Raw genomic sequence first — 56,324 nt, 5'->3', positions numbered from 1 at the left:
GGGGTGCCGGTGACGGACGAGGCCCCGCCGGCGAGCGGGCGCCGGTCGGCGTCGGCGACGATCACGGCGGGCTGAGCGTTGAGCCGGCCGGCTAGCTCGGGCTTGGTGTGCCGGGACAGTTCCCGCGCACCGGAGCCGTCCCGGCAGCTGGTTCAGAGGCGGTGGACCGAACCGATCGCGGATCCCGCATCGACCCGCCACCGGTCCATCACCGACACCGTGCCGCCGGGCCGCTCGACCGCGTTGCCCAGCACGAATGCCGTCGTCCACGAGGTCGAATCGACCGCACAGTCGAGATAGCCGCGGTACGAGCTGAGGGAACCCGGGTTCCCGTAGGCGTACTGCGCGCGGAATGCACCCGGGTCGGCGTACGCCTCGAAGTCGGTGCCGCTGTCGCTGGTCATCGGTGGCCCGACGAACTCCGTCGCCACCAGCGCGGAGCTCTCGCTCTGCCGCTGCCGGACCGACGTGACGATTCCGCGGTGGACGTCGCCGCTGACCACGACGGGGTTGAACGAGCGGCGGGCGCGGGCGGCGAGACGGGCGGCGAGCGCATCGGTCAGCGCGGAGCGGTCGGCCTCGTAACCGGTCCACTTGTCCGCTGTGCCGGGGAACCCGGGGAACCAGGAGACGGGGACTCCGGATCCGATCGCCGTCCAGGTCGCATGCGAGCCGGCGACCTTGTCCAGCAACCAGGACAGCTGTTCCTTGCCGAGGATCGTGCCGGTCGGCGTGCGCCACTGCCGGTCGTCCACGAGCAGCAGGTCGAGGTGCCGCCCCCACTTCACCTGCCGGTGCAGGGGGAGGTGCTTGCGGCCCGACGCGGCGTCGTAGACCGGCGGCCCGCCCCGCAGCGGCATGTTCTCCCAGAACGCCTGCAGCGCGTTGCTGAACCGCTCGCGGGCCGCGTCGGTCATGTCTGGGTCCCCGCCGGCGACGTTGTCGAAGAACTCGTGGTCGTCGGGAACGACGTACACCGGGTGGCGGGCGTGCAGTGCCAGCAGTGCGTCGCGGGACTTGTACTGCCCGTACCGGCGCCGGTAGTCGTCGAGCGAGACCACCCCCCGGTTGGGGATGTGGCCCGCGCGGCCGAACTCGTAGATGTAGTCGCCGAGGAAGACGACGAAGTCCAGGTCGTCGCGCCGCCCGATGTCCGCGACCCCGTTGAAATAGAAGAGACCGCCGCCCGGCCTGGCCATGTTCTCGCAGCTGATGACGGCGAACCTGGCGGTCCTGTCGGCTGAGGGTACGGGCGTGGTGCGGGTGGAACCGATGGGACTGACCCAATCGCCGACGACGAACCGGTACGCGTAGGCGGTGTCGGGATGCAGACCCGTCACGTCGACGTGCACCGACCAGCCGAATTCCGGGTCCGTCGTCGTGGTACCGGCCGCGACGAGGTTGCCGGACTGAAGGTCAGCCGGCGTCCGCGCCACCTGCCATACGACCGGTACGCTTCCGACGCCGTCCATGCCTTGGCCCACGGAGGTCGGCGCGGGCGCGAGGCGGGTCCAGAGAACGACTGCGCCAGGGATCGCGTCACCGGAGGCGACGCCGACGGTGAACGGAGTCGTCGCGAAGTCGGGCACGGCGTCGGCGAAAGCGCGCGGGGCAACGGCGAGGCCGCTTGCGATCGTCGCGGTGGCCACGCCGGCGGTCCGCAGGAAGACGCGGCGGCTGAGGGAGTATTGGCTGGTCATGGAGCGGGCGGCACCTTTGTCGTCGAATGCTTGCTTGCCTGCAAGAAATATCAGGGGGAAGCGGACCGTGCGGCGACCCGCGGGGAAACCACGGGTGGCGTTCGAGTGTTTTGATCATCGGGCTAGCCCACGGACGACGGTTTCGGCGAGCTGGTCGCCAGCCTGCGGTCCGGCGCCTGTCGCGACGCCGTGCAGCTCCTTGTCCTTGAGACCCTGTCATGGCCACGCCGGCGGCCAGGCGCTGTACGTCGGCTCACGCCGGCGTCGCGCCCGAAAGCCGGAACCGCTGCGAGCGGGCCGGCGCGAAGGCGCTAGCGTCGGCTCCATGAGGAGGCTCGCGGAGCGGATTCGGCAGCGGCTCGGGGTGCGGATGCGCTCGGCCCTGGCCGCGGCTGCGGTGGTCGCCGTCGCCTCGATGCTCACCGGTGTCACGTTCGTCATCGCCGCGCGGATGATTCTCACCAGGAACGTCGACCAGAGCACGGGGGACCGGGCGGCGCAGGTCGCCGACGCGCTCGGCGACGGGGAGGCGGCGCTGTCGGCGGTGATGCGGCCGTCGCTGCGGGACCGCACGATCGTGCAGGTCCTCGACGGCAACGGCAAGGTCCTGCAGGCCTCCGCACTCATCGCCGGCGCCCAGCCGATCTCCACCCTGCGCCCACAACCCGCCCAAACGAAACGGGAACAACGACGACTGAGCGTCGCCCACGACGAATACTTCCGCATCACCGCACTCGGCGTCACCACCCCAACCGGACCCCGCACCATCCTCGCCGGACAATCCATCGACGAAATCGACGACGGCACCGAAGCCGCCATCGGCGCCCTCGCCATCGGCCTACCCCTGCTCACCATCACCGTCGGCGTCGCCACCTTCCTCTTCGTCGGCCGCACCCTGCGCCCCGTCGACGCCATGCGCCAACAAGCCGAAACCATCACCGGCCACAACCTGCACACCCGACTCCCCGTCCCACCCACCACCGACGAAATCGCCGCCCTCGCCACCACCATGAACACCATGCTCGACCGCATCGAAACCGCCACCGAAACCCAACGCCGCTTCGTCGCCGACGCCTCCCACGAACTCCGCAGCCCCCTCTCCACCGTCCTCGCCGCACTCGACCTCCTCACCCCCAACCCCCACATCGAACGCATGCGCCGCGAAAGCGAACGCATGGCCAGACTCATCGCCGACCTCCTCCTCCTCGCCCGCGTCGACGAACACACCCTCCACCTGCGCCGCGAAGACGTCGACCTCGACGACCTCGTCTACACCGAACGCGAACGCCTCCACACCCAACACCCCAACCTCCACATCACCACCCACACCAACCCCGTCCGCATCAGCGGCGACCCCCACCACCTCCAACGCGCCCTGCGCAACCTCGTCGACAACGCCGCCCGCCACGCCACCACCACCATCGACATGACCGTACGAACACACCACAACACCGCCGAAATCACCATCACCGACGACGGACCCGGCATCCCCGCCCCAGACCGCCACCGCATCTTCGACCGCTTCGTCCGCCTCGACGAAGACCGCTCCCGCACCGCCGGCGGCACCGGCCTCGGCCTCCCCATCGCCCGCGACATCACCACCGCCCACGGCGGCACCCTCACCGCCGAACAAGCCCCAGGCGGCGGCGCCCTCCTGCGGCTGCGACTCCCGGTGTAGGGCGACGAGCCCCGCGGTCGCCGGTGCCATCGACCGGGCGGGCCGGGCCGCCGTTTGCGCTCGGCTGCGGTGGGTAGCGAGCCAGGCGTGACCGTTTCCCCGGTCGGCGGGCTCGACATGTGGGCCGTCCACAAGTTCGTGCGCGGGCGGCTCGACGACGGCGCTCAGGGGAGGCTCGCGCAGCAGGTGGCGTACCTGCTGGGGCAGGTCGAGCCGCCGTGCACGCCCGTCGCGTCGGGGGTGCGGCGGGTGATGGAGCATCTCGGCGGGGACACGGAGCTGCTGCGGTGGCTGGACCGGTTTCCGGGGCGGCCCCAGCTCGTGACCCGGACCCTCAACGCGGTCTCGCTGCTGGATCGGGTCGGTGACCAGCGGGCCGTCGTCCTCGCGCTGCGGGACCTGCGCGACGCCGAAGCGGACGCCCCCGGGCTGGTCGGGCACGTGGCGCCCGACACGGACGAAAGCCTGCTGGCCGGGATCTCCGGCGAGGTCAAGATGCTCGTCAAGGACGACCGGCTCGACGAGGCCGGGCGGCTGGCGCTCGCCGGCCTCGCGATGCTGCTCGAGGTCGCGCCGCGGCTGACCGGCGTGCCGGGCCTGGAAGGACTGAACTCGACCGCCGGGCAGGCGGCGCGAGCGCTGGACGAGGCGCTGCCGGCGAGCAGCTGAAGCGTTGCAGTTCCCGCAACGGGGCGGCGGATTCGGGGCGGGGCCGGGATCATGGCTTGCATGGTGGAGGCCCACAGCGGGACGCCGGCCCGGCAGCGCATCGGCATCGGCTGGCCGCTGACGGCGGGCGTGACGCTCGGCATCGCCTCGTTCTGTGCCGACCTGGCCGACGGCCCGCTGCGCACCGTGCTGCAGTTCGTCGCCAGCACCGGCTTCGCCTGGGGCTGCGCCGCGTTCGCCGCCGCCTTCCCGACCCGCACCCGGCGCGGCTCGGCGGCCGCCGCGGTCATCGTGCTGTGCACCGCGACCGGCTGCTACTACTGGCTGAACCTGCCGGGCGGGTTGCGCCCCGGCGGGGAGTTCGCGCCGCTACTGAAGGCGTTCGCGTACTGGATGCTGCTCTCCATCGCCGGCGGCGCCGTGCTCGGCGTGCTGGCCCACGCCGTGCGCACCGACACCGCCCGCCGCGCCGCGGCCGCCGCGGGCCTGGCCTGCGGCCTGCTGGCCGGGGCCGGGATCGCGATCGTCGCGTCCCGGCTGCTGGCCGGCGATATCGGCAGCGCCGGACTCAACGAGGGCCTGCTGCAGGCGGCCGCGGGCATCACGGTCGCCACCTGGTCCTTCGGCCGGCGCCGGGGACCGCGGGCGTGGCCGCACTACGCCGCGGCGGCGGCCCTGGCCTGCACGGCGGGCGCGCTGGCCTGGAGCGCCGTCGAGTCGGTCCCGGTCACCGGGTTTTAGACGACGGAGCCGGTGACGCGCAGCAGGTCGAGCTTGTCCGCGTCCGCGGAGCCGGCCGGGGCCGTGTAGACCACGATGCGCAGGTCGCAGCCGTGCGCGGTCAGCACGTCGCAGTCCAGGGTGACCGGGCCGACCACCGGGTGCGCGATCGTCTTGCGCTCGCTCCCGTGCGCCGCGACCGCCCCCGAGTCCCACAGCGCCGCGAACCTCGGGCTCTCGCCGCGCAGGGACGAGATCAGCGCGGCCAGCCGCCGGTCGTGCGGATGGGCGGCGGCGGTCGTGCGCAGATCGGCGACCAGCGCCGCCGGCAGGGTGCCCGCGCGCATGGCCGACATGTCGTCCGGCCGGGGCAGCGACGGGGCCGAGGTGAACACGGCCCGCAGCAGGTTGCGCTCCTCCCGCGCGGCGGCGGCCGGGTCGCCCAGCAGCGCCGCCCACAGCGGCGTCCAGGTCAGCAGGGTCCAGTCGGCGGCGAACACCGCCAGCGGCACGTTGCCGAGGCGGGCGGCGATCCGCGCGACGCCGGGCGGGATGTGGGTGCTCACGTCCCCGGCGGCCGGGGGCAGCAGACCGGCGGTGCGGTACAGGTGGTCGCGCTCGGCTGCGTCGAGTTGCAGCGCCCGGGCCAGCGCGGCGACGACCTGCGGCGACGGGTTGCGGGCGCGGCCCTGCTCGAGGCATGCCGGTGCTGACGCTCACGCCGCTGTCGGTCAACGCCCGCACCGCCGGAGCGCACCTGGCCCGGGTCGCGACCGGCCCGGCCGTGGGGCCGAGCGGGGCGTACGTGAACCTGGGCCGGGTCGAGCGCTCCTCGGACGCCTCCTACGACCACGGGCGCGAGCGGGAGCTGTGGGCGGCGGCCGGGGCGCTCACAGCGCCGTGACGCAGGCCAGCAGCAGCACGCAGTTGGCCATCTCCACCAGGCCGACCCGCTTCGGGGTCCAGCCGCGGCCCGGCAGCACCGCCGCCCGCACCAGCAGCCAGCCGAACAGCGGCACGGCCCACAGTGTCACCCACGCGGCCACGGCCAGTGCGACCGCGTGACAGGCGATCGACCAGCGCTTGAAGGCGGGGTTGCCGCGCTCGCGGATCATCGTCTTGACGTAGAGGACCGTGCCGGCGAAGTACCCCAGGCACAGCAGGAACGCGCCCAGCACCGTGGCCGGCGGTTTCCCGGCCACGGTCGCGACCACGAACACCATCAGGCAGCTCTGCAGCACCGAGGCGACGCCGCCCAGCAGGGCCCGCTCGCGGCGCCGGGCGGCGAACCAGGCGTTGGCGGCGACGAGGACGGCGTAGGCCGGGGCGTACCACAGCACCGCCGGGCGGGCCGCGACGACGGCGGCGGTCAGCACCCCGGCGACGGCGCCGTAGAGCAGCAACTGGGCGCGGTATCGGCCCGGGCGGCGGGTTTTGATCGCCAGGAACGCGAAGTAGGACAGCAGATATCCAGCGAGCCAGGCCCCGGCCAGGGGAAGATCGGGCCAGCGGCACCCGGCGGTGAGCAGCCCGGCCAGCAACGGCACGGCCAGCATCGCCCACGCGCCGTGCTGCGGTGGCACCCACTGTCGTCTCACGTACACCGACGCTAGGACGGCGCGGCCCGCCGCAGCAGCGCAGATCGGCCCGCCCGGGACAGGACCAAGGTCCCTGTTCAAGCCGTGCACAGGCAGGAACCCTGAGACAGTCCGGCAATTCGACACCCCGCAGTGGAGCGTACGATGAGCACACCCCAGCCACCCACGGTCACCGGAGGCCGGCGAGCGCTCATGCTCGCGCTGGCCACGGTCGGGTTCGCGGTCAATTTCTGGGCCTGGGCCCTGCTGAGCCCGCTCGCGCCGAAGTTCAAGGACGCGCTGCATCTGAGCTCGTTCCAGCAGGCGCTGCTGGTCGCGGTGCCGGTCGTCGTCGGTTCGATCGGCCGGATCCCGGTCGGCGCGCTGACCGACCGCTACGGCGGGCGGATCATGTTCCCGCTGGTCTCGCTGACCACGATCGTCCCGGTGCTCTACGTGGGCCTGGCCGGGCACACCTCGCTCGCGGGCCTGCTCGTCGGCGGGTTCTTCCTCGGCATCGGCGGCACCGCGTTCGCCGTGGGCGTGCCGTTCGTCAACAACTGGTTCCCGCCGCAGCGGCGGGGCCTGGCGGTCGGCGTCTTCGGTGCCGGCATGGGCGGCACCGCGATCAGCGCGCTGACCACCGTGAAGCTGGTCAACGCGGGCAGCACCGCCACGCCGTTCGTCGTCACCTCCGTCGTCCTGGCGTTGTACGCGCTCGTGAGCTGGCTGCTGCTGCGCGACGCCCCCGGGCGGGTCGTGCCGGCCGAGCCGCTGGCCCGGCGCCTGGCCGCGACCGCGCGGCTGCGCATCACCTGGCAGGCCGCCGTGCTCTACGCCGTCGCGTTCGGCGGCTACGTGGCGTTCTCCGTGTACCTGCCCGCCTACCTCAAGACCGCCTACGGCCTGACCCAGGCCGACGCGGCCAACCGGATGGCCGGGTTCGTGGTCCTCGCCGTCATCATGCGTCCCGTCGGCGGCTGGCTGTCCGACCGGATCCCCGCCACCCGGGTCCTGGCCGTCTCCCTCGCGGTCGTCGCCGCCGGCGCGGTCGTGCAGTCCTTCACGCCGGGCCTGGCGCCGCTGGGCACCATCGCGTTCCTGTCCATGGCCGCCGCGCTCGGCGCGGGCAGCGGCGCCACCTTCGCCCTGGTCGCCCAGCGGGCGCCGGCGAATATGGTCGGCTCGGTCACCGGCGTCGTCGGCGCGGCCGGCGGCCTGGGCGGGTTCGTCCCGCCGCTGGTCATGGGCGTGGTCTACGAGCAGTACGGCTCCTACGCCGCCGGCCTGGCCGCGCTGGTCGTGGTCGCGCTCGGCGCGCTGCTGCTGACCGTCACCGCCGTCGCGCACGGCACCGGCACCGAGCAGCCGGCCGCCCGCCGGACCCGCAAGACCGCGCATGTGTGAGTACTGCGGCTGCCAGGCCCTGGCCGCCATCGACGAGCTGACCCGCGAGCACGACCTGGTCGTCAACCTCATCGGCGAGGTGCGCGCGGCGCACCAGGCGGCCGATGCGGACCGGATGGCGGCGCTGGCCCGGCGCATCGCCGAGGTCCTCGGCCCGCACACCGAGGTCGAGGAGCAGGGCCTGTTCCCGGCGCTGGCCGGCGACTTCCCCGAGCACGTCGCCGCGCTGCAGTCCGAGCACCGCCGCGTCGAGGCGGTGCTCGGGGCCGCCGCGGACGGCACCCCCGCCGACCCGGCCTGGCCCCTGGATCTGCTGGACACCCTGGAGATGCTGCGCGAGCACATCCTCAAGGAGCAGGACGGCGTGTTCCCCGCGGCGCTGGCGGGCCTGAGCAACGAGGAGTGGGAGGCTGTGGACACGGTCCGGGCCAGGGTAGGCAGTGTTCGTGCCCATTCGGGGCTATTGTGAGGATCTACAAGATCGGAGGGGAGCGGACACTGTGAACAGCCGGACCAACCCCGTCGGCCTGGACGACGGCCTCGCCGACGCGCTGGTGTCGACACGGCGGTTCTTCACTCGCGGCGAGGTCTCGCCGGACCTGCGCACGCTGTATCAGATCGGCGGCCGCCAGGCCGACGCGTTCTACCGGGACCGCTGGGCGCACGACAAGGTGGTGCGCTCCACGCACGGGGTCAACTGCACCGGGTCGTGCTCCTGGAAGGTGTACGTCAAGGACGGCATCATCACCTGGGAGTCGCAGCAGACCGACTATCCGAGCGTGGGCCCCGACCGGCCGGAGTACGAGCCGCGTGGCTGCCCGCGCGGCGCCGCCTTCTCCTGGTACACCTACTCGCCCACCCGCGTGCGCTACCCGTACGTCCGCGGGGTGCTGCTGGAGCTCTACCGGGCGGCGAAGGCCGCCAACGGCGGCGACCCGGTCGCGGCCTGGGCCGCCGTGGTCAGCGACCCGGAGCAGGCCCGCCGCTACAAGTCCGTCCGCGGCAAGGGCGGCCTGGTCCGGGCCACCTGGGACGAGGCGGTGGAGATGATCGCCGCCGCGCACGTGCACACCATCCAGAAGTACGGCCCCGACCGCCTGGCCGGCTTCTCGCCCATCCCCGCGATGTCGATGGTGTCGCACGCGGCCGGCGCCCGGTTCTACAACCTCATCGGCGGCGCGATGCTGTCGTTCTACGACTGGTACGCCGACCTGCCCGTCGCCTCCCCGCAGGTGTTCGGCGACCAGACCGACGTGCCGGAGTCCGGCGACTGGTGGGACGCCGGCTACCTCATCATGTGGGGCTCCAACCTGCCGGTGACCCGCACCCCGGACGCGCACTGGATGGCCGAGGCCCGTTACCGGGGCCAGAAGGTCGTCGCGGTCGCCCCCGACTACGCCGACAACGTCAAGTTCGCCGACGAGTGGCTGCCCGCCCAGCCCGGCACCGACGGCGCCCTGGCCATGGCGATGGGCCACGTCGTGCTGAAGGAGTTCTTCGTCGAGCGCCAGGTGCCGTACTTCACCGACTACGTGCGCCGCTACACCGACCTGCCGTTCCTGGTGACCCTCGACGACCTCGGCGACGGCACCTACCGGCCGGGCAAGATGCTCACCGCCGCCGACCTGCCCGGCGCGCTCGCCGAGACCGAGCACGCCGCGTTCAAGACGGTGCTGCTCGACGAGGACGGGATGCCGGTCGTGCCCAACGGGTCGCTCGGTTTCCGCTACGGCGAGGCGGGCGCCGGGCGGTGGAACCTCGACCTCGGCGACGTCCAGCCCCGGCTGTCGCTCTTCGGCGGCGACACGGCCGCGGTCACGCTGCCCCGCTTCGACACCCCGAAGGGCGCCGCCGAGCCGATCCGTCGCGGGGTGCCGGTGCGGCGCGTCGGCGAGCACCTGGTCACCACCGTCTTCGACCTGCTGCTGGCGCAGTACGGTGTCGCGCGCGACGGGCTGCCCGGGCAATGGCCGAGCGGCTACGACGACGCCACCCAGCCGTACACCCCGGCCTGGCAGGAGACGATCACCGGCGTGCCCGCCCCCGCCGCGGCCCGCATCGCCCGCGAGTTCGCCGCGAACGCCGAGGAGTCCAAGGGCCGCTCCATGATCATCATGGGTGCGGGGACCAACCACTGGTTCCACTCCGACACCATCTACCGCTCGTTCCTGACGCTCACGACGCTGACCGGCTGCCAGGGCGTCAACGGCGGCGGCTGGGCGCACTACGTCGGGCAGGAGAAGGTCCGCCCGATCACCGGCTACAGCGTGCTCGGCACGGCGGCGGACTGGTCGCGGCCCGGCCGGCAGATGATCCAGACGGCGTACTGGTATCTGCACACCGACCAGTACCGCTACGACCCGTTCTCCGCCGCCACCCTGGCTGCCGGCACCGACGGCGGCGCGTTCGCCGGCCGCACCACCGCCGACCTCATCGCCGCCTCGGCGCGGATGGGCTGGATGCCGTCCTTCCCGCAGTTCGACCGCAACCCGCTCGACCTCGCCGACGAGGCCGCCGCGGCCGGGGCAGGCGTCGCCGAGCACGTCGTGGGGGAGCTCAAGGCGGGCCGGCTGCGCTTCGCCTGCGAGGACCCCGACGCCCCGGAGAACTTCCCGCGGGTGCTGACGATCTGGCGGGCGAACCTGCTCGGCTCGTCGGCGAAGGGCAACGAGTACTTCCTGCGCCACCTGCTCGGCACCGACCACGCCGTACGGGCGCAGGAGGCCCCGCCCGGAGCCCGGCCGCGCGACGTCGTGTGGCGCGACGAGGCCCCGACCGGCAAGCTGGACCTGCTGGTGTCACTGGACTTCCGGATGACGTCCACCACGGTGTACTCCGACGTCGTGCTGCCCGCCGCGACGTGGTACGAGAAGCACGACCTGAACACCACCGACATGCACCCGTTCGTGCACTCGTTCAACCCCGCGATCGCCCCGCCGTGGCAGACCCGCACCGACTGGGACGCGTTCATGGCCATCGCCCGGGCGTTCAGCACGCTGGCCGCCGGGCGGCTCGGCACCCGCACCGACGTCGTCGCCGCGCCACTGCTGCACGACACCCCGGACGAGCTGGCCTACCCGCACGGCCGGGTCGTGGACTGGAAGGCCGGCGACTGCGAGCCGGTCCCGGGCCGCACGATGCCGAAGCTGGTCCCGGTCGAGCGCGACTACGCCGCGATCGCCGACAAGATGGCCTCGCTCGGCCCGCTGCTGGACACCATGGGCGCGACCACCAAGGGCGTCACGTTCCGCGTCGAGCGAGAGCTGGACTACCTGCGCCGCAAGAACGGCGTGGTCCGCGGCGGGGTCGCCGACGGCCGCCCGTCGATCGCCCGGGACGTGCAGGCCTGCGAGGCGATCCTGGCGCTGTCCGGCACCACCAACGGCCACCTCGCCACCCAGGGCTTCCGTCAGCTGGAGCGGCAGACCGGGATGCGCCTGGCGGACCTGGCCGCCGAGCACGAGGGCAAGCAGATCACGTTCGCCGACACCCAGTCCCGCCCGACGCCGGTCATCACGTCGCCGGAGTGGTCCGGGTCGGAGGCCGGCGGGCGGCGCTACTCGCCGTTCGTCATCAACGTCGAGCGACTCAAGCCCTGGCACACCCTCACCGGCCGGCAGCACTTCTACCTCGACCACGACTGGATGGCCGAGCTCGGCGAGTGGATGCCGACGTACCGCCCGCCGCTGAACATGCACGCGCTGTTCGGCGAGCCCCGGGTAGGCGAGAAGGGCGAGCTGGGCATCACGGTGCGGTACCTGACCCCGCACAACAAGTGGTCGATCCACTCGGAGTACCAGGACAACCTGTTCATGCTCTCGCTCTCGCGCGGCGGGCAGACGATCTGGATGTCCAAGGAGGACGCCGCGAAGATCGGCGTGCGCGACAACGACTGGATCGAGGCGGTCAACCGCAACGGCGTCGTCGTCGCCCGTGCGATCGTGTCGCACCGCATGCCCGAGGGCACCGTGTACATGCACCACGCCCAGGACCGGCTCATCGACGTGCCCCGCACCGAGACCAACGGCCGGCGCGGCGGCATCCACAACTCCCTGACTCGGCTGCTCATCAAGCCCACCCATCTCGTCGGCGGATACGCGCAGCTGTCGTTCGCCTTCAACTATCTCGGCCCGACCGGCAACCAGCGCGACGAGGTGACCGTCATCCGGCGCCGCTCGCAGGATGTGGAGTACTGACATGCGCGTGATGGCGCAGATGGCGATGGTGATGAACCTCGACAAGTGCATCGGCTGCCACACCTGCTCGGTCACCTGCAAGCAGGCGTGGACCAACCGCACCGGCGTCGAGTACGTGTGGTTCAACAACGTCGAGACCCGGCCCGGCCAGGGCTACCCGCGCCGGTACGAGGACCAGGAGACGTGGAAGGGCGGCTGGACCCTCAACCGCCGCGGCCGGCTGACCCTCAAGGGCGGCGGGCGGTTCAAGAAGCTGCTGACCATCTTCTCCAACCCGAAGCTGCCCGCGATCGACGACTACTACGAACCGTGGACCTACGACTACGAGACGCTCACCAACGCGCCGCTGCAGGAGCACACCCCGGTCGCCCGGCCCAAGTCGCTGCTGTCGGGGCGGGACATGAAGATCTCCTGGTCGGCGAACTGGGACGACGACCTCGCCGGCGCGCCCGACCACGGCGACAAGGACGTGCTGCTCAAGGGCATCGCCGACAAGGTGAAGTTCGAGTTCGAGCAGACCTTCATGTTCTACCTGCCGCGCATCTGCGAGCACTGCCTCAACCCGTCCTGCGCCGCCTCCTGCCCGTCCGGGGCGATCTACAAGCGCGAGGAGGACGGCATCGTCCTGGTGGACCAGGACCGCTGCCGGGGCTGGCGGATGTGCGTCTCCGGCTGCCCTTACAAGAAGGTGTACTTCAACCACCGCACCGGCAAGGCCGAGAAGTGCACGTTCTGCTTCCCCCGCATCGAGGTCGGCATCCCCACCGTGTGCTCGGAGACCTGCGTCGGGCGGCTGCGGTACATCGGGCTGATGCTCTACGACGCCGACGCCGTCCTCGCCGCCGCCTCCACAGTGGACGAGCACGACCTCTACGAGGCGCAGCGCAAGGTGTTCCTGGACCCCGACGACCCCGCCGTGGTCGCGGCCGCCGAGCGGGCCGGCATCCCGCCGGACTGGATCGAGGCGGCCCGCCGCTCGCCCGTCCACGCGCTCATCAACCGGTTCAAGGTGGCGCTGCCGCTGCACCCGGAGTACCGCACCATGCCCATGGTCTGGTACATCCCGCCCCTGTCGCCGGTCGTCGACGTCGTGCGCGACACCGGCCACGACGCCGAGGACCGCGGCAACCTCTTCGCCGCCATCGAGGCGCTGCGCATCCCGGTCGACTACCTGGCCCAGCTGTTCACCGCCGGCGACCCGGCCCCCGTCGACGCGGTGCTGCGCCGGCTGGCCGCGATGCGCTCGTACATGCGCGACATCAACCTCGGCCGCGACCCGGACGAGTCGATCGCCGCCGCGGTCGGCATGACCGGCGAGCAGGTCTACGACATGTACCGGCTGCTGGCCCTGGCCAAGTACGACGAGCGGTACGTCATCCCGCCCGCCCACGCCGAGCAGGCCCACGGCCTCGAGGAGCTGGCCACCGGGTGCTCGCTGGACTACGAGGGCGGGCCCGGCATGGGCGGCTCGGGCCCGTTCGGCGAGGCGTCCGGCGGCCCGGCCCCGATCGCGGTGGAGAACTTCCGGATGCTGCGCGAGCGGCAGACCTCCGACACGATCGTCGACCCGGCCGACAAGCACCGCCGCGTCAACCTGCTCAACTGGGACGGCAAGGGCCGCCCGGAGGGGCTGTTCCCAGCCCGAGCCAACGGCGCCAACCCGGACAACGGCAACGGGGCGAAGCCGTGAGCGGTCCGGAGCGGAGCGGAGGGGCCGCTCACCATGGGTTCAGTTTCCTCGCGTCGGCGCCGGAGCTTGCGGAGGTGCCGGCGTGAACGCCGCCGCCTGGCAGGCCCAGTCGCTGCTGCTGGGCTACCCCGACGAGCAGCTCAGGAGCCGGCTGGACCTGCTGCGCCGGGTCGCCGCCGCGCTGGCCGAGCCGGTCGGCGCGCCGCTGCGGCGGTTCACCGACCACCTGGAGCGCACGCCGCTGCCGCAGCTGGCCGCCGACTACGTGGCCACGTTCGACCACCGCAAGCGCTGCTGCCTGTTCCTGACGTACTACGCCCACGGCGACACCCGCAACCGCGGGATGGCCCTGCTGCGGCTCAAGCAGACCTACGCCGCCGCCGGGCTGCGCCTCACCGACGAGGAGCTGCCCGACCACCTCGCCGTCGTGCTCGAGTTCGCCGCCGCGAACCCGGACACCGGAGCCGCGCTGCTCACCGAGCACCGGGCCGGCCTGGAGCTGCTGCGCGCCGCCCTGCGCGACGCCGGTTCGCCGTGGGTGGCCGTGCTCGACTCGGTGTCGGCGACCCTGCCGGCCCTCGGCGGCGACGAGCACGCCGCCGTCGCCCGCCTCGCCGCCCAGGGCCCGCCGGCCGAGCAGGTCGGGCTGGCCCCGTTCGCCCCGCCCGAGTACATGCCGCAGGGAGCGTCGCGATGAACGTGCTGCTGTGGGTCGTCGTCCCCTACGTGGCGATCACCGTCTTCGTCGTCGGGCACGTCTGGCGGTACCGCTACGACAAGTTCGGCTGGACCACCCGCTCCTCCCAGCTCTACGAGCGGCGGCTGCTGCGGCTGGGCAGCCCGATGTTCCACTTCGGCATCCTGCTCGTGGCGCTCGGGCACGTCGGCGGCCTGCTCATCCCGGAGTCGTGGACCGACGCGGCCGGCGTCAGCGAGGCCGCCTACCACGCCGTGGCGGTCGGCCTCGGCACCGTCGCCGGCTTCCTGACCCTCGCCGGCGCCGCGATCCTGGTCTACCGCCGCCGCACCGTCGGCCCGGTGTTCTCGGCCACCACCACCAACGACAAGATCATGTACGTGCTGCTCGTCGGCACGATCGTGCTCGGCCTCGGCACCACCGTCCTGGGCAACCTCACCGGCCACCCGCACGACTACCGCCAGACCGTCTCGCCCTGGTTCCGCTCCATCTTCTACCTGCACCCCGACCCGGACCTGATGGCGGCGGCGCCGATCGGGTTCCGGCTGCACGCCCTGGCCGCCTTCACGCTGTTCGCGTTCTGGCCCTTCAGCCGCCTGGTGCACGTCTTCTCGGCCCCGCTGGGCTACCTGACCCGGCCGTACATCGTCTACCGCAGCCGCGACCGGCAGCTCGGCGCCCGCCCGGTCCGCCGCGGCTGGGAGCGCGTCCAGTGACGATCCACTCGCTGCGGGCCGGGGCCGCGATCGCGGACCTGCCCTGGCGGACGGCCCGCGACACCGCCCGCGGGCTCCCGCGCCCGCTGGGCCCCGAGGAGGTCGCGCTGGCGACCGCCGCGGGCCGGATCCTCGCCGCGCCGGTCCGTGCGCTGGCGCCGCTGCCCGGCTGCGACACGGCCGCGATGGACGGCTACGCGGTGCGCGGGCCCGGCCCGTGGCGCGTCGTCGGCCGCCGCCTGGCCGGCTCCACGGCATCGCTGGTGCTCGCCCCGGGCACCGCGGTCGAGATCGCCACGGGCGCCCCGGTTCCGGCCGGGGCGGCGGCGGTCGTGCCGTACGAGGAGTGCCGCCGCGACGGGGAACACGTCATGAGCGAGCGGCGCGCCCGGACGCACATCCGGCGGGCCGGCGAGGACGCCCGGCCCGGCGAGGAGCTGGTGCCGGCCGGGCGGCGGGTGACCTCAGCCGTCCTCGGCGCCGCGGCGCAGGCCGGGCACGACACGCTCACGGTGTACCGCCGGCCGGCGGTCCGGCTCGTCGTCACCGGCGACGAGATCGTCCACTCCGGGGTGCCGAGCCCCGGGCTGGTCCGCGACGCCTTCGGGCCCGCGGTTTCGGCGATCGTCGCGGGCTCGGGCGGTACGACATCCGCTGTTGCCTTCGCCCCTGACGACCGCGCCACCCTGCATGCGGCCGTCACCGCGCCCGGTGCCGACGTCGTCGTGGTGACCGGGTCGTCCTCCGTCGGGGCGGCCGACCACCTGCACCGGGTCCTGGCCGACCTGGGCGCCGCCTGGCACGTTGACGGGGTGCTGTGCCGGCCGGGCCACCCGCAGCTGCTGGCGAGCCTGCCCGGCGGCGCGTGGGTCGTGGGGCTGCCCGGCAACCCGTTCGCGGGATTGGTCGCCGCGGTCACGCTCCTGCAGCCGCTGCTGGAGGCGCTGACCGGCACCACCGCCGCGCCCACGGTCCGGCTGCCGGTCACCGGCGCGTGCAAGGTGCCCGAGCACGGCGTGCGGATCGTGCCGGTGCGCCTGGAGACCACGCACGCCGAGATCGTGACCGCGGCCCGCCCGGCCAGCCTGCGCGCCGCCGCGACGGCCGACGCCCTGGCCGTCATCGAGCCCGGCTGGACCGGCGGCGCCCCCGCCGACCTCCTGCTGCTGCACGAGTCCGGGCCCGGTCCCGCGGTGCCGACGACGTGAACAGCCCGAAGCGCACCGGCACGACAACGGCCACCACGCGGCAGTGGCGAGCCGAAGAGGGCTGGGGAATCCTCGACTCACCCGATACCCCCGGCGGATGCTGGGTGCACTACAGCCACATCGACATGCCGGGTTACCGGGCCCTGGCCGCGGGACAAGTAGTCCGACTCGACTGGGAATCCCCTGGCCAGGACGGCTACGACTATCGCGCCGTCCGGGTCGTTCCGTAAATCGGAGCGGCTCCGGGGACACAGCCACGGGTCAGGTGGCCTGATCGCGGCGGCGACGCGAGCGGCGCGGGTGCCGGCGACCGCCACCGCGGCCGCGTTCGTGGCCACCACGATGCCGATGCCGAGCCACACGTGCGTCCCCCACCCGTGCGCGCGGCGAGGCCTCGACGGAGGTCGTCCTGCCGCGTGTCTCGCCGCTGGCCCGGCTCACCGAAGGACTCGCCGAGCGCTGAGCGCGGACGGGTCGTCGCCGAGGCGCACCCGGCGTCGACCGGGTGGTGGACGGGGCCGACGTCCAGCCGCGCCACGATCCGCCGGGGCCGTGGACCGACGCCGCCGCGGCGGACCTGCTCGCGATCCGCTGATCGAATCCGCTTCCGGATGGCCGGTGCTGGGCACCATGGACACATGCCACTGTCGCTGCATTCCCGCCTCGCACACGTCGTCGACCTCGCCACGTCCGCCGCCGGGACGGCGCTCGGCGCCGCGGCCGCCGTGGTCGCGCTGCCGGGACGGATGGTGCGGCTCGTCGACGGGGCCGAGCTGCTGCTGGTACGGGCCACCGCGACGCTCGACGCCGCGGACAAGGCGATCGGCGAGGCGCGGGCCGTCACCACCTCGGCGGCGGGCCTCGTCGAGGAGGCGGCCCGCACATCGGCCGCCGCCGCCACCGTCGTCGGGCAGGCGGCCCGGACGTCCACGACCGCGGAAGGTCTGCTCACCGCCTACGAGCCGCCCCTGCGCCAATTCGTCGACGAGCTCTCGGCCGAGGAGGTCGACGCCGCGATCCGCTTGATCGACGAGCTGCCGCGGCTGGCACACCACCTCAACACCGACATCATGCCGATCCTCGCCACCCTCGACCGGGTCGGCCCCGACATCCACGAGCTGCTCAACGTCACCCGCGACCTGCGTCAGGCGATCGTCGGGCTGCCGGGCTTCGCGATGCTGCGCCGCCGCGGCGCCGCCGGCGAGAGCTGACCTACTGCCGCTGCAGTAGTCCGGCGCGGCCGATGCGGTGCGGATCGTGTAGTGCAGAGCCGTCAGCCGCACGAAGACACGGGCCGGTCCCGGGCCCGATGGTGAGGTCTCCAGGAATTCAGGATGGAGACGCTCTGTGGCAGCGATGCTGGCCCGGCTCGGCCGGATGTGTTTCAGACGCCGGGTTCCGGTGGTCCTCGTGTGGCTCGCGATCCTCGCCGGGGCGACCGTCGCCGGGCTGACCGCTCCCTCGGTCCCGGACGACGACTTCGCGATCCCCGGCGTCGAGTCGCAGCGGGCCTTCGACGTGCTGCAGGACCGGTTCCCCGGGCTCACGGCCGACGCCGGCGGGGCGACGGTGGTGTTCGTGGCCCCGGCCGGCGAGAAAGTGACCGCGGAGCCGTACCGGTCGGCTGTCGAGTCGGCGGTGCGGCAGCTGTCCGGCGGCCGGCAGGTGGCGATGGTGGGCGACCCGTTCGAGGGCGGCGGCGTGAGCCGCGACGAGTCCGCGGCCTACGCGAGCGTGACCTACTCCGTCGTGGCGAGCCGGGTCACGGACGCCAGCCGCGCGCAGATCGCCGCCGCGGTCACGGCCGCCCGCAGCGCCGGGCTGACGGCCGACGCCGGCGGCAGCGCCCTGGAGGGCGGGGGCGACGGCCCGGCGGGCGTCGCCGAGCTCGTTGCCGTCGGCCTGGCCGCCGTGGTCCTGCTGATCACGCTGGGGTCGCTGGTCGCCGCGGGGCTGTCGCTGCTGACCGCGTTGCTCGGGGTCGCGGTGACCATGCTGACGATCCTCGCGCTCAGCCACGCGCTCGGCCTGTCCGCGACCACCGGCACCCTCGCCCTCATGCTGGGCCTCGCGGTCGGCATCGACTACGCGCTGTTCGTGGTCTCCCGCTACCGCGAGGAGCGGGCCCGGGGCCTGCCCGCGGCCGAGGCCGTGGCCCTCGCGGCCGGCACCGCGGGTTCGGCCGTGGCCTTCGCCGGGCTGACCGTGGTGATCGCGCTGGGCGGCCTGGCGGTCGTCGGCATCCCGATGCTGACCAAGATGGGGCTGACCGCTGTGGGTGCGGTGGTCGTGGCGGTGCTCATCGCGCTCACCCTCGTGCCGGCCGTCCTCGGGTTCGTGCCCGACCGGGTGCTGTCCCGCGCGGCCCGCCGTACACCCGGGAATGTCGCCGGTGGCCGGGGCGGGCGGCGGTGGGCGCGGTTCGTGCTGCGGCACCCGATGGCGGTCCTGACCCTCGGGGTGGCGCTGCTCGGGGCGGCGGCGCTGCCCGCCGCCGGGCTGCGGCTGGGCATGCCCGGGGACGAGGCCAAGCCGACCTCGACCACCGAGCGCCGGGCGTACGACGCCCTGGCCAAGGCCTTCGGCCCCGGGTTCAACGGCCCGCTGATGTTCGTGGTCGACGCCAGGGGCGCGGCCGACCCGCAGACGGCGGCCGCCGCGATCGCCGACCGGGTGGCCCGGGTGAACGCGATCGTGGAGGTGTCGCCGCCGCACTTCAACGACGCCGGGGACACCGCGATCTTCGAGGCGGTCCCGGCCACCAGCCCGACCGACGCGGCGACCATGGACCTCGTCCGCGACCTGCGGGCGGCGCGCCCCCGGCTGACCGCCGGCACGGGCGCGACGTTCCAGGTCACCGGGACCACCGCGGTCAACATCGACATGGCCGGCAAGATCCAGGGGGCGCTGGTGCCCTACCTGGCCACCGTGGTCGGGCTCGCCGTCCTGGTGCTGCTGGTCGTGTTCCGGTCGATCCTGGTCCCCGTCAAGGCGGCCCTGGGGTTCCTGCTCTCGGTGCTGGCCGCCCTGGGCGTCCTCGTCCTCGTCTTCCAGCAGGGGTACGCCGCGGACCTGCTCGGAGTCGCGCAGACCGGCCCGATCATGAGCGCGGTGCCGATCTTCCTGGTCGGGATCGTGTTCGGGCTCGCCATGGACTACGAGGTGTTCCTGGTGTCGCGGATGCGGGAGGCGTACGTCCACGGCGAGGCGCCCGGCCCGGCGATCGAGACCGGATTCCGGCACAGCGCCCGGGTCGTGGTCGCGGCCGCGCTCATCATGATGGCCGTCTTCGGCGGGTTCATCAGCGAGCCGGACCAGTTCATCAAGATGATCGGCCTCAGCCTGGCCACCGCGGTGCTGTGCGACGCGTTCGTGGTCCGCATGGCGATCGTCCCGGCCGTCCTGGCGCTCTTCGGCCGCCGCGCCTGGTGGCTGCCGCGCCGGCTCGACCGCGTCCTGCCGCGGGTCGACGTCGAGGGCGAGCGCCTGGAACGGGAACCCGTGGTCCTGGCCGGGAGATAATCGGGCGTGGGCACACGCAGCATGCGGCTGACCGACGCGACCGTCGCGGTCGCGCTGTTCGGCGCCGCGGTGCTCGGGGCACACCTCGTCGCCCCGGACGAGGGCCGCGTGGCCGGCGCCTGGATCGCCGACGTGCTGTCCGCGATCGCGTGCCTGGCGCTGCTGGCGGTGCGGCGGCGCCCGCGCGGCGCGGTCGCGGTGACCACGCTCGGCGCCGTCGTGCTGGGCTGCCTCGGCTTCCTGCTCACCCCGCTGCTGCTGGGCCCGGTGATGGTCGCGCTGTACTGGCTCGCCTTCCTGGTTCCCGCCCGGGCCGCCCGGTTGTACGGCGGCGTCGCGACCGCGCTGGTCGTCGGCGCCGCCGTCGGGATCGACGATCTCGACGCGTCGGTGCTGTTGCGCATCACCGGCCCCGCGCTGTGGCTGCTGCTTCCGCTGACCCTGGGCAGCCGGTCCCGGCTCCGCCAGGCCTACCTCGACGCCGTGCACGCCCGCGCCGAGCACGCCGAGCGGACCCGCGAGGAGGAGGCCCGGCTGCGGGTCACCGAGGAGCGCCTGCGCATCGCCCGGGACCTGCACGACGTGGTGGCCCACCACATGGCCGTGGCCAACGCCCAGGCCGGTACCGCCGCCCACCTGTTCACCACGAACCCCGCGCTCACCCGCCAGCTGCTCGCCGACCTCCAGGTCACCACGTCCTCGGTCATGCTCGAGCTGCGCGACACCGTCGGCGTCCTGCGCGGCGCCGGCGGCGCCGACCCGATCGAACCCGCGCCGGGGCTGGCCCGGCTCCCGGACCTGCTGCAGACGTGCCGGTCGGCCGGGCTCACCGTCACGGCGGCGACCGAGGGTGAGCCGCAGGACCTGCCGCCCGGGATCGACCTCACCGCCTATCGGATCATCCAGGAAGCCCTGACGAACGCCACCAAGTACGCCGCGCCGGCGACCGCCACCCTGCGCCTGCGCTACGGCGGCGGCACCCTCACCATCACGGTGGCCAACGACACCCGCGACGCTCGTGGTCCGGGTGGCCCGGACGGCTTCGGCATCATCGGGATGCGGGAGCGCGCCCACGCGGTCGGCGGCCGGCTGCGGGTCCTCGACGGCGGCGGCCGCTTCGAGCTCGTGACCGTCCTGCCCCTGCGCGGGTGACCCGGTGACGATCCGCGTGCTGCTCGCCGACGACCAGGCTCTCCTGCGGGGCACGTTCCGGCTGCTCATCGACTCCTGCGAGGACCTGGAGGTCGTCGCCGAGGCCGCCGACGGCGCGGAGGCGGTCGCGCTCGCCCGGGCACACCGCCCCGACGTCGTCGTGATGGACGTGCGGATGCCCGGCACCGACGGCCTGGCCGCCACCGAGACCATCTGCGCCGACCCCGCCCTGGCCGCCACCCGCGTGCTGATCCTCACCACCTTCGAGAACGACGAGCACGTGGCCCGCGCGCTGCGGGCCGGCGCCAGCGGCTTCCTCGGCAAGTACGTCACCACCGACGCCCTGCTCGACGCCGTCCGGACCGTCGCCGCCGGCCAGAGCCTGCTCTCCCCGGGGGCGACCAAGGCCCTCATCGCGCAGTTTCTCGCCATCCCGCCGCCGGCCCCGGCCCCCGCCACGCCCGGGTTCGCGGAGCTGACCAACCGCGAGCGCGAGGTCATGAAGCTGGCCGCCGAGGGCTGGTCCAACGCCGAGATCGCCGCCGAGCTTCACCTCAGCGTGCTCACCGTGCGCACCCATGTGCAGCGGGCGATGGCCAAGCTTGGCGCCCGCGACCGGGCCCAACTGGTCGTCCTCGCCTACAAGAACGGCCTGGTGCCGCCCGGGGCGAACGAACGCCGTGCCTGACGCCGAGGTCGACCGGCACGGGCCGATCGTCGCCAGTTCGAGCGGTGACCCGACCGGTCAGGTGGCCGGGATCGCGGCGGCGACGCGAGCGGCGCGGGTGCCGGCGACCGCCACCGCGGCCGCGTTCGTGGCCACCACGATGCCGATGCCGAGCCACACGTGCAGCGCCGGGACCTGGCCCAGGATCACCGCGCCCGCGATGGCGGCGAGCACCGGATGGACGCTCTGCAGCAGGCCGAAGAAGCGCGGCGGCACCCGGCGCAGCGCGATGACGTCGGCGGCGTAGGGCATCACCGAGCACAGCACCCCGGCGCCGATCGAGTACGCCAGGCTCGCCGGCGTGAACCGCCCCTGCACGGCCATGATCACGAGCACCGGCAGGTACAGCGCCGCGGAGACCATCGTCGCGGCCGCGGGCGCCTGCAGGCCGGGCAGCCGCGCCCCGGCGAGGCGGTTGAGCAGGATGTAGGCGGCCCAGCAGGCCCCGGCGAGCAGGCCGAGGCCCACGCCGGTCAGGTCGCTGCTGGAGCCGGGGAGCACCAGGACGTACACTCCGATGCCCGCCACCGCGGCGCACACCAGGTCGACCGGCGTGCGCGAACCGGCCAGGGCCACGGCGAGCGGGCCGAGGAACTCCAGGGTGACGGCGAGCCCGAGCCCGACGCGGTCCACGGCCGTGTACAGGCTCAGGTTCATGGTCGCGAAGACCAGCGCCAGCAGCAGCGTCGGCCACCACTGCGCCCACGTGAAGCGGCGCAGGTTCGGCCGGGCCACCGGCAGCAGCACCGCGGCCGCCACGAACTGGCGGACCGCGACGACGCCCGCGGGGCCGATCGCGTCGAAGGCGCGCGCGCCCAGGGCGGCGCCCGCCTGGTTGCTGACGGCACTGGCCGCCATGGTCGCCAATGCGGCCCGGGTTCCGAGGTTCAGCCTGCTCACGGCCTCGATTCTGGGTCTGTGGCCGGGGGTTGCGGAAATGCGTCCGGCGGCGCATTCATACGCTGTACGCATGGATCTGGAGCTGCGGCAGCTGCGCGCGTTCGTCGCCGTGGTCGAGACGGGGACGTTCACCGATGCCGCGGCGGCCCTGGGCGTGTCGCAGGCCGCGGTGTCGCGGGCGGTCGCGGCGCTGGAGGCCACGCTCGGTGCCCGGCTGCTGAGTCGCACCACCCGCCACGTGCGCCTGACGGCGACCGGCACCCGGGTCCTGGCCCGCGCCCGGGCGGTCCTGGACGAGGTGGCGCACCTGCGCCGGGCCGCGGAGGCCTCGTCCTGCGAACTGCGGATCGGCTACGCCTGGGCGGCGATGGGCAAGCACACCCGCCGCATCCAGCGGGCCTGGCAGGGGCTGCATCCGTCGGTACCGCTGGTGTTCGTCCACGACAACACGCTCGCGGCCGGGCTGTCGGACGGCACCGCCGACGTCGCCGTGATCCGCCGGACCCTGGACGATCCCCGGTTCGGCACGGCGCACGTCGGCCTCGAACACCGCTACGCGGCCGTGTCCACGGAGCACACCCTGGCCCGGCGGCGGCAGGTACGGCTGGCGGACCTCACGCGGTACACGGTGGCGATCGACGAGCGCACCGGCACGACGAGCCTCGGGCTGTGGCCGTCCGGCGCCGGCCCGGGCCGGCTGCGCCAGACGCGCGGCTCCGACGAGTGGCTGACCCTCATCGCCGCGAACCAGGCCGTCGGCGTGACATCCGAGGCGACCGCGCACCAGAACCCGCGCCCGGGCGTGGCCTACCGCCGGATGCGCGACGCCCCGCCGATCGACGTGTGGCTGGCCTGGTGGCGCGACGACCCGCCGGCGCACCTGGACGACCTGGTCGAGCTCACCCGCTCGGCCTACCGGGGCGGGTCGTGACGGGTGCCGGCGCGTCGGTAGGCTTCGCGGCATGAGCCTGCCGCAGCGGACGGCGATCCTGGAGGCGATGCAGCGCGAGGCCGAGATCGGCGAGCAGACCCTGGCACCCAACAGCTACCTGGTCCTCGTCGCGCCCGCCGACCATCCGCACCTGGTTCCGTTCGCCGGGCCGCTCGCCCGGGCGCAGGCCGAGTTTCTGGCCGAGCAGCGCTGGGGCGTGTGCGACGAGGTCGTCGTCCAGGTCCAGCCCGACGACACCGTGCCGCCGGGTGACTTCCGCGTCGTCGCCGACGTGCGCAAGGCCAAGACCCGCCGCGAGGACGAGGCCGGCCGCGGCGTCGGCCTGCTCGTCGACGACGGCCGCCGCTACACGGTCCAGTCCGGCCAGACGGTGATCGGCCGCGGCCGCCAGGCAGATCTCCGCGTCCGTGACGAGGGCGTCTCGCGGCGGCACGCGGCCCTGCGCTACGACGGGCGCAGCCTGGTGCTGAGGGACTTGGGCTCCACGAACGGCACGCGGCTCAACGACCGGCCGGTGACCGAGCCGGTGGCGGTCAACCCCGGCGACGTCATCACCCTCGGCGGCGTGACCCTGACCGTGCGGTCGAGCCGCTGAGGACCCTGCACCGCACCGGCAAGGCCCTCCGGGGCCACCTCCCACCCGGCCCTGGAGTAGGCCCGGCGCACCCGCCTGCTGTATTGGCGCGGCCCCGCTCAGGGCAGCAGGACGAGCCGTGAGGTCGCCGCGCCGGAGGACTGGGCGATCCAGGCCGCCGGGGCCTCGTCGAGGGGCCGGGCCTCGTACGCGACCGTCAGGCGGCCCGCCGCGGCGTGGCTCGCGATCGTGCGCAGCGTCTCGGCCCGCTCCGGCTTGGTCAGCGAGTTGTTCGTGTAGCCGAGGATCGCGAGCGAGCCGCTACGCAGGGTGGCCGAATCGATCGGGGCTGTCGGGGCGGCCGAGCCGCCCAGGTTGACCAGGCGGCCGCCCGGGCGCAGGACCCGCAGCGCCGCCGCGGCCGGGACGCCGAACAGCGGGTCCAGGACCAGGTCCAGGGGGCCGTCCAGGGCGGGGCGCAGGCGGGCCGCGAGGTCGTCGGGGTCCTCGCCGTCCCGCAGCGGTACCACCTCGTCGGCCCCCAGCGCCGCCGCGCGGGAGCGCGCCAGGTCGGAGCGGCCGGCGGCCACGACCCGGCGGGCGCCGAGCAGGCGGGCGATCTGGATCGCGGCCTGGCCGACGATCCCGCCGCCGCCGAGGACCAGGACCTGCTCGCCCGGGCGCAGGTCGCCGGCGCGGGCCAGGGCCTGCCACGCCGCCACCGCGGACAGGCCCAGGGCGGCGACCAGGCGCGGGTCGGCGCCGGGCGGCAGCTCGACGACGTCCTCCGGCGCGGCGAAGGCGTGCTCGGCCATGCTGCCGTGGCCGGGGCGCATGCCGGCGTCGGTGGCGAACCACACCGGCGTGCCGTCGGCCAGGGTGCCGACGCCCTGGACGCCGGGCACGTACGGGACGGCGGGCGAGCCGAAGTACGACGTCCCGCTGGCGCACAGCAGGTCCAGCGGGGTGATCGGGGCGGCACTCACCGTGACCCGCACACCGCCGGCGGGATCGGCGTCGAACTCGGACACGACCGGCGGGTGGCCGCAGCGCAGGATCAGGGCGGCGCGCATGTCAGGTGGCGATGTCCGGGTACGGCAGGCTGAAGTGCGCCAGGCGCTGCGCGTATTGCAGCTGGAAGCCCAGCGGCTCGGCGTGGTCGCGTTCGAACATGGCGATGAACAGCGTCAGCGTCAGGAACGGGTGCGCGCCCAGCTCGAAGAGCCTCGGGTAGTCGTGGCCGGACAGGGCGGCGCGCTCGTCGTCGTCGAACGCCTGCCAGGTCGAGGCCTCGCCGGTGTGGCAGTTCAGCAGCGCGTTGGCCACGTTCGCCTCCCACCAGGCGACGGTGCCGGCGGGGTCCTCCCGGTAGCGCTCGACCAGCTCCGGGTCGCGGTCGACGGTGAAGAGGAACTTGTTCAGCAGGTATTTACTCATGCCGGCACCCCCTGCGGGTACCAGGTGAAGTACGCCTCCATGGTGTGGAACAGGTCGTAGGTGTCGACGTAGTCCGCCTTCCGGCCCGCCCCGGCGACCCCCATCATGAGCATGAAGTCCATGAAGCCGTGCGTGGCGTTGCCGGGCGCGTGCAGGCTGTCCAGCGTCACCTCCGACAGGCAGCCGTCGAGGTCGCCGCCCGCGATCCACTCCACGGCGCGGACGTCGAACTCGGGGTCGGGGCCGTGCGGGCCGAACTGGCGCGGTCCGCCGAGCTCCAGCGACAGGTGCCCGGTGCCGACGACCGCCACCCGCAGGTCGCTCGGCCACGCCTCGACCAGCTCGCGGATCGTCTGGCCGAGCTGGACGAACCGCTTCGGCTGCGGCAGCGGCGGGGCGAAGATGTTGGTGTAGACGGGCACGATCGGCAGGTCGGCCTCGGGCCGCAGGGTGATGATCGGGCACGTGATGCTGTGGTCGATGCGCAGCTCGTTGCTGAACGCCAGGTCGAAGCCCGCGTCCAGGCCCTCCCGCAGCATGTACGCCGAGAGGTCCTCCTGGCCCCGCAGCCGCATGCGGGGCAGGCCGAACTCGCGCTCCTCGTTGTACCAGTTGGCGTCGTAGAACGGCGCCTTGCCGATGAGGAACTGCGGCATGTTGTCCAGCCACAGCTGGTGGAAGTGGTCGGAGCCGACCATCACCAGCACGTCGGGCCGGGCCTTCGTGAGCGTCTCGCGGAACCGCAGGATCTTCGCCACCCACTCGTCGGCGAACGGCGGGCGGTCCGCGCCGGCGGCCTGGCTGGCCTTGTAGTAGAAGGGATGGTGGGTCGAGGCGATCACCGCGACGATGCGGGCCACGGCGCCTCCTTTCCTCAGTCCATGTCCGGGGTGTATTTCGCGTTGCGGTCGACGGTCTTGTAGATCTCAAGGCCGAGGTTGGTGCGGCGCTCCTCGGCGAGGTGCCCGAGCAGCCCGGCCGCGCGGGCGAGCAGCGCGAAGCCGCGCAGCATCTCCACCGGCAGGCCGAGGTCGGCCAGGGCCGCGCCGCAGACACCGGCCCCGTTGAGCGGCAGGGTGCGGCCCAGCACCGCGGGGTGCGTCCGCCCGATCGCCTCGAACAGGCGCAGGTGCTCCCCGCGCAGCCCCTCCGCCTCGGCGATGCCGATCAGGACCGGGGTGCGCGGGTCCTGCACCTTGTGCACGGGATGCCCGAGGCCGGGCACGAACCTCCCGGCGGCCCGCTGCTCCCTGACCGCGCGCTCGGCCACCTGATCCCACTCCGTGTCCGTGGTGGGGGTTTCGCCCAGCTCATGCAGTACACCATGAAGGAACCGGCCACAGTCCTCGGTGACGCCGAGGAACCGCGACCCACCACCGAGCAGCCCCGCCGCCAGGGCACCCTGCAGTGCCTCCGGCGCGCTGGCGTAGGTCACCCGGGCCGCGATCGCGGTCGGGGTGAAGCCGTGATCGGCCAGGGCGACCAGGACCGCCTCGAAGACGCGGGTCTCACCCGGGGTGGGGCGGCGGCCGGCGACCAGCCAGAACGCGAGCTCGCCGAAGCCGACCTTCCCCATGAGGTCGGCGGCGAGGTCCTGGCCCAGCAGCCGGATCTGCTCGGCGTCGGACGTGCCGATGCCCGTGGGGAAGCTCAGCTCTTCAGCCATTGCCGGATCTCCTCGCCGTGCTCGTCCAGGCCGGGCGGTGGCAGCTCGTAGCGCGCCGGCGTCGCCGAGAACCGGATCGGGTTGCGCACGCCGGGTACGCCGCCGGTGACGACGACCGGGTCGAGCCCCAGCTGCTCGGCGTAGGCGACGCCGCCGTCGATGGTGTTGATCGGCGCGCATGGCACCCCGGCCGCGCTCAGCAGCCGGAACCACTCGTCCTTGCCCCTGGTCGCGAGGGCCTCGACGAGCAGCGGGCGCAGCGCCTCCCGGTTGGCGGTGCGATCCTGGTTGTGCGCGAAGCGCGGGTCGTCGAGCAGGTGTTCCAGGCCCAGCACGCCGCACAGCTTGCGGAACTGCGGGTCGTTGCCGGCGATGACGATGAGCTCACCGTCAGCGCTCGGCAGCGGCTCGTACGGGAACAGGCTCGGGTGGGCGTTGCCCATGCGGAACGGCACCGTGTCACCGGCCACGAACCCGCTGCTGTGGTTGACCAGCCCGGACAGGGCCGAGGAGAGCAGGTTGACCTCGAGGTGCTGGCCCCGGCCGGTGCCGGTGCGGTGGTGCAGCGCGGCCAGGATGCCCAGGCCGGCGTGCATGCCGGCCATGACGTCGAAGACGGAGATGCCGGCCCGGTAGGGGGGACCGTCGGGATCGCCGGTCAGGCTCATCAGGCCGGAGATCGCCTGGACCATGAGGTCGTACCCCGGCAGCGCCGCCCCGGCGCCGGAGCCGAATCCGCTGATGGAGGCGTACACGAGCCCGGGGTTGTCCGCGGCGAGCGTGTCGTAGTCCAGGCCGAAGCGCTTGAGGCCGCCGGGCTTGAAGTTCTCGATCAGCACGTCGGCGCGGCCGGCCAGTTCCTTGGCGGCGGCGAGGTCCTCCTCCAGGCGCAGGTCCAGCGCGATCGACCGCTTGTTGCGGTTGATGCCGAGATAGTAGGTGGAGACGCCCTGGCGGATCGGGGGCATCCAGGTGCGGGTGTCGTCCCCGCCCGGTGCCTCCACCTTGATCACGTCGGCGCCGAGGTCGGCCAGCAGCATCGTCGCGTACGGCCCCGCGAGAATCCGCGAGAAGTCCGCGACGAGCAGCCCGTCCAGTGGTCCCACGGCGCCTCCTGACCGCCTGGCGGACAACTGTCCGCGACTCGTTGACACGATACAACACCGGGCAGAGAATGCCAGCACCCGGCCAATCTGACCGCCTGGCGGACACAAGTCCGCGCCTTGTTCGGGCGCGGGCAGGTTCTCGACAAGATTGGAGCCCGCGATGAGCGCCGTGCTCTTCCGCAACGGCCTCGTCCTCACCATGGACGACACCCACACCGTTCTTCCCGGCCACGACGTGCTGATCGTCGAGGACCGCATCGCCGAGATCGGCGCCGGCCTCACACCCCCGCCCGGCGCGCAGGAGATCGACGCGACCGGCGGCATCCTCATGCCCGGCATGATCGACACACACCGGCACATGTGGCAGACCGCGATGCGCGGGTACGGCGCCGACTGGACCCTCACGCAGTACTTCGTCTGGTATTACCTGGAATCCGGCAAGCACTTCCGGCCCGAGGACATCCACGCCGGCAACGTCCTGGCCGCCTGGGAGGCCCTCGACGCCGGCGTCACCACCACGGTCGACTGGTCGCACGGCCTGCAGAGCACCGAGCACGCCGACGCCGCCGCCGACGCCCTGGAGTCGGTCCCGGGCCGCTTCGTCCTCGCGTACGGCAACATCCAGCAGGGCCCCTGGCAGTGGTCCGCCGCGCCGGAGTTCCGCGACTTCGTCGAGCGGCGCATCAAGGGCTCCGACATGCTGGGCTTCCAGATGGCCTTCGACGTCACCGGCGACCCGGCGTTCCCGGAGAAGGCCGCCTTCGAGGTCGCCCGCGACCTGGGCGTATCCGTCACCACCCACGCCGGCGTGTGGGGCGCCACCAACGACGACGGCATCCGGCTCATGCACGAGCACGGCTTCATGACCCCGCAGACCGTCTACGTGCACGCGGCGACGCTGACGCACGACTCGTACCACCGCATCGCCGCGACCGGCGGCAGCGTGTCGGTGTCGACCGAGAGCGAGCAGAGCGCCGGGCAGGGCTACCCGCCCACCTGGACCCTGCGCGACCACGACATCCCCGTCTCACTGTCGATGGACACCAGCGTGTGGTGGAGCGGCGACCTGTTCTCCGCGATGCGCACCACGCTCGGCGCCGACCGCTCCCGCGAGCACCTGCGGGCCCACGAGCGCGCCGAGACCGTCACCCACGTGCACCTGCGCGCCGAGCAGGTCGTGGACTGGGCCACCCGGGGCGGCAGCCGGGCGCTCGGCCTCGATTCGCTGGTCGGCAGCCTGCAGAAGGGCAAGAAGGCGGATGTCGTACTGCTCAAGAACGACGCCAGCCCCGTGATGTTCCCGATCCTCAACCCGTACGGCCACGTCGCCTTCCAGGCCCAGCGCGGCGACGTGCACACGGTCGTGGTCAACGGCCGCGTCGTGAAGCACGAGCACCGCCTGGTCGGCGCCGACCTGGCCAGGGCCCGCGCCGACGTCGAGCGGACCGTCGAGCACCTGGTCGCCACCATGGGCCGCGACGCCTGGGAGAAGGGCATGAACCCTGAAATCCCGGAAACCAGGGTGATGGACAATCCGTACACGTATACCGAGTGGGACGCCGGATCCGCGCAATGGAAGCATGGGCCGGCCGACTGAAAGGACCTTCATGCCACGCGACGCGGGACCGGACTTCATCGAGGCTCTCGCCCGCGGGCTCGACGTGGTGCGCTGCTTCAAGCCGGGCCGGCCGGCGATGACCCTCAGCGAGGTCGCCACCGCGACCGGCCTGGCCCGCCCCACGGTGCGCCGCATCCTGCTCACCCTGGAAGAGTTGGGCTACGTCCGCTTCGTCGAACGGGGCTTCACGCTCACTCCGCGGGTGCTCGACCTGGGCATGGCGTACGTCAACGCGCTCAGCGTCTGGGACGTGGCCCGCCCGCACATGCAGCGCCTGGTCGAGCAGACCGGCGAGTCGACGTCGATGGCCCAGCTCGACGGCTCCGACATCGTCTACGTGGCACGGGTCGCGGTGCCGAAGATCGTCACCCTGGCCGTCACCATCGGCACCCGCTTCCCGGCCCCCGCCACCTCCATGGGCAAGGTCCTCCTGGCCGCCCTCACCCCCGACGAGCTGACCGAGGTCCTGGGCCAGCCGAGCCGCTCGGGCATCGAACCGCGCTGGCACCCCACGCGCGAGGAGCTCGACACGGTCCTGCGCGAGGTCCGGACCAAGGGCTGGGCCCTGGCTGACCAGGACCTGGCTCCCGGCATCCGCTCGGTGGCGACAGGCGTCCGCAACGGCGCCGGCCGCGTGGTGGCCGCCCTCAACGTCACCGTCCACGCGGCCGAGACCAGCGTCGAGCACCTGATGGAACACCACCTGCCCCGCCTGCTGCGAGCGGCGGCCGACATCAGCCACGACTGGTCCCTGCTGGACGAGGTACCCCTGGTCACCTGACCGCCCTCCCCGCTCCGTCACCCAATCAGGGCGTCGAGCCGAGCCGCGGTCGGTAGTTCTGTCTGGTTGGCCTGTTCCGCCGTCAGGGTGTTGAGGCTGAGCCGGAGTCGGCAGTGGTGTCTTCTCGGCCCGTTGCGCCGTCGGGGTGTTGAGTTGGGCCGCGGTCGGTAGTGCTGTCTGGTTGGCCTGTTCCGCGGTCAGAGTGTTGAGGCTGAGCCGGAGTCGGTGGTCGGCGTCGTGGTCGTCGCCGTCGTGGTCGAGGTCGTGGTGGCCGGGGTCGTAGTGGTCACTCTTCCCGTCGCTGTTCCCGTCGCCGTCGCTGTTCCCGTCGTCGTCGTCGTCGCCGTCGCCGTCGTGGTCGGGGGCGCCGTCGTCGCCTGTTCCCGTCGTCGATGTCCCCGCTGTCGTCGGCCCCGGGCGCCGTCGTTTCCCGTCGTCGATGCCTTGCGTGTCGCGTCCGGGCGCCGTTGTCGACGTTGTCGCGCGGGCCTAATTATTGATTGCTGATTACTGGCAATCCAGTATTCGGTAATTCATCGGCGGTTGCGGAGCGTGAACGCGGTGGCGATCGAACCCGTCAACGAGCGCGGCGGGTGGCGGGTGGCGGTGTCATAGGCCGAGGGCGTTGAACAGGTAAAGCCAGATCTCGCTGCGGGTCGGGAACGCCGGGATCGCGTGGCGCAGGCAGCCCAGCGGAACCTCGCCCACCACCGCGATCGTCGCCGCCTGCAGGAAGTCTGCGACCTCCGAGCCGGTGATCGTGGCGCCGGCGATGACCTGTCGCTCCTCGTCGATGATGAACCGGCTCGTGCCGCGGGCGCCGCTGCCGTAGTAGGAGCCGCCGGCATTGCCCGACGTCGGCAGGTCCACGACCCGCACACTCAGCCCGGCCTCGCGCGCCGAGGCGGTGGTGTGCCCGACCGCGGCGATCTGCGGATCGGTGAAGATCACCCGTGGGGCGCCGGTGCCGTCGGCGAGGTGGGTCTTGGCCATCGGACGGCCCAGGATGTGGCCGGAGGCCAGCGCCGCCTGGTACTTCGCCATGTGCGTGAACAGCGCCCGGCCGTTGAGGTCGCCCACGACGTACAGCCAGTCCTTGCCCGGCACCCGCGTGTGCTCGTCGACGGTGACGTACGCGCCGTCGGAAAGGCCGACGGACTCCAGCCCCAGCCCCTTCGTCTCCGGCACCCGCCCCGTCGCGACCAGCAGCTCGTCGCCGCTCGCGGTGCTGCCATCGCCGAGGGTCACCACGACCGTGTCGCCGTCCCGGCGTACCGACGACGCCTTCTGCGCGGTGCGGATGTCCACGCCCTGCTCGGTCAGCGACGCCGTCACCTGCTCGCAGGCGAACTCCTCCTCGCGGGGCAGCAGCCGCCGCTCGCCCTCGATGAGGGTCACCTTCGTGCCCAGGGAGACGTACGCCTGGCTGAGCTCCGACCCGACGACCCCGCCGCCGAGCACCACCAGCCGCTTCGGCAGCGTCTTGGCAGTGGTCGCCTCGCGGTTGGTCCACGGGCTCGACTCGGCCAGCCCCTCGATCGGCGGCAGTGCCGGGGCGGTGCCGCCGGCGAGGATGACCGCGCGCCGGGCCGTCAGCAGGGTATCGCCCACCACGACCCGCTTCTCGCCGTCGAGCCGGCCCCGCCCGCGGAACAGGGTGATCCCGCGCTCGGCGAGCCACGGCAGCTGCCCGGCGTCGTCGAGGTTGCCGATGAGCTCGTCACGGCGGCGCAGGACGGCCGCCGCGTCCAGCTTGCCGGTCACCGCCTCGGTCACGCCCGGCACGCGGCGCACCTCGGCGAGCAGCTCGCCCGGGCGCAGCAGGGCCTTCGACGGGATGCAGGCCCAGTACGAGCACTCCCCGCCGACCTTGCGGTCCTCCACGATCGCCACGTCGAGCCCCGCCTCGGCCAGCCGGCCCGCCGCGACCTCACCACCCGGCCCGGCACCGACGATCACGACGTCGAAGCTGTGTTCCCGCATCACGAACTTCCCTCCGTATCGGCGCTGTCACCAAAACCGTACGCGGGTCGCGTGGTTGCGCGCGGGCGCGACAATGCACCTTGAGAACCCCCGCGAACGCAGGAGGCACGGTGCACATCCAGGACTACCTGGCCGCCATCATCTTCGGCGCCGTCATCGGCGTCGTGGCCCGCATCATCCTGCCGGGCCGGCAGCCGATCGGCCTCATCCTCACGGTCCTCATCGGCATGGGCGCCGCGGTGGCCGGCACCTGGGCCGCCGACCGCTGGGACCTGCACAGCGACAAGCACCTGGTGGTGAGCGGGCACGAGTACGACTGGCTGGTGATCGGCGTCCAGGTCGGCATCGCCGTCGTCGGGGTGGGGATCGCCACGATGCTGGCCAAGGCGTTCTCAAGCGACGACGACCACCATCACTCCCGCTACGACCATTAGTTAAGCTAGTCAACAGCTCGCAGAGCTTCGAGTAGATCGGGCAGGCATAGTTCTTCGGTCCTCGGAGCTACGGATCCCGTGGAGGCGTGGTCTTTGCGGGGTGACAAGTCGCTGCACTGGCAGTTCTATTCGTGCTCGACGGCTGGGCGACCTGCCCGGGCCGGACGCAAACGCCGCATCACCGGACACGAGCGGGGCCGGACCATCGCGCCGGCCCCGCTCGTGCCCGCCGGGCCGGCCTCGGCGCCCTGCACACCGCGGACGAGGCTGGCCCGCCGCCATGAACGGGTCTCGCGCGCTCCAAGGAGGTCGTCTCGAAGGGGGCATCGCGTAGGCGACGCACTCGACGCCTGGTCAGGTGTCGGGCTCCAGCTCGGCGACGATCCGCGCAAGCGTCGCGACCGCACCCTCGAGTTGGACCGAGGTCAGCGGGCCGAGGAGCCGCGATGCCGAGAGCAGTCCGATCGTCGTGCTCGACAACACCAGAGCCAAATCCTCGACCGCCACGTCGCGGACAAGGCTCCCTCGCTGCTGTAGGTCACGTAGCCACGTCACGACTGCGAGATGACGGTCGCGGAAGCGTCCGTCGGTGACAGCGTGGGCGTGGGACCCGAGCACGCTCCGGTCGTCAAGGAACGCGGCGGTCATGAGCGGATCGTCCAGGAGGACCTGGACCGCACAGCGATAGGCATCGCTCAACCTGGGGGAATCTCCGACCAACTCGGCCGCACGCGCGTTTATGCGCTCGGTGCCGCGTCGCAGTACGGCGTCCAGAACGTCATGCTTGCTCTCGAACTCGCGGTAGACCGCCCCTTTCGCGATCCCGGCGCGCTCCGCCACGGCAGCGACGCTCATCGCGTCGAAGCCCCGGTCGAGGACAAGGGCCTCGGCGGCGTCGAGAATGCGTTCGCGACGGTGCGGGACCAGCGGTCGTGGCATCAGGCGAGCCCGCGGAGGAAGGTAAGCGCGGCGGACTCGACGTCGCCGGGCCGATCACGCTGGACCCAATGCCCGGCGTTCGGCACAACGACCAGTTGGGCATTCGGAAGCTCTCGCGCGGCGGCCCGGGCTCGCTCGATCGGTACACCGGTGTCGCGTTCCCCGTGAATCAGCAGCGTCGGTGTCCGGATCACGGACAGCCGGGCGGTGTAGTTGGTACGCAAGCGGTTCCACAGCACCTGCTCATGCTGCCACGACGCGAACGTAGCCAGTGCCGTTCCTGTGCTCGCTTCCCTGACCACGGCCTGGACCAGTTCGGGAGTCCGCTGGGCGGGGTCGCGAACCAGGCGTTGCAGCCCGCGTTCCATAGCCTTCGCGTTGCGCGCGTACGACCGGGTCATCGCCCCGAGCAGGCCGGTGCGCAGCAGCGCCCACGTCACCAGGTGACTCGCTGCGCCCAGCGGCCCGTCGGCCAGCCGCGGCATGATCCCGTAACAGCCGAGGAGCATTGCTCCGCGCGCTCGGCCGGGCTCGTCGAGCAGGTGGCCCAGCGCCATGCCGCCGCCCAGCGAAAGTCCCCCGATCACGTAGTCATCGAGGCCCAACGCGTCGACCAGATCACCCACGTACCGAACCAGGCGCTCCTGGGTCGTGGGCCAGGGCGCCGGGGGACTCTGCCCGAAACCGGGGTGGTCCGCAGCCACAACCGGAAATCCCGCGGCTGCGAGCACGCCGCCGACGTTGCCCCAGGAGAGCTCCGCGTCGTCCACGCCACCACCGTGCAACAGCAACACAGTCCGACCGGACGCCGACGGCGGCTCCCAGCGCAGAACTGAGACCGGTGTGCCGCCCACCTGAACCGTCGCGCGCAGTGCTTTCACGGAACCTCCTCCGAGGACGTTGTGACCATTCTAGCCGATCGGGTCATAACGACGAGTGGTTGACGGCGGGACCTCTGTGGCGGTAGTCATAACAATTATGCATGAACGTTTGTTTACCCTCAACGGCCAAGCTCGGGCGAGGTTCGCCGGTCGCGCCGCGGATCTCCCGCCGGCCCGGGCATTCGCCCAGGTCCGCACCCTGCGCCTGGCGGACGGCCCCGACGGGGTGCACAAGGACGCGCCGGCTCGCGCCGAGCCGCGCCGTCAGCGGGAGGTCCGGTCGTGAAACGCACGCTCTACGGCGCCGACCACGAATCGTTCCGTGCGTCCGTGCGGGGATGGCTGGAGCGATCGGTCGTCCCGGAGTCGGCTCGGCACGCCGAGAAGAAGAGGGTGCCGCGTGAGGTGTGGCTCGACGCTGGTCGACAGGGTCTCCTCGGGCTCACCGTGCCCGAAGTCCATGGCGGCTCGCAGGCGGACGACTACCGGTTCACGGCGGTGGTGACCGAGGAGCTCAACAAGGTCAACGCAGCTCTGGGCTCCTGCTGGAGCATGCACGCCGACGTCACGGCGGCGTACTTGGTGGAGCTTGGCACCGAGGAGCAGAAGCAGCGCTGGCTCCCGGGTGTCACCACGGGCGAGCTGCTCCTCGCGCTGGGCATGACCGAGCCGGGCGGAGGCTCCGACCTGGCCGCGCTGCGAACGACGGCCGTGCGCGACGGCGACGAGTGGGTTGTCAACGGTACGAAGACGTTCATCACCAACGGCTACTCGGCAGACCTCGTGGTGACCGCGGCGCGCACTGACCCGGCCAAGGGCGCGAAGGGAATCACGCTCTTCGGCGTCGAAGCGACGAAGGCCGGGTTCACGCGAGGTCGCAAACTGGACAAAGTCGGCCAGGACGAAGCGGACACCGCCGAACTGCACTTCACGGATGTCCGGCTCTCCGACGACGAGATCATCGGGGAGCTCGGCCAAGGCTTTGTACACATGATGCAGTGGCTGCCACGGGAACGGCTCAGCTGCGCGGTCGCCAACATCGCGCACGCCAAGCAGATCCTGGTTGAGACGCTGGCCTACGCGCGAGACCGGCATGCGTTCGGTGTGCCGATCGGCAGCCTCCAGCACAACAAGTTCCTGCTCGCCGAACTCGTCACCCAGATCGAGGTTGCCGAGGCCTACGTCGACACCTGCGTGCTGGCGCATGTCGCCGGGGAGCTGACGGCGATCGACGCGGCCAAGGCGAAGTGGTGGTCGAGCCAGGTGCAGAACGAGATCCTCGACCACTGCGTGCAGCTCCACGGCGGCTACGGGTTCATGAATGAGTACCGCGTCGCACGGGCCTGGCGGGACGCCCGTGTCACCAAGATCTGGGCCGGCTCGAACGAGGTCATGAAGGAGCTCATCGGTCGCGACCTCGGGCTGTAACCAACCCGTCCTTCGCGAATGGTCTGTGCCGGCCATCGCTACGGCTCAAGTATATACAAACGTTCATTTACCTGAGGAGGTAGAATGTCGGAAGTGATCGGCACGTCGCGCCGTGGCGTCCTTGCGGGTGCCGGAGCGCTGGCGCTGTTAGGCGGGCTCGGTGGCCTGCTCGGCGGCTGTGGCCGCGACTCCGCCGCAGCGTCCGCGAAGACGAAGATCGGCTGGATCGAGCCGAAGACCGGCCGGCTGGCGGCGGCGTACGCGCCCATCTATGTCGGTGGAAGGCTGGCGCTCGACGACATCAAGCAGGCTGGGGGGCTGCTCGGCGAGCCCGTGTCGATGAACGAGGTGGACGACGAGGGCAGTCCCGCTACCCAGTCCACGATCGCGCGCCGGATCCTCGGTGCCGGGCCCACGTTCGTCGTCGGCCCGACCGGAAGTTCGCAGGTGGTCGCCTCGGCCACGGCGCTCGCTCGCGAGCCGATCGTCCAGTCCGGCTGGGGCGGCACGGCGAGCCTGGGGGACGGGAAACAGTTCCCGTTCTTCTACCAGCTCGTCTACAACACTACCCAGCAGGCGCACGCTGCGATGACCTTCCTCAAGGAGGTCCGCAACTGCGCCAAGATCGGCCTGATCGTGGAGAACTCCGAGTTCGGCAAGTCGATCAAGAACGCTTCGGTGGAGTTCCTCGCGTCCGAGTACTCCACCAAGGCGGTAGCCGTCGAGACCTTCGAGGTCGACGCGAACGACATGACGCCGTTCGTGCGCAACCTCGCCTCGGCAGGCGTGGACGGACTCGGTCTGTTCACCGGGCAGCCCCAGGCCACCATCCTGATCCTGCGCGCGATGCAGGCCGGCGGGATGGCGCCGACGATCGTTTCCCACGACCTGAACTACGTGGAGGCCCTGGGCGAGTTCTCGGGCGAGCTGCTCGGCAAGTTCTTCGGCACGACCTACCGCGGCCTGACCTACACCGCTACGGAGCAGCCGAGCAAGCGGGTCAGCGAGCTCGCCAAGCGTATCGTCGAACACCCGCAGACCGCCGGACTCGGCTACTCCGCCATCACCAGTCCGTACTACGACTGGGTGACGTTGATGGCAGCGGTGATCGAGGAGGAGAAGACCGCCGACCCGGCCAAGCTGAAGAAGGCGCTCGACAGCCTCAGCGGGTACGGGGGAGTGCGGTCCCGCATCACCTTCACGGCCGACAACCACTCGGGCATCGACAAGGGGGACATCACCATCGGGACCCTGACCTCGGCGCTCGAGCCGGAGTCCCTCGGCGGCGTGCTGCGGCGTCGAGCCGACGGACTGTGATCCCGACACCATGAGCGACGTCATCGTCCCCGGACTCACGTTCGGCAGCATCTACGCCCTCATCGCCATGAGCTTCAACGTCTCCTACCGGCCCACGAACGTCGTCAACTTCGCGCAGGGCGAGCTGGTGATGGTGGGCTCGATGCTCGTGGCGGCCACCTCGATCGGGGGACTGCCGTGGCCGGCCGCAGCGGTCTTGGTCATGGTCGTGGTAGGCGCAATCGCCCTCGTCGAGGAGCGCGTCGCGGTCGCGCCGGTGCTGCGGCGCTCCGGCCACGCCATCGGGTGGGTGATCACCACTCTTGCCTTCTCCCTCATCATCGGCGAGGTCGCCGGCAAGGTGTGGAACGACCAGCCACGTGCGGTCGACCCACCGTGGCCGTTCTCGCTGACCCAGCACGACGTCGCGGGCGTCACCGTAAGCTCCTACCAGGTGGCCCTGGTGGTTGCGGTTGTGCTGATCATGCTTCTGCTCCATCGCGTGGACCGGACGTCGTTGGGCGTGGCCATGCGGGCGGTCGCTGCCGACCGCGACGGAGCACGCCTGCGCGGGGTCAACCCGGCCGCTCTCACCCAGCTGTCCTTCTTCATCAGCGGTGCGCTCGCCGGCCTCGCCGGCCTCCTGGCCGCGCCGCTGCTGCTCGCCTCTCTCGGCATGGGGCTCACGCTGCTGGTGAAGGGTTTCGCGGCGCTGGCGGTCGGTGGCATCGGCTCCAACAAGGGCGCTCTCGTCGCCGGATGGACGCTCGGCATCGTCGAGGCGATGGGCACCCGGTACGCCACACCCGGCCTGCAGACAGTGGTGCTCTTCGGCTTCATGCTGCTGTTCCTCCTGGTCCGTCCCTCGGGGGTCTTCGGGCAGCGGGTGATGCGTCGTGTCTGAGCCCGTCGCCCTCTCCGGCCGCGTGGCCGAGCTGCTGTCCTCGACGCGTGTCCGGGTGGTCGCCGCAGCGGTCGGTGTGCCCCTGCTTGTCGCGCTGCCCTGGATCAACGCCGACCCAACGGTGATCTACCTGTCCGCGATGGTCGGGATCTTCACCCTCGCCGGCACCGGCCTGAACCTCACCATGGGGTACACCGGGCAGGTCTCCCTGGGGCACGGCGCGCTCGTAGCTGTCGGGGCCTACGCCAGCGCAATCCTGATGACCACCTACGAGTGGCCGTTCGTACCCGCCGCGCTCGCCGCCATGGCGATCGCCATGGCGGCCGGGACCGTTATCGGGCTACCCGCCTTCCGCCTCTCGTCGTGGTACATCGCCCTTGTGACCCTGGGGTTGGCACTCGTCGCCCGCACCCTGGTGGTGGAGCTGGAGGAGCTCACCGGGGGATGGGCCGGCTTGGTCGGCATTCCGCGCGCCACGATCGGGGGCCTGGAACTCGACGACCGCGGTGTCTACTGGGTGGTGGTCGCGGTGAACGTGATCGTTCTGGCGCTGGTGGCGAGCATGGCGAGGTCGCGACCGGGCCGATCGATGATGGTAGTCCGCGACTCTCCGGAACTGGCCAGGGCCGTCGGTGTCGACGCCGTCCGGGTCAAGCTCGCCGCGTTCGCCGGCGGGGGCGCGGTGGCGGGCCTGGCCGGGGCCCTGTTCACGGCCAACAACGGGATCGTCACCCCCGACGACTTCACCCTCGACTTCTCGATCTTCTTCCTGATCGTCGTGATCATCGGGGGCGCCGGGCGGTTGCTCGGCCCCCTGATCGGTGTCCTGGTGTTCTACGCCGTCCCGGAGCTGCTGACCTCGCTGGACCAGTGGCGGGGCCTGATCTACGGCATCGGGCTGCTGGTGCTGATGAACTACGCGCCGAACGGTCTCGCCGGAGCGGTCGACGCCTGGCGAACCAAGCACCGGGTTCGTAAACACGCCAAGCCAGGTGCCGACAACACCCCCGAACTGCGGGTCGGAGCCGCCGACCACCGAGCGACGGGGCCGGCGGCGTCGCTGAGCATCGAAGGGGTCTCCAAGTCCTTCGGCGGGATCGCAGCCTTGTCCGAGGTCTCGGTCACGGTGCGGTCCGGGGAAATCCACGCCGTCGTGGGCCCCAACGGATCGGGTAAGACCACGCTGCTGAACGTGGTGAGCCGCCTGCTCACGCCGGATCAGGGCGCGGTGCTGCTCGACGGCGAGAACCTGTTGCGGCTGCGGGGAGAGCAGCTGGCCGGTCGCGGCGTCGCTCGCGTTTTCCAGACCCCCAAGCTGTTACCCGATGCCACGGTCGGCGACAACGTCGTGCTGGGCGGATACGCGCGGCGCACGGCGCGGGCCGCGGCGGTGCTGCTGCGCACCCCGGGAGGACGACGGGAGGAACGAACGTTGCGCCGGCACGCCGACGCGGTGATGAGCGAGCTCGGGCTCGACACCTGGAGCGCAGAGACCGCCGGGGCTTTGCCGCACGGGCGGCAGCGACTCCTGGAGATGAGCCGGGCACTTGTGGCCTCGCCGCGCCTGCTGATCCTCGACGAACCGGCCGCCGGACTGGCGCCGGACGAGCTCGCCGCGTTCGAGCAGCTGGTGCGGTTGGTTCGGGACGGCGGTACCACCGTCGTGCTGGTCGAGCATCACATCGAGCTTGTCGCCCGCGTTGCGGACACCGTGACCGTGCTCGACCAGGGCCGGGTCCTGGTCACCGGCACTCCGGCCGAGGCACTGGCCGACCGCCGGGTCGTTGACGCGTACCTGGGGGTAGGAGCATGAGCGCGCTGCGCGCCGTCGGCGTCCACGCCGGCTACGGTCCGGTGCCCGTCGTGCGCGCCGTCGACCTGCACGTGTCGGCGGGGGAGATCCTCGCTGTCGTGGGGGCGAACGGAGCGGGGAAGACCACCTTGCTGACCGCGCTGGCCGGCTTGCTCCCGCTCTCGGGCGGCCATCTCGAAGTCGCGGACGCTCGGCTGACCCGCACCGGGCCGGAGCAGCTCACCGATGCCGGAGTCGCCCTGGTCCCCGAGGGGCGCCGGCTGTTCCAAGGACTCACCGTCGAGGAGCACCTCACGCTGGGCCGCTGGCGGCAGCGGGTGCCCCGCGCCGAGTTCGCCGAGCGCCGGCGGCACGTGGTCGAGCTGTTCCCGATTCTCGAGATCCGCAAAGACGCGTCCGCCGAAGTGCTCAGCGGCGGGGAGCAGCAGATGCTGGCGATCGGTCTGGCGCTGATGAGAGCGCCGAAGGTGCTCATGCTCGACGAACCATCGATCGGCTTGGCCCCGGTCATCATCGACCTGGTCTTTGCCGTTCTGGACACCCTGCGTGCGCAGGGGCAGGCGATCATCATCGTCGAGCAGCGCGTCCAAAAGGTCCTGCAACTGGCCGATCGTGCCGTGGTGATCCAGCACGGCACGATCGTGGCCGAGGGGCCCGCACGCGAACTCGCCACCGACCCGCGTCTCCACGCGGCCTACCTGGGAGCGTCGAGCATTGACCTGGACTGATCCTTGGAGCGCAGACCTTCCGCCCGCCGAGGCGTGCGTGTTGCCGGTGGTCCTTCGCCGGCGTGCCGCCGAACACCCCGACCGGGTGTTCGTGGGCTTCGACGACGGCGAGTCGTGGACGTATGCGCGGGTACTGGAGGAGGCCGAACGTGTGGCCGGCGGCCTGGCCCGGCTGGGCGTCGTCGCGGGAGATCAAGTCGTCTCCTGGTTGCCCAACGGAGCGGATGCGCTGCGCGTGTGGTTCGGGACCAATCTGCTGGGCGCCACCTACGTGCCGCTCAACACCGCCTATCGGGGAGGGCTCCTTGAACACGCGCTCACCCTGTCCGGGGCGCGAGTCGCCGTTGTCCACCCCGACCTTGCCCCGCGGCTGGCTGAGGTCGGACATGGGGAACTGACCGACGTGGTCGTGACCGCGGAGACTCCGGTCCCCGTGGACGGGCTGCAGACCCACAGCCGCGCGGCGCTCGACGGCCCGCCCGCGGCGGAACCCGCGGCACAGGAGCCGTGGGACCCCTACGCGATCATCATGACCTCGGGCACCACTGGACCGTCCAAGGGCGTGGTCTGCTCCTACGCCCAGCTGACGGCCTGCGGGGACGCGGCGTTCGCCGACAACTTCGGCGCCGAAAGCCGATACCTGGTGACACTGCCGCTCTTCCACGCCGGAGGCACCATCGGCGTCAACGCCGCCCTGGTGCTCGGCGGGTCGATCGCACTGGCCGGCGGCTTTGAGACCGGGCGGTTCTGGGAGATGGTCCGTGCCACGGCGACCACCCACGTGACGTTGCTCGGGGTGATGGCCTCATTCCTGAGCAAGGCTCCGGAGTCGAGCGAGGACCGCTCACACTCGCTGCGCCGGGTGTTCATGATCCCATTGGCGGACGACGCCGACGTGTTCGCCGATCGGTTCGGGGTTGAGGTCGTGGCGATGTTCAACATGACAGAGGTGTCCATCCCGATCGTGTCGCCACCGAACCCGTCGGTGGTCGGTACGTCGGGTCGGGCTCGGCCCGGGGTCGAGTTGCGGATCGTCGACGAGCACGACCGGGAGGTCCCCGACGGCGAGATCGGCGAGTTGACCGTGCGTACCGCCAAGCCGTGGACGATCACCAGCGGCTACTACGGACGTCCGGAGGCGACAGCCGAGGCGTGGCGCAACGGCTGGTTCCACACCGGCGACGCGTTCCGGAGGGTCGAGGGTGAGTACTTCTTCGTCGACCGGATGGGTGACACCATCCGGCGGCGCGGCGAGAACATCTCCTCCTTCGAGGTGGAGAGCGAGATCCTCGCCCATCCCGACGTTCAAGAGGCGGCAGTCGTCGCCACTGCGAGTCCGCACGGTGAGGACGACGTCCTCGCCGTGGTAGCACCGGTGTCTGGGCACACGATCGATGTCGCCGAACTGATCGAGTTCTTGCGGCCCAGGATGGCGCACTACATGGTGCCGCGCTATGTGCGGGTCATGGCCGAGCTTCCACGCACGCCGACCAACAAGGTCCAGAAGCACGTACTGCGCGCGGCTGGGGTCACGCCTGACACGGTGGACCGCGAGGAGCTCGGGATGGTCGTCAAGCGCGACCGGATCGGCGTCGACCCGTCCGGGACGAGGGGCTCGACCCGACCATCAGCATGACCAGTGCGACGTGCTGACGGGCCAGGTCGGCGGAGCTGACTCGACCGTCTCGGTGAAACCACTGCCCCGCGTTCATGCACAGGTCGAGGATCGCCTTGGCCGTGATGTCGATGTCCGCTCCGTGCTGCGCGAAGGTGAACGCGCCGCTGTCGGCGCCTGCGCGCAGGGTGGTCTCGAAGATGGAGCGCACCTCGCGCTGGCTGTCGAGGATGAGTTGTGCGCGCTTGGGCGGCAGGTGCCTCCACTCCCGCTGGCTCACCATGCCCTCGATCTGCCGCTCGGTATGGAAACGAGTCATCGCCTCCACCAGGGCTAGCAACTGCGCCTGCGGGTCCTCGCCGGCTTCGGCCAGCCCGGCCCGGAGCGCATCCAGGGTGTCGCGGTGCGAGCGCTGCAGGATCGCGAAGAGCACGTCCTCCTTGGAGGCGTAGTGGTTGTAGAGGGACCCGGCAGTGACATCGCACGCCGTCATGATCCGCCGCACCGACGTAGCCGGGTAGCCGTCAGCGAAGAACAACGCTGCTGCGACATCAAGGATTCGCTGTGCGGTCGCGGTGGTGCGCGCGTCGTGGCGGGTCTCGGTCACGGTCTGACGCTAGCACCGGCCGTTGAACGAACATTCATTGACACGACGGCGAGCCTGCTGGTAAACAAACGTTCATACACATCGGGAGGTGGCGGTGGTCTTCGCGAAGCCGCGAGTGGTCGACATGTGCGACGTCGTGTTCGACGAGCCCTGCTGGGAGGCGTACCTGGGCGCGCTGCTGACCGCGGCGCCGGGCTATCTCGGTGCGTTCGGCGCGCGCTTGGCTCGGCTCTCCGGCCGGCCACGCGCTCAGCTGCTCAGTGAGTACGCCGCGGCGCCCGAGCAGGCGGTGCGCGACCTGGCCCGCTCGCTCGGTGCGCACACGGACGTCGACGCGCACGTCGCCTCGCTGTCAGCCGGTGGTGTCGACCAGCAGGTCCTGCACGGCGGCCCCTGGTCCTGCCCGGCGGGGACGGTCAATGACGTCGTCGCCGGCTTCGCGGCCCGTCACCCGGACAGGCTGCGGTTCTTCGCGGGCGTCAGCCTGGCCCACCCGGAGAAGGCGTGGCGAGAGGCGCGGCGGGCGCTCGACGATCTTGGCGCCGACGGCCTCTCCGTGATTCCGTTCCTGGACTCCGCGGACATCACCGCACCCGAGCACGACCAGTTGTGGCGACTGGCGGTCGAGCGCCAGGTCCCGGTCTGGATCCACTCCGGGCAGAGCTTCCGGGCCACGACTCCCATGGACATCTCCGGCCCGCGTGCGATCGACAACCTCGCAGGTCGCCACCCCCAACTACGGATCGTCCTGGGGCACGGCGGCTGGCCCTGGGTGCTGGAGGCGATCGCGCTCATGCAGCGACACCCGCAGGTCTACCTGGAGTTCTCCTCCCACGACCCGGCAACCATGGCCCAACCGGGGTCGGGCTGGGAGCCCTTGTTCCTCCACGGCGCACGTTCGGTGCGGCGCAAGGTCCTGTTCGGGTCGACAAGTTGGACTCACGGCATCGACGTCGCGCAAGTCGCCGCCCGCGCGTCGATGTTCCCGGTCTCGGACGAGGTCCGCACCGACTGGCTGCACGACAACGCCATGCGACTGCTCGGCGAGCCCGCAGCGGTGCCGGCGTGAACGGCGAGCTCGAAGGCCGGCGGGTCCTGGTGACCGGCGCTGCCGGTGGCATCGGCCTCGCGCTCGGGAGGCTGCTCACCGAGCGCGGAGCCGCGGTGCTCGGGGTCGATCTTCCGTCCGCCGTTGCAGCGGTGGCCGACGGCGCCGAGTTCCCGATGCTCGGCGCCGATCTCCTGGACGTGGACGCGACGGATCGGGTCCGTCAGGCGTGCACCCGCGAGCTCGGCGGCCTGGACGGCCTGGTCAACAACGCCGGGATCGAGCACCGAGCGGCTCTGGCCGAGCACGACGATCAGACGTGGCGCCGCGTCCTCGCAGTCAACCTCGAGGCCCCGTTCCGGCTCTGCCGCGACTTGTCCGACCTGCTCGCGCAGCGAGACGGAGCGGTCGTCAACGTCAGCTCGATCGCCGTGATGGGCTTCGCGGGCCAGGCCGCGTACGACGCAAGCAAGGGCGGACTCCAGACACTGACCCGGTCGTTGGCCGTGGAGCTGGGACCGACCGGAGTCCGAGCGAACGCGGTATGCCCCGGCTTCATCAACACCCCGATGCTCGACAACGCCGGACTGCGCGAGATGGCCCGCCGCGTCGCCCGCGGGTTGCCACTGCAACGGCTGGGTCAGCCCCACGACGTGGCCGAAGCGGTCGCCTGGCTGCTGTCCGAACGCGCCGGATATGTCACCGGCCACACGATCTTCGTCGATGGAGGAATGCGCCGATCATGAGTACGGCCCCAACCAACCTCGATCTCACCCCGCACCCGCCGGCACGAACGGTCCGGGTCACCCGTCCGCGACCGGGAGTCGTGTGGCTCACCCTCGACCGCCCCGAATCGCTGAACGCGATCGACCGCGCGATGGGCGAGGAACTGCTCGCCATTCTGCAGACGTGTCTGGGCGACCGGGAAACCCGGGTGGTGGTCCTGACCGGCGCGGGCCGAGCCTTCTGCGCCGGCGACGACCTCGCCGCCGTGGAGGGCCACCTCCGCGGTGACCGGAGCCGGTCACCCGTTCTCGGGGACAGCGCGGACCCCATCTACCTGCGCATCGTCGAGACCCTCGTGACGGCACGGGTGCCGGTGGTGACAGCTGTCAACGGATTCGCCGCCGGGGCGGGCACCGAGCTCGCGTGCGCCGGCGACCTGCGGATCGCTGCCGCCACCGCCCGGATCGGCAGCGGGCTGGTCAACGTTGCCCAGGCCGGGAACGCGGTGATGCTCGGCCGTCTCGTCGGCGCGATGCGGGCCACCGAGATCTACCTGTCCGGTGAGCTGATGGCGGCCGAACGGGCGGAGCGGCTCGGGATCTTCACCCGAGTGGTGCCCGCAGAACTGCTCGACGAGGTGACGTTGGCCGAGGCCGCCCGGCTCGCGCAGGCACCGACCGCGGCCATCGGGCTCTACAAGCAACTGCGGGAGCACTGCCTCGGACAGCCACTCGAGCAGGCCCTCTGGATCCAAAACTCCGTCCATATCCGCAATAACGCCGAGGTTCGCGACGCCCTCGAAGGTGTCCGGGCGTTCATCGAGAAGCGGACCCCCCAATTCGAAGGCAGGTAGGCATGACCCAGGACATCTTCGGGAGATTCGACGAGCACGTCGTAGTGGTGACCGGCGCGGCGAGCGGCATCGGTGCCGCCTCGATGGAGCTGTTCACCAAGGCCGGTGCGACGGTCGTCGGGCTCGACCTGGTCGCGGGGAACGGAGTCCGCTCCTGCGACGTCTCCGATCCCGACGCCGTGCACGCTGCGCTGGAGGAGGTCGTGGCCGAGTACGGTCGCCTCGACGTCGTGCACGGAAACGCCGGGGTCAACGTGCCCGGCCGCGCGCACTCGCTGACGGACGTGGACTACCGCCGGATCATGGGGGTGTGCTGCGACGCGAACTTCTACCTCGTGCGCTCCGGCGTGCGCCACATGCGCGAGCGCGGTGGCGTGTTCGTGTTCACCGCGTCGATGTGCGGGGTGGCTGCCACACCGCGGTCACCTGCGTACAACATGGCCAAGCACGCGCTCATCGGTCTGACCAGGTCGGTGGCGGTCGACTACGGAGCACAGGGGATCCGCGCCGTCGCGCTGGTCGCCGGCCCGGTCCACACCGCGATGGTCGACGAACTGTGGCCCGAGGGTCCGCTGCGTGACAGCCTGATCGCGGCTACCTCGGCCGGCCGGCTCAGCACCCCCGAGGAACAGGCCCGTGCTGCCGTCTTCGCCGCGCTCCCGGACTCGTCGTACCTGACCGGCGGCGTGCTGACCATCGACGGCGGCGCCACGGCTGGATGGAACGAGATGGCGTCCCGGATGCTCACGCTCACGGGTGCGTGATGAGCCCAGCCACCTATACCTGGCGTCCCGACGTGGAGATGCCGATGCGTGACGGGGTGCTCCTGCGCGGCGATGTTTTCGCCCTCGACACCCCGGCGCCGACGGTCGTCTTCCGTACGCCCTACGGGCGACGCCGAATCAGCTCCGACGTGCTGCGTCCGTTCGACTGCGTGACGGAAGGCTTCGCCGCCGTCGTCCAAGACACCCGTGGACGATTCGGTTCCGACGGAGAGTGGCGCCCAGTGATGTGGGACCAGGAACAACTCGACACCGTTGACACCGTCGAGTGGGTGGCCGCTCAACCGTGGTGCTCCGGCGAGGTCTACCTGGCCGGCACCTCGTACGGCGGCATCCTGGCGATGCACGGTGCAGCCGCCCGGCCGTCCGGCCTGCGTGGCGTCGCCGCTGCCATGATCACGACCGGTGGCCGTGACGCCCGCGAGACCGGCGGCGCCATGCGCCTGGACCACCTGATGGGCTGGATGGTCTTCATGGCCGCCGACTGGTTCGCTCGACGCCCCGAGCACACCGACCCCGCGAACGCAGCCCTTCTCGGACAGCTGCTGGCTGACCCGAGCGCCGCGATGCGGGCGATCCCGGTCACCGACACACCGCTGGCGCACCTGAACGGCTTCCCGATCGATGTGGTCGGCCTGATGTCCGGGGGAGCCGTATCCACCCCGGAGTGGGAGGTCACCGACCTCACAGTCCCGATCTTCCTGACCACGGGTTGGTACGACGTGTTCGCCACGGCCACCATCGACACCTTCGTCGACGCGGTTGCTGCCGACCCGGGTCGCCCGCACCGACTCCTGGTCGGGCCATGGGCACACACCGGACCGCTGCCGCACCTGCAAGGAGAACTCAACTTCGGTGTCTCCGCCTCGGCGAGCGCCGTCGGGCTGCCGGAGCGACAGCTGCGGCACCTGCGCCGGCTCGGCGAGGAGGGATCAGTCGAGGGACCGGAGGCAACCTGGTTCCTGATGGGCGCGGACGAGTGGCGCACCAGCACCGCCTGGCCCCCGGCAGAGAGTCGTACGCTCACCTTCCGCCTGCGACCCGGGGCGAAACCCGGCGGCCGGTCCGGTGGTCTCGACGGCGACGACGACGCTCGCACCAAGGGTCAGGACTCGTTCCGGTACGACCCCTGCGATCCGGTACCGAGCCGTGGCGGACGCCTGCTCCACCTGGGGCGCCTAGCCCCGGGTCCGCTCGACCTCTCCTGGCAGCTGCAGCGCTCCGACGTCCTGCTCTACCAGACCGGCGCGCGCGACCTGCCGCTGGACGTCGTGGGCCGGGTGGCCGTCACCCTGTCGGTGACCTGCTCAGCACCCTCGACCGACCTGGTCGTCCGGCTCGTCGACGGGTGGCCGGACGGTCGCCTGATCCCGTTGGCAGAGGGCGTACGCCGTCTCGACAGCGACAGCGGACTCTCTGCCGACCAGCCATTGCCGGTACACGTTGACCTGGGATACACCGCACAGCGCATCGAACCCGAACACAGGCTCGCCGTGCTGGTCACCAGTAGCAACTTCCCGCATCTTGATCGCAACCTGAACACCGGCGACCAGCTGGGATCCAACACGGCGGTCGCTGAGACCACCGTGCATACCGAGGACTCGTGGCTGCTGGTGCAGGCGCTCCCTCAGGAAGGCACCGCTGCATGAGTCTGTGGACCGAGCGACGCAACGGCGCGGTGGCCACGTTGTCGTACGCCAACCCGCCCCGGAACTTCCTTACATTCGCGGCCCTCGCCGAGCTCGAGACGCGGCTGGTCGACATCGCCCAGGACGACACCGTCCACGTGGTCGTGCTGCGCAGCGACGTCGACGGCTACTTCGTGGCGCACGCCGACCTTGACGAGCTGTCCCGACTCGCATCCGGGCCCGTGCCGGAGGCGGCCGCGTGGTACACCGCGATGCGTCAGATCGAACGGATGCCGCAACCCGTGGTCGCGGCCATCGACGGGCAAGCATGGGGCGGGGGCGTGGAACTCGCCTTGGCCTGCACGATGCGCTGGGCCAGCCGCCGCTCCGACCTCGCACTGATCGAGACGAGCCTCGGCATCATCCCGGGGGCCGGCGGCACCCAGCGACTGATCCGCTTGGTGGGCCGCGGCGTCGCAACCGACCTGGTCCTGAGTGGCGCTGCCCTGAGGGCGGACGCCGTTCAGGCCATCGGCCTGGTATCACGCGTCTTCGACACCGACGACTTCGACGATCGCGTCCACGCCGCCGCAATCGCCCTCGCAACCAAGCCACGCGAGGCACTGGTCGCCGCGAAACGGGTGATGCGTGAGGGCAGCACCCTCGACACATCCTCTGCGATGCGGCTCGAAGGACACGAGTTCGCCCGGCTGCTGGCGACGCCGGAATCACTGCGGCTGCAGGCCGACGCGCGCCGACGTTACGCTGAAACCCCGGCATCTGAGCGCGTCTGGTTCGAACGGACGTCGTGGTGACTCGCGGCACGGCGGTTGTCACCGGCGCCAGCCGCGGCATCGGGCGTGACTGCGCGCTGCGACTCGCCGAGCTCGGCTACGACGTCGCAGTCGGCTACCACTCACGGTTGGACGCGGCCGAGGAGGTGGTGCGGCAAATCGAGTTGTACGGCCGGTCAGCGGTCGCGATCCCGGTGGAAACGGCCGACCCCGAGTCCTGCGCGGCGTTCGTCGCGGGTGGTCGGGAACTCGGCCCGGTGCGAGCGATCGTCTCGAATGCCACGGGCTTCGGCATCGCGGCCCCGCAGCTGGGCACGGCCATCGCGACCCCACCGGCGACGTACGAGACGATGGTGAGCGCCCGGGTCGGTGCCCTGCTTGCGCTGGTCGCCGCCGCAGGGTCGGACCTGACCGACGGTGGCCGGATCGTGGCTATCACCAGCACCGGTACCTCGAGGGTGATTCCGGGCTACGCGGCCATCGCGGCCGCGATGGCCGCAACTGAGACCGTAGTGCGCTACCTGGCAGTCGAACTGGGACGGACAGGGGTGACGGCCAACGTCGTCAGCGGCGGACTGGTTCGCACGGACGCCCTCTCCGAAATCTCAGCCGACCCGGAACGGATGGTCGCCGCCGTCACGCGTGGCACGCCGTCCAGGCGCATCGCCGAGCCGAACGACTTGGCCGGAGTGGTCGGCTTTCTCTGCAGCCCCGAAGGCGGCTGGGTGAACGGGCAGACCGTCGTCGTCGACGGCGGCTACTCCCGCTGCTGAGCGCTCGCTTGAACGCATCATCCGACACCAGGAGGCTCCATGCCTGACGCACTCGTCTACGACCACCTGCGCACCCCGCGGGGCAAGGGCAAAGCCTCAGGGTCGCTCCATGAAGTCAAGCCGGTCGACCTGGCCGCCGGGCTGCTCACGGAACTCAGACACCGCAACCCCACGCTCGACACCGCGCGCGTCGACGACGTGGTGCTCGGCGTCGTCAGCCCGATCAACGACCAGGGCGGTGACATCGCCAAGACCGCGGCGCTGGTCGCGGGATACCCGCAGACGGTGGCGGGCGTGCAGCTCAACCGCTTCTGCGCCTCCGGCCTGGAGGCGCTCAACCAGGCGGCTTCCCGGGTTCGCGGCGGCTTCGAGGACCTGATCGTCGCCGGCGGCGTCGAGTCGATGAGCCGGGTGCCGATGGGCTCCGACGGTGGCGCGTGGGCCTCCGACCCGGCCACCGCGCTGCGGAACGGCTTCGTGCCCCAGGGCATCGGCGCCGACCTGATCGCCACCATCGAGGGCTGGACACGTGAGGACGTGGATGCATACGCGGTCGACTCTCACCGCCGCGCCGCGAAGGCATGGGCGAACGGCTACTTCAGCGAGTCCGTGGTTGCTGTGCGTGACCGGAACGGACTGACCATTCTCGATCGGGACGAGGCCATCCGCCCGGACACGACGGTCGAGGGCCTGGCCGGCCTCAAGCCCAGCTTCGCCCGGATCGGCAGTGACGCGGGCTTCGACGACGTGGCGCTCGAGAAGTACCACTGGGTCGAGAAGATCAACCACGTCCACCACGCCGGCAACTCGTCGGGCATCGTCGACGGCGCCGCCCTGGTGCTGATCGGAAACGAGAGAGTCGGCTGCGACCTCGGCCTGACCCCGAGGGCGCGCATCGTCGCGACCGCCGTCTCCGGCGCCGACCCGACGATCATGCTCACCGGTCCGGCCCCGGCCGCCCGCAAGGCGCTCGCCAGGGCGGGCCTCGAGGTCGGCGACATCGACCTCTTCGAGATCAACGAGGCGTTCGCCGCGGTCGCGATGCGGTTCATGCGCGACCTGGGCATCGGCCACGAGATCACCAACGTCAACGGCGGCGCGATCGCGATGGGCCACCCGCTCGGCGCGACCGGCGCGATGATCCTCGGCACGCTCGTCGACGAGCTGCAGCGTCGCGACCTGCGTCGCGGCCTCGCCACGCTCTGCGTGGCCGGCGGCATGGGCATCGCCACCATCGTCGAGATCGTCTGAGCTGAGAGCAGAAAGGTCACACGCATGACGAACACTCAGGCTGCTTCGTGTCACGACGCCGTGACGTATCAGATCGACCCCGATGGCATCGTCACGCTGACCCTCGACGATCCGACCGCCGGCGCGAACACCATGAACGACCTCTACGTCAGTTCCATGGAGTCAGCGGTGCAGAAGTTGTACGACGAGCAGGCCGGTGTCAGCGGAGTCGTGCTCGCCTCGGCGAAGCGGACGTTCTTCGCCGGCGGCGACCTCAAGGCCATGAGCCGCGCCACCGCGGCCGATGCCGCCCACTTCTTCGAGTTGGCCGAGCGTGTGAAGAGAACGCTGCGCAGGCTGGAAACGTACCCCAGGCCGGTTGTGGCCGCGATCAACGGAGCCGCCCTCGGCGGCGGCCTCGAGATCGCCCTCGCCTGCAATCGCCGCATCGCGTTCGACGGGCCGAAAACCGAGCTCGGCCTGCCCGAAGCAAGCCTCGGGCTGCTCCCGGGCGGCGGTGGTGTGACCCGGACGGTCCGGATGTTTGGCATCCAGGCTGCGCTGATGGACGTGCTGCTGCCGGGCACCCGCTTGCGACCCGCAGCCGCAAAAGCGATGGGACTCGTCGACGAGACGGTCGCGTCGCTCGACGACCTGGTCCCCGCCGCCAAGGCTTGGGTCAAGGCGAACCCTGACGCGCATCAGAACCCTTGGGACGCCCCCGGGTACACGATGCCCGGCGGCACGCCCAAGAGCCCCGCGATCGCCGCCCTCCTTCCGGCGCTTCCCGCACTGCTGCGCAGACAGCTGAAGGGAGCGAGGTACCCCGCCCAGCACGCCATCCTCTCAGCGGCGGTCGAGGGCGCGCAGGTCGACTTCGACACCGCCAGCCGGATCGAGTCCCGCTATCTGACCGATCTGATCGTCAACCAGGCCTCGAAGAACATGATCCAAGCGTTCTTCTTCGACCTGCAGGCGATCAACGCCGGCAAGCTCCGTCCGCAGGGCATCGAACCGTATCGGGCTACCAAGGTCGCCGTGCTCGGGGCCGGCATGATGGGCGCCGGCATCGCCTACGTCTGCGCTGAGGCAGGCATGGAGGTCGTGCTCAAGGACGTCTCCGTCGAGAACGCCGAACGGGGCAAGGGCTACTCCGAAAGACTGCTCGACAAGGCGATCGCACACGGCCGCTCCACTGAACAGCGGAAGGCCGAACTACTCGGGCGGATCCTGGCGACCGACTCCCCGGACGATCTGACCGGATGCGACCTGGTGATCGAGGCCGTCTTCGAGGACCCCGCACTCAAGCACCAAGTGTTCGCCGAGGTCCTGCCACACGTGAACCCCGACGCGCTGCTGTGCAGCAACACCAGCACGCTGCCGATCACCGAGCTGGCCACCGGTGTCGAGCGTCCGCACGACTTCATCGGCTTGCACTTCTTCAGCCCCGTCGACAAGATGCAGCTGGTCGAGATCATCAAGGGCGCGCAGACCTCCGAAGCGGCGCTGGCCAAGGCATACGACGTAGTCCTGCAGATCCGCAAGACCCCGATCGTGGTCAACGACAGCCGCGGCTTCTACACCTCGCGGCTCATCGGCCTCATGGTCAACGAGGGCATGGCAATGCTCGCTGAGGGCATCGCCCCATGGTCGATCGAGCGGGCCACCACTTCGGCCGGCTACCCGACCCCGGTGCTCCGGCTCGCAGACGAACTGAACCTCGAGCTCACAGCCAAGATCGACAAGGCCGCCCGGGAGGCTTCCGAGCGCGACGGCACGCCGTACGCCGAGCACCCTGGCAACGCCGTCGTGGTCAAGATGCTCGAGGCCGGGCGGGCCGGTCGGCTGCGCCGGGCCGGCTTCTACGACTACGACGCGTCCGGCAAGAGGCTCTCCCTCTGGTCGGGCCTGGCCGAGCTGTTCCCTGTCGCCGAGGAGCAACCCGATATTCGTGACATCCGTGACCGGATGCTGTTCGCCGAGGCCCTCGAGACCGCGAAGTGCTTCGAAGAGGGCGTCATCACGTCTTCGGCCGCGGCCAACATCGGCTCGATCATGGGCATCGGGTTCCCGCGCAACACCGGCGGTGCGGCGCAGTTCATGACCGGCTACCAGGATCCCGGCGACGCCTCGGCCCCGATCGGACTCGTTGCGTTCCTCAGGCGGGCTGACGAACTGGCCAAGAGGTACGGCGAGCGCTTCGAGGCCACCCCGTGGCTGCGCGAACTCGCCGAGAACGGAGGGTCCCTCGCCGGCCCCGAGGACCGCTGACCACCGGACGCCGAGCGGCGATCCACGGCGTCCGGCAGACGGGGCGAGCGCCCGGTGCCCGGTCTTCCAGCGGTACGTTCGACGGGACCTATGTGGTCTGACGGGCGCGGAACTTGGCGACCTTGGCACGGTTGCCGCAGCGGCTCACTCATGGCGCACCCCCGGGCAGGGGTCACCGACGTCCGCGATCCGACCGGACAAGGTCGCCACCACCTGAACGTTCTGCCCGCAAAGACCCTTCTTGTCGGAGAACAGATCGTCGACACCGTCGGGTTCCTCGACCGCCACGACCAGACCGTCGACCAGCACCGCGCTGCGCCGCGCCTGCGTCCGGACCTCTTCGTACAGGGGCGAAAAGCACCATATCGACCAATATCTCCAGCTCGTCCTGATAGCGCTCCACCGTCGAGGACCCGCAACCGAAAACCTCACCCAGAACGCTGTGGGCTGAGGTCTCCGACTCGATCTCGTGGCGGCGGTTCTGCCGGATCGGCATCGACGGACGGGTGCCGCACCCGACGACGCTGATGAAGATCACCACCCGGTGCGGGGAACAGGCTGTGGCGGCACTCAACGAGGAACTCCTCGCCACGGCGGTCGAGGCCAGGGTGGTGAAGACGGGAAAAGTCCGCGCCGACACCACCGTGGTGTCGGCGAACGTGCAGTACCCGACCGACTCCGGCCTGTTGGCGAGGGTGGTGGTGAAGATCGGCCGGCTGGTGCGGCGGATCAAGACCGTCGGAGCAGCACCCCGCACGACGTTCCGCCTCACCAAAATCAACCACCTGGCCGCAGCCCAGGCCGCATGACCCACCCCGCACAACCCGCTGCCCACAGACCCAACCGCGGGCAGCGTATCCACACCTACTTTTCAGGTCGAACTAGTTAGCGCCCGTTGAGCAGGCTCGCGAGTTGGGCCTGCTCCTCGAGGATCGCGGTGATGCGCGACTGCACCGCGTCCATCTGCCCGATCGTGTCGCTCGTGGTGTGGATGCCGGCGGAGACCGACCGCGCGCTGTCCTGGATGCCGGCGATCTGGTCGGCGACCTTCTGCGTGGCGGCGGCGGTCTCCCGGGCCAGGTCCTTCACCTCGCCCGCCACCACCGCGAAGCCCTTGCCGACGTCGCCCGCGCGGGCCGCCTCGATGGTGGCGTTGAGGGCCAGCAGGTTCGTCTGGTCGGCGATCGACGAAATGATCTTGATGACGTCGCCGATCGCGGACGACGCCCGCCTCAGCGCGTCGACCTCCCCGGTCATCGTCGTCGCCCGGCTCACCGCCTCCTGCGCCACCCCGGTCGCGTCGTTGCTCGCCTCGCGCAGCCGCGCGATCGAGTCCAGCAGCATCCGGCCGTTGCGCTCCGCCGCCTCGCCGGCTCGCACGATGCCCAGCCGCTGCGAGACCAGCTGCTGCACGTTGCGCAGCGCCGAGGCGCGCGAGTCGCTCAGCGGGATGCGCTCGGTGGTGAAGAAGTCCATCGTGCCGATCACCCGGCCGCTCGACATGATCGGGAAGCACACGCCTGAGCGCACGCCCGCCCGCTGTGCCGCCGGGGCGCGCACGCAGTCGGTCAGCTCGGCAAGGTCCGGTACGAACACCAGGTCCCGCGCCTTCCACGCCCGCCCGGACAGGCCCACGCCCTCGGCGAACGTCGCCGACAGCGTCACCTCCCGGAACTCGGGCCCGGCCGAGCCGGACTCCAGCCGGAACGCCAGCACCGGCCCGCTGCCGCGGTCCTCGACCTCCCAGTACGAGCCGTACGCCCAGCCGAACGCGCTGCGGACCGTCTCCAGCGCCGCTCGGATCGCCGACTGGGTGTCGATCGCGGTGCCGAGCGCGGTGACGACCTGGGTGACCGCGGCCCGGTCATTGGCGACCTGGCGCAGCTCGGCCCCGGCCAGCACTTGCATGCGGGCCAGTTCGGCGATGCGGAGGATGGCGTTCCACTTCTGGGTGCGCGGCTCGTCGACATGAACCTGGTACGGCGAGTAGTACTCGTACACCGCCACCACCCGCCCGTCGCGCACGACGGGGATCACCGCCGCCGCGGCCATCCCGGCCCGGGCCGCCTCCGCCGCCCGCGGGCAGTCCCGCACCGCGGACAGGTCGCCGGCGTAGACCGCCTGCCGGCTCTGCTGCACCCGGCTCACCAGGCTGCTCGGTGCGTGCAGCCGGTCCGCGATGGACCCGGTGGTGAAGGCGGCCTCGAGCGCACCGCCCGGGCCCGTCGGCAGCCAGGCGGCGCCGTACTCGTAGTCGTACGAGCGAACCAGCGACTCCACCGTGATCCGCCACGTGTCCGCCTCGTCCGTGGCGCGGGCCAGCGCCGTCACGAGTTCCTCGAGTGCCTCGACGTCCCGCGGCGCCGGCTCTGGCCGGGCGGCGGCGGGCGCTGAACGCGACAACAATCCCACGCCCACGCCAATCGTCACCCGGATTCGTTTGTGTAGCTTATTCGGCTCGGATGGAAGGTTCGTGAAACCGGACATGCCGCCGAGTCCGCCCGAAACGCCGTCGAGCCTGTATCTTCCGCCCGCCACGCTCCGCCGCCGCCACGTGACGCGAACGCCCAGCGGGACGATCCGCAGCCGAACCGCTACCGTGTCGGCCATGGCGACGATCGGTGACGTGGCGAAGCAGGCGGGAGTCTCCCCGAGCACGGTCTCGTACGTCCTCAGCGGCAAGCGGACCATCTCGGAGGAGACCCGCCAGCGGGTCCTCGCCGCCGTCGAGGTCCTCGGCTACCATCCGCACGCCGGCGCCCGCGCCCTGGCGAGCAACCGCTCCAACGTCATCGCGCTGATCATGCCGCTGTACACCGGCCTGTACGTGCCGATCCTCATGCAGTTCGTGATCTCCGTGGTGACGGCCGCCCGCCGCTTCGACCACGACGTGCTGCT

55 protein-coding genes and 1 pseudogene (2 of these 56 cut by a window edge) are annotated in these 56,324 nt (G+C 71.5%); 40 read left to right on the top strand and 16 right to left on the bottom strand.

Features of this window, described 5'->3' with window-relative positions; genetic code table 11:
- Nucleotides 1-75: the 3' end of an Acg family FMN-binding oxidoreductase gene (locus ACQPY0_RS32420; protein ID WP_432968977.1), read on the top strand. The gene continues 900 nt to the left of window position 1, outside the view; only the last 75 of its 975 coding nucleotides appear in the window; the start codon falls outside the window, past its left edge; it ends in the stop codon at nt 73-75.
- A 77-nt stretch (nt 76-152) separates the two neighbouring features.
- On the opposite strand, the gene ACQPY0_RS32415 is transcribed toward ACQPY0_RS32420, so the two are convergent.
- Entirely contained in the window at nt 153-1,700 is a 1,548-nt protein-coding gene (locus ACQPY0_RS32415; RefSeq protein WP_432968974.1) for an alkaline phosphatase D family protein, read from the bottom strand.
- A gap of 325 nt (nt 1,701-2,025) precedes the next feature.
- Between ACQPY0_RS32415 and ACQPY0_RS32410 the strand changes: the two genes are divergently transcribed.
- The 3 genes from ACQPY0_RS32410 to ACQPY0_RS32400 all read left to right on the top strand — a co-directional run bounded on the left by ACQPY0_RS32410 (nt 2,026) and on the right by ACQPY0_RS32400 (nt 4,788).
- Nucleotides 2,026-3,378 carry a sensor histidine kinase gene (locus ACQPY0_RS32410; RefSeq protein ID WP_432968971.1) on the top strand — a complete coding sequence of 451 codons (1,353 nt, stop codon included), beginning with the start codon at nt 2,026-2,028 and terminating at the stop codon, nt 3,376-3,378.
- 87 nt (nt 3,379-3,465) lie between these two features.
- Nucleotides 3,466-4,047 carry a hypothetical protein gene (locus tag ACQPY0_RS32405; protein ID WP_432968968.1) on the top strand — a complete coding sequence of 194 codons (582 nt, stop codon included), beginning with the start codon at nt 3,466-3,468 and terminating at the stop codon, nt 4,045-4,047.
- A gap of 60 nt (nt 4,048-4,107) precedes the next feature.
- Nucleotides 4,108-4,788 (top strand): DUF6518 family protein, encoded by a 681-nt coding sequence (locus ACQPY0_RS32400; protein WP_432968965.1) that lies wholly within the window; start codon nt 4,108-4,110, stop codon nt 4,786-4,788.
- On the opposite strand, the gene ACQPY0_RS32395 is transcribed toward ACQPY0_RS32400, so the two are convergent.
- Nucleotides 4,785-5,333: a hypothetical protein gene (locus ACQPY0_RS32395; protein ID WP_432968962.1), complete on the bottom strand. Its 549-nt coding sequence runs from the start codon at nt 5,331-5,333 to the stop codon at nt 4,785-4,787. The two genes, ACQPY0_RS32400 and ACQPY0_RS32395, sit on opposite strands and share 4 nt — an antisense overlap.
- A gap of 134 nt (nt 5,334-5,467) precedes the next feature.
- Here ACQPY0_RS32395 and ACQPY0_RS32390 point away from each other — a divergent pair, with 134 nt between their 5' ends.
- Complete coding sequence (locus ACQPY0_RS32390) at nt 5,468-5,671, top strand: hypothetical protein (protein ID WP_432968959.1); 204 nt, start codon at nt 5,468-5,470, stop codon at nt 5,669-5,671.
- On the opposite strand, the gene ACQPY0_RS32385 is transcribed toward ACQPY0_RS32390, so the two are convergent.
- Nucleotides 5,658-6,365 carry a YwiC-like family protein gene (locus ACQPY0_RS32385; RefSeq protein ID WP_432968956.1) on the bottom strand — a complete coding sequence of 236 codons (708 nt, stop codon included), beginning with the start codon at nt 6,363-6,365 and terminating at the stop codon, nt 5,658-5,660. The two genes, ACQPY0_RS32390 and ACQPY0_RS32385, sit on opposite strands and share 14 nt — an antisense overlap.
- 144 nt (nt 6,366-6,509) lie before the next feature.
- Here ACQPY0_RS32385 and ACQPY0_RS32380 point away from each other — a divergent pair, with 144 nt between their 5' ends.
- The 12 genes from ACQPY0_RS32380 to ACQPY0_RS32325 all read left to right on the top strand — a co-directional run bounded on the left by ACQPY0_RS32380 (nt 6,510) and on the right by ACQPY0_RS32325 (nt 21,620).
- Nucleotides 6,510-7,751, top strand: a complete 1,242-nt coding sequence (locus ACQPY0_RS32380; protein WP_432968953.1) for an MFS transporter — start codon at nt 6,510-6,512, stop codon at nt 7,749-7,751.
- Nucleotides 7,744-8,220 carry a hemerythrin domain-containing protein gene (locus ACQPY0_RS32375; RefSeq protein WP_432968950.1) on the top strand — a complete coding sequence of 159 codons (477 nt, stop codon included), beginning with the start codon at nt 7,744-7,746 and terminating at the stop codon, nt 8,218-8,220. The genes ACQPY0_RS32380 and ACQPY0_RS32375 overlap by 8 nt, the downstream gene beginning before the upstream one ends.
- 82 nt (nt 8,221-8,302) lie before the next feature.
- Entirely contained in the window at nt 8,303-11,947 is a 3,645-nt protein-coding gene (locus tag ACQPY0_RS32370; RefSeq protein WP_432995466.1) for a nitrate reductase subunit alpha, read from the top strand.
- 1 nt (nt 11,948) lies between these two features.
- The gene (gene narH, locus ACQPY0_RS32365) at nt 11,949-13,637 is read left to right on the top strand and encodes a nitrate reductase subunit beta (protein WP_432968947.1); all 1,689 of its coding nucleotides are present in this window, start codon (nt 11,949-11,951) and stop codon (nt 13,635-13,637) included.
- An 82-nt stretch (nt 13,638-13,719) separates the two neighbouring features.
- Nucleotides 13,720-14,334: a nitrate reductase molybdenum cofactor assembly chaperone gene (gene narJ / locus ACQPY0_RS32360; protein ID WP_432968944.1), complete on the top strand. Its 615-nt coding sequence runs from the start codon at nt 13,720-13,722 to the stop codon at nt 14,332-14,334.
- Nucleotides 14,331-15,050, top strand: a complete 720-nt coding sequence (gene narI, locus ACQPY0_RS32355) for a respiratory nitrate reductase subunit gamma (RefSeq protein ID WP_432968941.1) — start codon at nt 14,331-14,333, stop codon at nt 15,048-15,050. The genes narJ and narI overlap by 4 nt, the downstream gene beginning before the upstream one ends.
- Nucleotides 15,047-16,258 (top strand): molybdopterin molybdotransferase MoeA, encoded by a 1,212-nt coding sequence (locus ACQPY0_RS32350; protein WP_432968938.1) that lies wholly within the window; start codon nt 15,047-15,049, stop codon nt 16,256-16,258. Before narI ends, ACQPY0_RS32350 begins: the two co-directional genes overlap by 4 nt.
- Nucleotides 16,255-16,488, top strand: a complete 234-nt coding sequence (locus ACQPY0_RS32345) for a cold-shock protein (protein WP_432968935.1) — start codon at nt 16,255-16,257, stop codon at nt 16,486-16,488. The genes ACQPY0_RS32350 and ACQPY0_RS32345 overlap by 4 nt, the downstream gene beginning before the upstream one ends.
- Nucleotides 16,489-16,896: 408 nt before the next feature.
- The gene (locus ACQPY0_RS32340; RefSeq protein WP_432968932.1) at nt 16,897-17,469 is read left to right on the top strand and encodes a hypothetical protein; all 573 of its coding nucleotides are present in this window, start codon (nt 16,897-16,899) and stop codon (nt 17,467-17,469) included.
- Between the two features lie 145 nt (nt 17,470-17,614).
- Complete coding sequence (locus ACQPY0_RS32335; protein WP_432995464.1) at nt 17,615-19,780, top strand: MMPL family transporter; 2,166 nt, start codon at nt 17,615-17,617, stop codon at nt 19,778-19,780.
- Between the two features lie 6 nt (nt 19,781-19,786).
- A complete protein-coding gene (locus ACQPY0_RS32330) occupies nt 19,787-20,932 on the top strand; it encodes a sensor histidine kinase (RefSeq protein WP_432968929.1) in 1,146 nt (381 codons plus the stop codon).
- Between the two features lie 4 nt (nt 20,933-20,936).
- Nucleotides 20,937-21,620 carry a response regulator gene (locus ACQPY0_RS32325; protein ID WP_432968926.1) on the top strand — a complete coding sequence of 228 codons (684 nt, stop codon included), beginning with the start codon at nt 20,937-20,939 and terminating at the stop codon, nt 21,618-21,620.
- A gap of 57 nt (nt 21,621-21,677) precedes the next feature.
- On the opposite strand, the gene ACQPY0_RS32320 is transcribed toward ACQPY0_RS32325, so the two are convergent.
- Entirely contained in the window at nt 21,678-22,559 is an 882-nt protein-coding gene (locus tag ACQPY0_RS32320; protein ID WP_432968923.1) for an EamA family transporter, read from the bottom strand.
- A 70-nt stretch (nt 22,560-22,629) separates the two neighbouring features.
- Here ACQPY0_RS32320 and ACQPY0_RS32315 point away from each other — a divergent pair, with 70 nt between their 5' ends.
- Nucleotides 22,630-23,490, top strand: coding sequence for a LysR family transcriptional regulator (locus ACQPY0_RS32315; RefSeq protein ID WP_432968920.1), 861 nt, complete (start codon nt 22,630-22,632; stop codon nt 23,488-23,490).
- A 31-nt stretch (nt 23,491-23,521) separates the two neighbouring features.
- Complete coding sequence (locus tag ACQPY0_RS32310; RefSeq protein ID WP_432968917.1) at nt 23,522-24,106, top strand: FhaA domain-containing protein; 585 nt, start codon at nt 23,522-23,524, stop codon at nt 24,104-24,106.
- Nucleotides 24,107-24,204: 98 nt separating this feature from the next.
- On the opposite strand, the gene ACQPY0_RS32305 is transcribed toward ACQPY0_RS32310, so the two are convergent.
- From ACQPY0_RS32305 to ACQPY0_RS32285, 5 genes are read right to left on the bottom strand one after another with little or no spacing between them, the layout of a single operon-like run.
- Complete coding sequence (locus ACQPY0_RS32305; RefSeq protein ID WP_432968915.1) at nt 24,205-25,158, bottom strand: quinone oxidoreductase family protein; 954 nt, start codon at nt 25,156-25,158, stop codon at nt 24,205-24,207.
- Nucleotide 25,159: 1 nt separating this feature from the next.
- Entirely contained in the window at nt 25,160-25,522 is a 363-nt protein-coding gene (locus tag ACQPY0_RS32300; RefSeq protein WP_432968912.1) for a hypothetical protein, read from the bottom strand.
- On the bottom strand, nt 25,519-26,382 hold the full coding sequence (locus tag ACQPY0_RS32295) for an extradiol ring-cleavage dioxygenase (RefSeq protein ID WP_432968909.1): 864 nt from the start codon (nt 26,380-26,382) through the stop codon (nt 25,519-25,521). Before ACQPY0_RS32295 ends, ACQPY0_RS32300 begins: the two co-directional genes overlap by 4 nt.
- A gap of 14 nt (nt 26,383-26,396) precedes the next feature.
- On the bottom strand, nt 26,397-27,188 hold the full coding sequence (locus ACQPY0_RS32290; RefSeq protein ID WP_432968906.1) for a citryl-CoA lyase: 792 nt from the start codon (nt 27,186-27,188) through the stop codon (nt 26,397-26,399).
- The gene (locus ACQPY0_RS32285; protein WP_432968903.1) at nt 27,173-28,294 is read right to left on the bottom strand and encodes a CaiB/BaiF CoA transferase family protein; all 1,122 of its coding nucleotides are present in this window, start codon (nt 28,292-28,294) and stop codon (nt 27,173-27,175) included. Before ACQPY0_RS32285 ends, ACQPY0_RS32290 begins: the two co-directional genes overlap by 16 nt.
- A gap of 160 nt (nt 28,295-28,454) precedes the next feature.
- Here ACQPY0_RS32285 and ACQPY0_RS32280 point away from each other — a divergent pair, with 160 nt between their 5' ends.
- Together ACQPY0_RS32280 and ACQPY0_RS32275 are read left to right on the top strand one after the other, a co-directional pair.
- The gene (locus tag ACQPY0_RS32280) at nt 28,455-29,891 is read left to right on the top strand and encodes an amidohydrolase family protein (protein WP_432968900.1); all 1,437 of its coding nucleotides are present in this window, start codon (nt 28,455-28,457) and stop codon (nt 29,889-29,891) included.
- A gap of 10 nt (nt 29,892-29,901) precedes the next feature.
- Nucleotides 29,902-30,693: an IclR family transcriptional regulator domain-containing protein gene (locus ACQPY0_RS32275; protein WP_432968897.1), complete on the top strand. Its 792-nt coding sequence runs from the start codon at nt 29,902-29,904 to the stop codon at nt 30,691-30,693.
- Between the two features lie 609 nt (nt 30,694-31,302).
- Here the strand turns inward: ACQPY0_RS32275 and ACQPY0_RS32270 are convergent.
- On the bottom strand, nt 31,303-32,676 hold the full coding sequence (locus ACQPY0_RS32270) for a dihydrolipoyl dehydrogenase family protein (RefSeq protein ID WP_432995462.1): 1,374 nt from the start codon (nt 32,674-32,676) through the stop codon (nt 31,303-31,305).
- A 110-nt stretch (nt 32,677-32,786) separates the two neighbouring features.
- On the opposite strand from ACQPY0_RS32270, the gene ACQPY0_RS32265 reads away from it, so the two are divergent.
- Complete coding sequence (locus tag ACQPY0_RS32265) at nt 32,787-33,110, top strand: GlsB/YeaQ/YmgE family stress response membrane protein (RefSeq protein WP_432968894.1); 324 nt, start codon at nt 32,787-32,789, stop codon at nt 33,108-33,110.
- 354 nt (nt 33,111-33,464) lie between these two features.
- Here the strand turns inward: ACQPY0_RS32265 and ACQPY0_RS32260 are convergent, their stop codons facing one another.
- Together ACQPY0_RS32260 and ACQPY0_RS32255 are read right to left on the bottom strand one after the other, a co-directional pair.
- Nucleotides 33,465-34,049: a TetR/AcrR family transcriptional regulator gene (locus ACQPY0_RS32260; protein WP_432968891.1), complete on the bottom strand. Its 585-nt coding sequence runs from the start codon at nt 34,047-34,049 to the stop codon at nt 33,465-33,467.
- Entirely contained in the window at nt 34,049-34,819 is a 771-nt protein-coding gene (locus tag ACQPY0_RS32255) for an alpha/beta fold hydrolase (RefSeq protein WP_432968888.1), read from the bottom strand. The genes ACQPY0_RS32260 and ACQPY0_RS32255 overlap by 1 nt, the downstream gene beginning before the upstream one ends.
- A gap of 208 nt (nt 34,820-35,027) precedes the next feature.
- Here ACQPY0_RS32255 and ACQPY0_RS32250 point away from each other — a divergent pair, with 208 nt between their 5' ends.
- From ACQPY0_RS32250 to ACQPY0_RS32220, 7 genes are all read left to right on the top strand, one after another.
- On the top strand, nt 35,028-35,216 hold the full coding sequence (locus tag ACQPY0_RS32250; RefSeq protein ID WP_432968885.1) for a hypothetical protein: 189 nt from the start codon (nt 35,028-35,030) through the stop codon (nt 35,214-35,216).
- Entirely contained in the window at nt 35,213-36,358 is a 1,146-nt protein-coding gene (locus tag ACQPY0_RS32245; protein ID WP_432968882.1) for an acyl-CoA dehydrogenase family protein, read from the top strand. The genes ACQPY0_RS32250 and ACQPY0_RS32245 overlap by 4 nt, the downstream gene beginning before the upstream one ends.
- An 84-nt stretch (nt 36,359-36,442) precedes the next feature.
- Nucleotides 36,443-37,675, top strand: coding sequence for an ABC transporter substrate-binding protein (locus tag ACQPY0_RS32240; RefSeq protein ID WP_432968879.1), 1,233 nt, complete (start codon nt 36,443-36,445; stop codon nt 37,673-37,675).
- A gap of 10 nt (nt 37,676-37,685) precedes the next feature.
- Entirely contained in the window at nt 37,686-38,558 is an 873-nt protein-coding gene (locus ACQPY0_RS32235) for a branched-chain amino acid ABC transporter permease (protein WP_432968876.1), read from the top strand.
- Nucleotides 38,551-40,371, top strand: a complete 1,821-nt coding sequence (locus ACQPY0_RS32230; RefSeq protein WP_432968873.1) for a branched-chain amino acid ABC transporter ATP-binding protein/permease — start codon at nt 38,551-38,553, stop codon at nt 40,369-40,371. The genes ACQPY0_RS32235 and ACQPY0_RS32230 overlap by 8 nt, the downstream gene beginning before the upstream one ends.
- Nucleotides 40,368-41,099, top strand: coding sequence for an ABC transporter ATP-binding protein (locus ACQPY0_RS32225; protein ID WP_432968870.1), 732 nt, complete (start codon nt 40,368-40,370; stop codon nt 41,097-41,099). Before ACQPY0_RS32230 ends, ACQPY0_RS32225 begins: the two co-directional genes overlap by 4 nt.
- A gap of 46 nt (nt 41,100-41,145) precedes the next feature.
- Complete coding sequence (locus ACQPY0_RS32220; RefSeq protein ID WP_432995461.1) at nt 41,146-42,735, top strand: AMP-binding protein; 1,590 nt, start codon at nt 41,146-41,148, stop codon at nt 42,733-42,735.
- Here ACQPY0_RS32220 and ACQPY0_RS32215 read toward each other — a convergent pair.
- Nucleotides 42,671-43,321: a TetR/AcrR family transcriptional regulator gene (locus tag ACQPY0_RS32215; protein ID WP_432968867.1), complete on the bottom strand. Its 651-nt coding sequence runs from the start codon at nt 43,319-43,321 to the stop codon at nt 42,671-42,673. The two genes, ACQPY0_RS32220 and ACQPY0_RS32215, sit on opposite strands and share 65 nt — an antisense overlap.
- 88 nt (nt 43,322-43,409) lie before the next feature.
- Here ACQPY0_RS32215 and ACQPY0_RS32210 point away from each other — a divergent pair, with 88 nt between their 5' ends.
- The 9 genes from ACQPY0_RS32210 (at nt 43,410) to ACQPY0_RS32170 (ending at nt 53,426) form a co-directional block, all read left to right on the top strand.
- On the top strand, nt 43,410-44,390 hold the full coding sequence (locus tag ACQPY0_RS32210; protein WP_432968864.1) for an amidohydrolase family protein: 981 nt from the start codon (nt 43,410-43,412) through the stop codon (nt 44,388-44,390).
- Complete coding sequence (locus tag ACQPY0_RS32205) at nt 44,387-45,115, top strand: SDR family NAD(P)-dependent oxidoreductase (protein WP_432968861.1); 729 nt, start codon at nt 44,387-44,389, stop codon at nt 45,113-45,115. Before ACQPY0_RS32210 ends, ACQPY0_RS32205 begins: the two co-directional genes overlap by 4 nt.
- 80 nt (nt 45,116-45,195) lie before the next feature.
- Entirely contained in the window at nt 45,196-45,948 is a 753-nt protein-coding gene (locus tag ACQPY0_RS32200) for an enoyl-CoA hydratase/isomerase family protein (RefSeq protein WP_432968858.1), read from the top strand.
- Between the two features lie 2 nt (nt 45,949-45,950).
- Nucleotides 45,951-46,712 carry an SDR family NAD(P)-dependent oxidoreductase gene (locus ACQPY0_RS32195; RefSeq protein WP_432968855.1) on the top strand — a complete coding sequence of 254 codons (762 nt, stop codon included), beginning with the start codon at nt 45,951-45,953 and terminating at the stop codon, nt 46,710-46,712.
- A 44-nt stretch (nt 46,713-46,756) separates the two neighbouring features.
- The gene (locus tag ACQPY0_RS32190) at nt 46,757-48,379 is read left to right on the top strand and encodes a CocE/NonD family hydrolase (RefSeq protein ID WP_432968851.1); all 1,623 of its coding nucleotides are present in this window, start codon (nt 46,757-46,759) and stop codon (nt 48,377-48,379) included.
- Nucleotides 48,376-49,173, top strand: a complete 798-nt coding sequence (locus tag ACQPY0_RS32185) for an enoyl-CoA hydratase/isomerase family protein (RefSeq protein ID WP_432968848.1) — start codon at nt 48,376-48,378, stop codon at nt 49,171-49,173. Before ACQPY0_RS32190 ends, ACQPY0_RS32185 begins: the two co-directional genes overlap by 4 nt.
- The gene (locus ACQPY0_RS32180; RefSeq protein WP_432968845.1) at nt 49,167-49,925 is read left to right on the top strand and encodes an SDR family oxidoreductase; all 759 of its coding nucleotides are present in this window, start codon (nt 49,167-49,169) and stop codon (nt 49,923-49,925) included. Before ACQPY0_RS32185 ends, ACQPY0_RS32180 begins: the two co-directional genes overlap by 7 nt.
- Before the next feature lie 39 nt (nt 49,926-49,964).
- On the top strand, nt 49,965-51,176 hold the full coding sequence (locus tag ACQPY0_RS32175; protein WP_432968842.1) for an acetyl-CoA C-acetyltransferase: 1,212 nt from the start codon (nt 49,965-49,967) through the stop codon (nt 51,174-51,176).
- A 24-nt stretch (nt 51,177-51,200) separates the two neighbouring features.
- Nucleotides 51,201-53,426 (top strand): 3-hydroxyacyl-CoA dehydrogenase NAD-binding domain-containing protein, encoded by a 2,226-nt coding sequence (locus ACQPY0_RS32170; RefSeq protein WP_432968838.1) that lies wholly within the window; start codon nt 51,201-51,203, stop codon nt 53,424-53,426.
- An 88-nt stretch (nt 53,427-53,514) separates the two neighbouring features.
- On the opposite strand, the gene ACQPY0_RS32165 is transcribed toward ACQPY0_RS32170, so the two are convergent.
- Both ACQPY0_RS32165 and ACQPY0_RS32160 read right to left on the bottom strand, forming a co-directional pair.
- Nucleotides 53,515-53,574, bottom strand: coding sequence for a CGNR zinc finger domain-containing protein (locus ACQPY0_RS32165; RefSeq protein ID WP_432995460.1), 60 nt, complete (start codon nt 53,572-53,574; stop codon nt 53,515-53,517).
- The gene (locus tag ACQPY0_RS32160; RefSeq protein WP_432968835.1) at nt 53,571-53,735 is read right to left on the bottom strand and encodes a hypothetical protein; all 165 of its coding nucleotides are present in this window, start codon (nt 53,733-53,735) and stop codon (nt 53,571-53,573) included. The genes ACQPY0_RS32165 and ACQPY0_RS32160 overlap by 4 nt, the downstream gene beginning before the upstream one ends.
- Before the next feature lie 128 nt (nt 53,736-53,863).
- Here ACQPY0_RS32160 and ACQPY0_RS32155 point away from each other — a divergent pair.
- A pseudogene (locus tag ACQPY0_RS32155) lies at nt 53,864-54,193 on the top strand (transposase); the annotation flags it as partial.
- 118 nt (nt 54,194-54,311) lie between these two features.
- On the opposite strand, the gene ACQPY0_RS32150 reads toward ACQPY0_RS32155, so the two are convergent.
- Nucleotides 54,312-55,856: a methyl-accepting chemotaxis protein gene (locus ACQPY0_RS32150; RefSeq protein WP_432968832.1), complete on the bottom strand. Its 1,545-nt coding sequence runs from the start codon at nt 55,854-55,856 to the stop codon at nt 54,312-54,314.
- Between the two features lie 178 nt (nt 55,857-56,034).
- On the opposite strand from ACQPY0_RS32150, the gene ACQPY0_RS32145 reads away from it, so the two are divergent.
- Nucleotides 56,035-56,324: the 5' end (the start) of a LacI family DNA-binding transcriptional regulator gene (locus tag ACQPY0_RS32145; RefSeq protein WP_432968829.1), read on the top strand. The gene runs 715 nt beyond the window's last position; 290 of the gene's 1,005 nt are visible here — the first part of the coding sequence; it begins with the start codon at nt 56,035-56,037; its stop codon lies beyond the right edge, outside the window.

The organism is Dactylosporangium sp. CA-233914, from assembly GCF_050942935.1.
Taxonomy (GTDB): domain Bacteria; phylum Actinomycetota; class Actinomycetes; order Mycobacteriales; family Micromonosporaceae; genus Dactylosporangium.
The sequence above is the reverse complement of the archived record's forward strand: the minus strand, read 5'-3'. Positions and strand labels throughout refer to the sequence as shown.

Excerpts from the sequence above, each read along its gene's own strand:
- ACQPY0_RS32415 (WP_432968974.1), bottom strand. The coding sequence starts at position 1,700 with ATGACCAGCCAATACTCCCTCAGCCGCCGCGTCTTCCTGCGGACCGCC.
- ACQPY0_RS32410 (WP_432968971.1), top strand. The coding sequence starts at position 2,026 with ATGAGGAGGCTCGCGGAGCGGATTCGGCAGCGGCTCGGGGTGCGGATG.
- ACQPY0_RS32400 (WP_432968965.1), top strand. The coding sequence starts at position 4,108 with ATGGTGGAGGCCCACAGCGGGACGCCGGCCCGGCAGCGCATCGGCATC.
- ACQPY0_RS32390 (WP_432968959.1), top strand. The coding sequence starts at position 5,468 with ATGCCGGTGCTGACGCTCACGCCGCTGTCGGTCAACGCCCGCACCGCC.
- ACQPY0_RS32380 (WP_432968953.1), top strand. The coding sequence starts at position 6,510 with ATGAGCACACCCCAGCCACCCACGGTCACCGGAGGCCGGCGAGCGCTC.
- ACQPY0_RS32375 (WP_432968950.1), top strand. The coding sequence starts at position 7,744 with ATGTGTGAGTACTGCGGCTGCCAGGCCCTGGCCGCCATCGACGAGCTG.
- narH (WP_432968947.1), top strand. The coding sequence starts at position 11,949 with ATGCGCGTGATGGCGCAGATGGCGATGGTGATGAACCTCGACAAGTGC.
- narI (WP_432968941.1), top strand. The coding sequence starts at position 14,331 with ATGAACGTGCTGCTGTGGGTCGTCGTCCCCTACGTGGCGATCACCGTC.
- ACQPY0_RS32340 (WP_432968932.1), top strand. The coding sequence starts at position 16,897 with ATGCCACTGTCGCTGCATTCCCGCCTCGCACACGTCGTCGACCTCGCC.
- ACQPY0_RS32335 (WP_432995464.1), top strand. The coding sequence starts at position 17,615 with ATGCTGGCCCGGCTCGGCCGGATGTGTTTCAGACGCCGGGTTCCGGTG.
- ACQPY0_RS32315 (WP_432968920.1), top strand. The coding sequence starts at position 22,630 with ATGGATCTGGAGCTGCGGCAGCTGCGCGCGTTCGTCGCCGTGGTCGAG.
- ACQPY0_RS32310 (WP_432968917.1), top strand. The coding sequence starts at position 23,522 with ATGAGCCTGCCGCAGCGGACGGCGATCCTGGAGGCGATGCAGCGCGAG.
- ACQPY0_RS32305 (WP_432968915.1), bottom strand. The coding sequence starts at position 25,158 with ATGCGCGCCGCCCTGATCCTGCGCTGCGGCCACCCGCCGGTCGTGTCC.
- ACQPY0_RS32300 (WP_432968912.1), bottom strand. The coding sequence starts at position 25,522 with ATGAGTAAATACCTGCTGAACAAGTTCCTCTTCACCGTCGACCGCGAC.
- ACQPY0_RS32290 (WP_432968906.1), bottom strand. The coding sequence starts at position 27,188 with ATGGCTGAAGAGCTGAGCTTCCCCACGGGCATCGGCACGTCCGACGCC.
- ACQPY0_RS32280 (WP_432968900.1), top strand. The coding sequence starts at position 28,455 with ATGAGCGCCGTGCTCTTCCGCAACGGCCTCGTCCTCACCATGGACGAC.
- ACQPY0_RS32275 (WP_432968897.1), top strand. The coding sequence starts at position 29,902 with ATGCCACGCGACGCGGGACCGGACTTCATCGAGGCTCTCGCCCGCGGG.
- ACQPY0_RS32270 (WP_432995462.1), bottom strand. The coding sequence starts at position 32,676 with ATGCGGGAACACAGCTTCGACGTCGTGATCGTCGGTGCCGGGCCGGGT.
- ACQPY0_RS32260 (WP_432968891.1), bottom strand. The coding sequence starts at position 34,049 with ATGCCACGACCGCTGGTCCCGCACCGTCGCGAACGCATTCTCGACGCC.
- ACQPY0_RS32250 (WP_432968885.1), top strand. The coding sequence starts at position 35,028 with ATGCATGAACGTTTGTTTACCCTCAACGGCCAAGCTCGGGCGAGGTTC.
- ACQPY0_RS32240 (WP_432968879.1), top strand. The coding sequence starts at position 36,443 with ATGTCGGAAGTGATCGGCACGTCGCGCCGTGGCGTCCTTGCGGGTGCC.
- ACQPY0_RS32235 (WP_432968876.1), top strand. The coding sequence starts at position 37,686 with ATGAGCGACGTCATCGTCCCCGGACTCACGTTCGGCAGCATCTACGCC.
- ACQPY0_RS32225 (WP_432968870.1), top strand. The coding sequence starts at position 40,368 with ATGAGCGCGCTGCGCGCCGTCGGCGTCCACGCCGGCTACGGTCCGGTG.
- ACQPY0_RS32195 (WP_432968855.1), top strand. The coding sequence starts at position 45,951 with ATGACCCAGGACATCTTCGGGAGATTCGACGAGCACGTCGTAGTGGTG.
- ACQPY0_RS32190 (WP_432968851.1), top strand. The coding sequence starts at position 46,757 with ATGCGTGACGGGGTGCTCCTGCGCGGCGATGTTTTCGCCCTCGACACC.
- ACQPY0_RS32185 (WP_432968848.1), top strand. The coding sequence starts at position 48,376 with ATGAGTCTGTGGACCGAGCGACGCAACGGCGCGGTGGCCACGTTGTCG.
- ACQPY0_RS32175 (WP_432968842.1), top strand. The coding sequence starts at position 49,965 with ATGCCTGACGCACTCGTCTACGACCACCTGCGCACCCCGCGGGGCAAG.
- ACQPY0_RS32170 (WP_432968838.1), top strand. The coding sequence starts at position 51,201 with ATGACGAACACTCAGGCTGCTTCGTGTCACGACGCCGTGACGTATCAG.